The following is a 57,671-nucleotide window of genomic DNA, read 5'->3' as shown; positions in this document are numbered from 1 at the left end:
TCCATCAAGCGACGCATCGCTTGCTGGATGAAGACTTCCGTCCGTGTATCCACACTAGAGGTCGCTTCATCGAGAATCATGATCGGCGGATCGGCAAGAACGGCCCGCGCGATCGTTAACAACTGTTTCTGACCTTGCGAGATGTTCGAGGCTTCCTCGTTCAAGACGGTATCATACCCGTCCGGCAACGTTCGGATGAAGTGATCGGCGTGTGCTGTTTTGGCTGCCGCGATGATTTCCTCCTCGGTTGCTCCACTTTTACCGTAAGCAAGATTATCCCGGATCGTACCGTTGAAAAGCCACGTATCTTGTAAGACCATCCCGAACGTCGTCCGTAAGTCTTCGCGTGACATCTCGCGGGTATCGATACCGTCAATCCGGATCGTCCCCCCGTTCAACTCATAAAAGCGCATCAATAGATTAATCATCGTCGTCTTACCAGCACCCGTCGGACCAACGATCGCGACCGTTTGTCCCGGTGCGACATCAATGTTCATATCCTCGATCAAGAGGTCGGTTCCGTAACCAAAATCAACGTGTTCGAACGTGACCGTTCCTTCAGCCTGCGTGAGACGATGTGTCGTCACTTCCTTGATCTCTTCTTCCTCATCCAGTAATTCAAAGACACGTTCTGCTGCCGCAACCGTCGATTGAACGATGTTTGCGATGTTTGCCGTCTGTGTGATCGGTTGCGTGAACTGGCGTGTATAGGTGATGAACGCTTGGATATCCCCGATCGAGATCGCCCGTTGCGTAACGAGAATCCCACCGACGATACTGATCAAGACGTAACTGATATTCCCGATGAACATCATCATCGGCATGATGATTCCGGAGATGAACTGCGCTTTACGCCCTGCTTCGTATAACTCTTCGTTGACGGCATCGAACTGTTCAACCGCTTTACGTTCATGTCCGAACGCCTTAACGACCGAGTGTCCGGTATACATCTCTTCGACGTGTCCGTTCAATTGTCCAAGTGTCCGTTGTTGATCGGCAAAGTATTTTTGGGATCGTTTCAAAATCGGACGAATCGCAAAAATTGAAACAGGTAACGAAACGAGCGAAATCAATGTCAGAATCGGACTAATCGTCAACATCATGATCAGAATCCCGACGATTGTCACGATCGAGGTGATGAACGATGTCACACTTTGTTGCAACGTACTCCCAATCGTATCGATATCGTTCGTCACGCGGCTGAGCGTCTCCCCGTTCGGACGACCATCGTAGTACTTCAACGGCAGGCGTTCGAGTTTATGATTGACGTCCTCGCGTAAATCGTAGACCGTTTTTTGAGCGATACCCGACATCAAATACTGTTGCAAGTAATTAAATAAACTACTGATGATATATAGTCCAGCGAGCCAGAGCAGGATCTGTCCGATTTTCGTGAAATCAATCGCCGCTCCCGGCACACCTTGGAACTTCGCATATGCCCCTTCAAACAATTCCGTGATCGCTGTCCCCATGATTTTCGGACCGGCAATCATGAAGACCGTACTGAGGATGGCTGCAAGGAAAACACCAACGAGTGCCGTCCGACGCGGACGCAAATACCGAAGCAAACGACGGAACGTTGCTTTGAAATCCTTTGGTTTTTCTCCGAGCATCATCATGTTTCCGCCACCGGGACCACCATGCGGAGGACCGCCAGCTGGACGTTTCTTCTCACTCATGCGATTTCCTCCTCTGATAGTTGTGACTTCACGATTTCCTGATAGACGGCATTGTCAGCAAACAATTCATCATGTGTCCCGATTCCGGCGACTTTCCCTTCATCAAGGACGATGATTTGATCGGCATCAATGACGGTGCTTACACGCTGAGCAACGATCAAGACCGTTGCTTCGCGTGTTTCTTCTCGTAACGCTTTTCGAAGTGCGGCATCAGTCTTGAAGTCGAGCGCTGAAAAACTATCATCAAAGACATATAAATCGGGTCGACGAACAAGGGCCCGCGCAATCGACAACCGTTGTTTTTGTCCACCAGAGACGTTCGATCCACCTTGTTCGATCCGCGCGTCGTAACCGTCCGGCATCCGTTCAATGAAACCGGTCGCTTGTGCGATTTGTGCCGCATGTGCGACTTCTTCGTCTGTCGCATCCTCTTTCCCGAAGCGAATGTTTTCGGCGATCGTACCTGTGAACAGTAACGCCTTTTGGGGAACGAAGCCGATTTTCGACCGCAATTCCTCTTGGGGGACGTCCTGGCTCTCAACACCGTTAACCCGGATACTACCTTCCGTCACGTCATAAAAACGAGGAATCAAATTGACGAGCGTTGATTTACCGGAACCCGTTCCCCCGATCACAGCTGTTACTTCACCTGGTCGTGCCGCAAAGCTGATATCGGATAAGACGGGTGTTTCAGCTCCTGGGTAACGGAACGTGACACGATCAAAGACGAGCGTTCCTTTTTCACGATCGGCGGTTTGTGTGCCCTCATCAATCATCGTCGGAGTCATCTCGAGGACTTCATTGATCCGTTTCGCCGAGACGGCTGCCCGCGGAATCATGACGAACATGACCGACGCCATGACAAGAGCGAACATGATTTGCATGACGTACTGGATGAACGCCATCAAGTCCCCAATCTGCATACCCCCATTGTCGATCCGGATGCCCCCGAACCAAATGACACCGACGACGGTCAAGTTCATGACGAGCATCATGACCGGCATTAAGAACGCCATGATTTTATTGACCTTGATCGAGACTTCCGTCAAGTCCGCGTTCGCTTTCGTCAATCGTACTTGTTCATCACGTTCTCGGTTAAAAGCACGGATGACACGGATCCCGGTCAAGTTCTCTCGCAAAACGAGGTTCAGACGGTCGAGTCGCTTTTGAACTTTCCCAAACAACGGAACCCCTTTCCACAGAATCAACAGGATTGAAATCACAAGGACCGGCATCGCCGCGACAATGACGAGCGAGAGTTTGGCATCTTTTGAGACGGCCATGATCAATCCACCGATGAACATGATCGGTGCGCTGACGACCATCCGTAACATCATAATGACGACTTGTTGGACTTGTGTGATATCGTTCGTCGTCCGCGTAATCAATGACGCCGTTCCGACTTGGTCGAACTCTTGCAGGGAGAACCGTTCGACGTGGTTGAAGACTTGGCGACGGATATCCCGTCCGAGTCCCATCGATGCCTTCGATGAATAATAACTGGCAGCAACTGCAGCTAACGCCCCGATGCCGGTAATCCCGAGCATGACGGCACCAATCTTCCAAATGTAGGCGGTATCGCCGGTGACGACCCCTTTATCGATGATATCCGCCATCAGTGTCGGTAAATAAAGATCGGACATCGACTGCGCGAAAACCAAGATGAGCACAGCAACGACTGCCCATTTATAGACCGTCAACCGTTTGAGTAACTTAATCATCCGAACATCCTCCTTTCAGATCTGGACGTAAAATCTGACCGATTCCTTCAGCGATCACTGCGTGTGTTTCAAGCATTTGTTCGAATACGTCCGGGTCAATCGTCGCAAGCACTTGCTCCAGTTGACGTTGCATCCCTTTTTCTTGTTCCTTGATGTCAGTGACGAATTGTTGCCCTTGATCACTGAGCTTTAAGACGACTTCCCGTCGATTCTCCGGATTCGTCTCGCGAATGACCCAGCCCGATTGGACGAGCCCTTCAATCGACTGACTGAGCGTACTTTTCGGTAAATGCGTATGCGCAGCGAGCTCTTTTTGTGAGATCGGTCCACGCGGTGCAATCGTCATCAAGCTATGAAATTGCGGTAAACTGAGTCCGTTTTCCTGTGCCGTCTGGTGCGCTGCCCGAACGAGATGTCGTTGCACGTTCCAAAACGACTGCATCATCGCAGTCGAACGGGTCGTTTCCGTTTGATCCATCTTGTTTCGCCTCCTTGTTCCATTTCAAATCGTTCCAAAAGGAACAATTACTTATATGAATTAAATTACGCCGATTATTTTTGATTGTCAACGAAAAGGCAATGTGAAAAATCACATAGTTTTGCTATGCTCAAGGAAGACAAGGAGTGAGCATAGATGAGACATGAAATGGGCTTATTTGAAGAACCATTTCGTTCAATTGAACAAGGACGAAAGACCGTCGAGATTCGGCTAAATGATCCAAAACGACAACAGGTACAAGTCGGTGATCAGATTCGATTCACGCATACGAAAACGAACGAGACATTCCTTGTCCGTGTAACAAAACGACAAGTCTTTCCTGATTTCCGAACGCTTTATGAACAGACACCAAATGAAGCTATCGACTGTGTCGGTTGGTCGCTCGACGAACTCGTGACGTCAACCTATGCGATCTATTCACCGGAAGCCGAGCAACAGTACGGGGCACTGGCTCTGACGATCGCATTAGAACCATAAAAAAACGTCTTTTCTACAGTCAGCGTAGAAAAGACGTTTTTGAATTCATTCGGGTTCGACGTGTACATGGATATCATAGACACCGTATTCTTCCGTCAGTGTATCTTCAACACGTGTTGCAATATCGTGTGCTTGATGGATGTTCAAAGTTGAGTTGACGAGGATGACGACATCAACGACTTCATTGTTGCCGTAATTGCGTCCTTTGATGGACTTGATCCCTTTGACACCTTCGAGATCGAAGATGACATCTTCATACATCTTCAGCTTCTTCTCATCGAAGCCATCCGTCAGTTCGTGTGAGGCTTCCGTAAAAATGTCCCACGCTGTCTTACAAATCAAGAAGCCGACGATGATCGCGGTCACGACATCAAGCCACGGCATGCCGAACTGTGAACCGACGATCCCGATCGTCGTCCCAACACTGACCCACGCATCGGATAGATTATCTTTTGCCGCTGCCATGACGGCTTTACTTTCAATTTCTTCGGATAACTTCTTATTATAGCGGTAGACGAAGTACATCACGAGAGCTGAACCGATTCCGACGTATGCGGCGAGGATATCAGGTGATTCCTGTTTGCCTTCGAACAATGTCGAAATCGTATCGATCAAAACTTGAAGACCAACTGCCATCATGATGAAGGAAGCTACGAGTGAGGCAATCGTCTCACTTTTCCAGTGTCCGTATTTGTGATCGTCATCTGCCGGTCGTTGTGAAATCCGTAAACCGATCAAGACGGCGATCGACGCGATGATGTCGGTCGCATTGTTTAAACCGTCCGCCCGGAGTGCGGCAGAGTCTGCTGTATAACCAATGATTAATTTTAAAGATGATAACAAGATATAGGCCGCGATACTGATCATTGCACCGCGTTCGCCGCGTTTTAGATTATCGTATTTTTGTTGTTCCATTCTCGTCGCCCCCACTTTCTCTGCGATTAGCAAACCTCATCGTACCAGTCGGAAATCGAGTGGGTCTAGAGAAATCATTTTGTTTCGAACTAGGTAATTAACAAACACGCAATAATGTTTCCCTATACCAAACTGAATTTGATTTGGTCATGTGGCTCTTTTGAAGAAAATCGGCAGCATTATCTTAAAGAGCAACCAACTTTTTTGACTTGTCAGACTCTTTGACGAACATAATTCGTGCAAGTTCTGAAGGGAATCGGTAGACTAAAGGTACAACACCAAGAGGAGGAGTTCTCACAATGGCAGAATTCATTAAGAGTGAAGAAACATTCAAGGAATTGATTTCAAGTGATGCACCGGTCATCATCAAGTTCGAAGCAGACTGGTGCCCGGACTGCAAACGGATGGATTACTTCATGCCGGACGTCGAGTCACAATTCGACCACTTACCAATCCACACGATCGACAAGGATGAGTTCCCTGAAATCGCATCGAACCACGATGTCATGGGGATCCCAAGCTTGCTCGTCTTCAAAAACAATGAAAAATTGGCCCACTTACACAGTGCAAATGCCAAAACACCAGAAGAAGTTACAGCATTCTTAAAGCAAAACTTCAACTAAGCAAAAATAACCTGACGCCGCAGCGTCAGGTTATTTTTTTATGTATCGATCTAATTTAGGATACTACTTCAATCCGTCTCAGCTTTTCTTAAAAAAGATACGGGTGAACAGATTCGTAATCGTTCCAGCTATCGCTGCTTCGATTAGAGCGACGACTACAATCGCTAAAATATCCTGCATACCTAGCGTCCCTAAGAAATTAATAAGGTTCAAAATGAAAAATAAAATGAAGAAAATCAGATAATCTCGTTTTCGCATCGTAGTCCTCCTACTCAATACGTATTTGTCGTCTTTTGTCGCTACAACACTACCATACATCAGGATTTTCCAAGGATTACATAATTGAAAGGAACAACCAACATCTACAAAAAAGTAGTCTTTCTCTCACTCGAGAAAGACTACTTTTACTCATTTAACGTTCGCACGCGATCCCGTCTTTATCCCGGTCGCTCTTCGTGTTTAAGTTATACGTCGCAAGACTCACGTATGCTTTGTACTTTGTTGCTTTGTAGATCGGTTTTCCGTTCTTGTCATACCCGGTCCGATTCTTTAGACCCGCTTTTTTCGCGACGCCGCCTTTATACGTTTTCTGCATTTCCGTACAGTTCTTAAAGGCTTTTGCTTTCGTCGCCGCTTCACTAGCTGCCGGAACATGGATCAAGGCGAGACTGACGACACCCGCGAGTACAAGCCGACTCCATTTTTTCATAGGGATTCCTCCTTTTTTCAAAAAACAACGATTAGTCTTTTGATTATAAGAGGTCATTTTTAGAAATTGTTCCCTTTTTTCATTTTTACGTCAATGTTTTTTAAAATCTGACCATCAACGAATATAGGACGAACTAACGAGGTCATCTTTTAAAATCGATGTCGGAATCTTAAATTCGACGATGCCCATATATCCTGGAGCGATACTGTACTCATCAAACGACAGGACTAATTTGTGATCTGCCGTAATATAGAAGTTTTGCTTCGCGGAAATCTGTTTGAACTGTTCTTTCTCCGGTATATCCGGTGTTCCTTCGACGAAGTAGACCTTTCCTTCGTCTGCTTTCATTTGGCGACGCATTTCTTCTTTTAGGTAATCACTGATCGTCGTGATATATCCGTCATCTTTGAACAAGGACGGTAATGTCAGGACAAGCTGTTGCTTTTTATCAATCGTATCGTACTGGACGCTTTCCGCTGCACTTGCCCGTGTCTCAGTGACAGTTCGCCCGATCGACAACAAGTCGTCCGTATCTGTTTTGACGTCGTAGCGACTATCGACGGCAAATACCCCTTCCTGTCCGTGCGTCTCCTGTTTGAACTTTTCATATAACGCCTGACCTTCAGCGATATACTTTTCGTTTAGTTGTTGCTCGAGTGCCTTGTCCGGTAACGTCACTTGAGGGGCTTTAATATCAGCCGACTGCTGTGTCTTTGTCTCTTTCCAGTCGATCGTCACGATCTCAGTCAGTTGACCGAGGACCGGCACCTTCGCCATCGCGTCCGCGAACGTCGCATTACTATTTAATCCGCCGACGAATAACGTGATGGCGGCGGCTGTGATCAACACGGATCGTTTTGTCCGTGATGGACGCATCCGGTGCTCGACTTGAGCAATCATCGCATCGAGTTCTTCTGGAACCGGTGGTTGTTGGTACGTCTGTTTCAGATCATCAAGTTTGTTCGACATCTAACTCATCTCCATTCAATTTCATTTTCAGTAAGGTCAATCCTTTATACAGCCGGGACTTGGTCGTACTTAAATTCAGCTCTAAAATCGTCGCGACGTCTTTTAAGATCAAGTCCTCGAAATAGTGTAAGATGACGACTTCCCGGTACATGACCGGTAGCTCCTCGAGCGCCTGTCGTAAATCGGAATCCGGATATGTATCTTCTTTCGTCGCGACGAGTTCGATCAGTCGATCCGTGTCGTAACTGATACTATGCTGACGCTTACGGATCGCATCAATCGCCGTTCGTGTCAAAATCTGATAGAACCAGGCTTTCATCCGGTCCTCATCCTCGAGTCGCTCAAGCGACTGTAACGCTTTTTGGATGCTGTCCTGAATGACATCGAGACTATCCTGTTCATTTTTCATATAACTGTAGGCTAACCAGTAGAGATTCGGTTTGTATTGCTTTAAAAAACGGACGAATGCTTTTTCCCGTTTTCTCATTTGGCGAGAGGTCATAGGCCGCGGCTCCTTTTTTCGATATCGTTCTGTGTATACATCATTAAGACGGGCGAGTCGAGAAAAAAGTTGACGACACAACAAAAAAAGGTGACGCAAGGTCACCTTTTCATGGAGCAGACTTGATTAAGATAAGGATAATCACTAGAAATGGCACGATGAACAACAATGGGACGACAACGATTGTGACACACCCCATATCGATTTTCCGTTGTTTTCGGCGTTCACGTTTCCCCGTCCGTTCTTCGCGCTCATTCACGGGACTCAACATACCATTCACCTTTTCTACTTAATAATGCAAATGCCGCGATGTATCATTCCAGACCTTTACGTAGAGCGTAATCAAGGCGATACCATACAGGACACTCATGTATAACGAAAACTCACCAAATAAGACATCCGTCCAAGCATTTAATCCAAACAATGGAACGATGAAGACGAAATAGAATATAAACTGAACACTCGCCAGTCCATCAAACCAAAACGTCTCAGAAAATGCGCCTTCGAGTAACGAAACACCGTAAATGAATAACGCCGCAGCGAGACCAATCCGGATATACCAGATCACGAGTCGAAGCGCCTTGTCTTCCTTCATATAGAATAGCGACCCGACTAGACTAACGAGCCAAACGACGGAAGCAATGCTTTGCCATCCGTTAATCGTGCCGTCCGGATGGAGCATAGCGGACCATCCGTTGATACCAATCATACCAAGTAAACCTACGATGAAGATGAGCCGATACGGTATGTACCTTTGACGCATGACGTTTCCTCCTCTGAAAACGAATAGATGTCAATTCTACTTTCTATATTCCATATGATGGGTTTTATTCCTTTTCCATCAAAAAAATAGTTCGACTTTTTTGTTCAAGTTGATGACACTACAACAAAGGGCTAAATCATCAGTCAGTCTATACAAAAAATAAGGGTGGCAGAACGAGTATCTGCCACCCTTATCTCAGTCATTCCTTCACTTTGAGATTCACATCATCAATCGTCACATCATGGGCGGCGAACGGCGACCCTTCCGCGCGTCCCATCAAGAACTTCAACGCACCCGTATCCGCTTGTCCCATCGTAAAGGTATAACTGTACGTCTTCGGTGTTGTCGTGATCGGTTCGACTTGGCTGAAGTAACGCGTATACGACGCATTTTCGATCGTCACTTCGATCGGACGCGGTACAGTCGACGATGCCTTGAAGCTCAACTCATATGTTTTGCCTTTCGCGAGCGACAAGTTTCCTTGCTCGAGCAAGACACTCCATGGTTCTTGTCCTTCCGCTCCGATCTGGATACGTGCTGCTTCATTGACTGCTTCGATAGCGGCTTGTGCATCATAGTGGACGTACGACGACCACGACGTCAATCCGTTTGTGAACGAACCGTTCTTCAGTGGTGACAGGTCGACCGGAACCGGTGTGACATCAATCAATTCCACATTATCAAGCGAGATTTTCCCGGCTTGTCCACTGAAGTCAAACACAAGTTGATTGTCGTCTGCCGTTTGTGTAGCCGTAAATGGAATGTCGACAGTCGTTGCTTGTTTCGTCAGCGGGACAGTCGTCTGTTTCAATTGCTCTTGTGCCCCAGTGATTTTCACCTGAAGTGACTTGGCTTTTTTCGCACCTGCCGTGAACCGAAGTTGATAGGCATGCCCGGCTTCTAATTGAAGTCCCTTTTGTGTTAAGCGCGCTGTTGTTTTTTGACCATGCCCTTCATAACGGAAATCACGTGACTCGGGATCAACAGACCCTGTCGTCCGCTTGCTACCGTCGAAATGCCAGTACGTCAAACGATCCATCGCCCCTTGATCGAATGTCCCGTTATAGACGAGGTTCCCGTCCGCGAGGGCCGGTTTCGTTGCATCTTCATCGATGACGCCGCGTGGAATCTGCTCGACACGGACGTTCCCGATCTGAACGTTGGCTTTCTCAAGTCCGAGGTTGAACTCAAGACGTGCCGCGAGATCCGTCTCTGCTGCCATATCGAACGTGAACGTATGCCGTTTGACGCTCGGTGTCAGTGCAATCGACTGTTCATTCGAATATTTCGTGTACCCACGCTCTGCTCCACCGCCAACTTTGACCATCATCTTCCGGTCTGCTGAGCTGCTCGCGTCAAAACTGACTTGATAGCGCCCACCTTGCGCAAGGGATACGTTTTGGATCAGTTGATGAGAATACGTTTGTGAACCTGGCTGATCAATCGTGACGTCTGCCATCCGTTGCCCCTCTTTTTCGATGATCGCAAGACTTCCTTTTCCACCAAAGTCTGGGAGCGTGACGTAGTTCCAGTACAGCGGATCAAACGACTGATTCCCGGTGATCAGCGTGACCGGTTTTTCAAAGGCTGCATCATAGACGAGATTCCCCTCGATCGGTTGTTTGGCTCCATCTGGTAACGTCACGTTTTCGTAGGTCGGTTCGACCGGTTCACGGTACGCTCGATTTTTTAAGTCATAGACACGGACGTAATCGACTTCCATCTCAGCTGGGAACTTCGTCGTCGCATCCACTTCTCCGTCAAACCAACCGCCGACCGCGAGATTCATGACGAGATAGAAGTTTTGGTCGAACGGTGCCGGATAACTATAATTCGTTGCCGCGTTCAAGCCTTTGCTGTACCAATCGTTTTGTGTTTGATAGAGGTTGCCGTCGACATACCAGCGGAGTTCACCCGGCTCCCATTCGACTGCGTACGTATGCCATTGATCGATGCGTTGTCCGTCTGGGAAGTGATAATCTTTCCCCGTATATTTATTGTTTGGCCAGTTTTCCCCGTAGTGAATCGTTCCGGCGACCTTGTCTGGCTGACTGCCCCAAGCTTCCATCACATCAATCTCACCGGACGCTGCCCACGCCCCGTACTTATCTTGCTCCGGTAACATCCAGAACGCTGGCCAAAGCCCTTTTCCGGTCGGGAGCTTCGCTTTGATTTCATAACGACCGTACGTCTTACTGAACAAGCCTTTCGTCTTTAGCTTCGCTGACGTGTAATCGTATGTACCGAGATCATCCGTCGTCTTTTCCTGCTTTGCCTTGATGACGAGTTTCCCGTTGCGAATAAACGAGTTGTCCTGCTTCGTCGTATAGTATTGTTTTTCATTGTTGCCCCAACCCGGTGAGACGGGTTGTCCGTTCGCATCCTTAATCCAGTTCCCCGTATCATACGTCCATTTCGTCCGGTCGAGTTGTTTTGCCTGAAACTCATCCGACCAGACGAGCTTCCACTTCGTCTCTTTTTTGTCTGTCTTTGCGTCGACCGCTTGACCACTCAGCAATAAACCGGTCCCGACCGCTAGTGCTACCCATGTCTTCATGTCCGTTTCCTCCTCTTAGTCAAAAAGAGGCAAGGACGAATGCTCGACCTTGCCTCCTTTGTCACGCTTCTTGCGGAATCGTTGCCTTATGTTGCTCGATGACGCCCGCATACCAGTGGGCGCTGTCTTTCCAAATTCGTTCCTGTGTCTCGAAATCGACGTAGAGAATTCCGAAGCGCTTATCGTAGCCGAAGCTCCACTCGAAGTTATCGAGCAGTGACCAGAGATAATAACCTTGGATGTTCATCCCTTCTTCGTTTAAATCAGACACGGCTTGCAAGTGTTGTGCGACGTAATCAATCCGGTTCTGGTCAGCAACGCGACCATCGACCAATTCATCGTCGAAGGCAGCACCATTTTCCGTAATGTAGATCGGTAAATCCGTGTACTCGGCGCGCAAGCGACGAATCAAATCCTTGAATTCGCTCGGGGCGATATCCCAGCCCATGCCTGTCTTGTCGTAATCCGAGTACGCATCCTTCTGCAGGAAGTCGTTCGCGGCACTGAACTCGACGAGGTTACGGCTATAGAAGTTGATCCCGAAGAAATCACATGGGACGGAAATCGTCTCCATATCGCCTTCTTCGATGAACGCGTACGAATGGACGTATTTCGAGAACAAGTTCATCATGTCGACTGGATACTGACCTTTAAAGACTGGGTCAAGGAACCACCGATTCGCGTAGCCGTCCGCATTGTTCATCGCTAGCTGATCGTTGACGGAATCCGTCTTCGCATACTTCGGTGCCAAATTCAACGTGATACCGATCGGTGTGACCGATTTGAACTCACCCTTCAACAATTCGACTGCTTTTCCGTGCGATAACAACAAGTGGTGCACGGCACGAACGGCTTCGTTCATGTCCGTATGGCCTGGTGCATGTTGTCCGAGATGGTAGCTGAGGAACCCGGCACACCATGGTTCATTGTGTGTGATCCACGAGTCGACGATCCCGTCGAGCTCCGCAAAACAAGCACGGGCGAAGTCGAGGAACCAGTCGACCGATGACCGGTTGACCCAGCCGCCTTCTTCATGTGCCCAAAGTGGTAAGTCCCAGTGGTACAACGTCACGGCTGGCTTGATACCTTCAGCCCGCAGACGTGTTGCGAGTTTCTTGTAGAACGCCATGCCTTCCGGATTGTAAACCCCTTTTTGTGGGAAAATCCGTGGCCAGGCAATCGAGAAGCGGTACGTGTCGACGCCAAGACGTTTAATGTGCTGAATGTCTTCTTCATAACGGTGGTAATGGTCACAAGCGACATCCCCATTATGTTTTTCGAAGACTTTTCCGTCCTCATCACAGAAGGCATCCCAGATCGAAGGCGTACGTCCGCCTTCGTTGTGGGCGCCTTCGATCTGATACGACGACGTCGCCGTTCCGAATACGAAGTCTGGTGCAAATTTCATATGTGTAATCTCCTTTAAGCTACTTATTCTTTAACGGCACCTGCCGAGATACTGCTGACGATATATTTCGAGAGGAACAAGAAGGCGATCATGATCGGCACGACGGAAATCGCGATCCCGAGATAGAGCGAGCCTAGGTTCTCTGCGACTTGTGATCCTTTCAAGAAGCCCATCAAGACCGGTAACGTATACTTCTCTGGGGAGAAGAGTAAGACGAGCGGCATGATGTAGTTGTTCCATGAACCGATGAACGTAAAGATCGACATCGTCGCGATCGCCGGCATCATCATCGGCAAAGCGATCGTATGGAAGATCCGGAACTCACTCGCTCCGTCCATCCGTGCTGCCTCAATCAAACTCGGATGCAGGACGGTCTGGACATATTGTCGGACGAAGAAGACCGTGAACGGACTCGCGATTGCTGGAACAATCAACGGGATGTAGCTATCAAGTAAATTGAGGTTCTTACTTAGTTCGTAGAACCCGATCAATCCGAGTTGCCCCGGAACCATCATCATGACGAGCATGAAGACGAACATCGCGTTTTTCCCTTTGAACTGATAAAAAGCAAATCCGAACGCTGTCAATGCCGAGAAATAACCCGATAAAACAGTGACGAGGACAGCGATGATCAAACTGTTCTTGAAACCAGACCAGATGTTGACGTAAGCGCTGAGTGCGGCATAGTTCTCAACGAGCGAGTTCCCAGGAATCAACGAAAATCCAGACAAGACTTCTTCGTTCGAGCGCGTCGCGTTGATGATCATCATGAGAAACGGGATGATACAGGCGATCGTTAAGACGACAAGACCAATATAGATGACACTTTTGCCGAACCAGGCTTTCTTTTGTTTCGGTGGTGGCGTCAACTTGAGCGGGCGTTCAGAACGCTCCGGTTGTTCCTCCGTTTGTGGCACGATCCGACGTGCTTCTGCATTTCGTTCCATCGGTCAGGCTCCTTTCGGCGAACGTTCTTTTCGGAACATCCCTTTGAAGACGATGATTGAAAAGACGAGCGTGATGGCAAACAGTCCGTATGCGACAGCAGCGGCGTAGCCATAGTTGTTGTATTTGAAAGCTTGGTTATAGAGATAGAGCACCATCGTGTTCAAGGCACCGTCTGGCGCACCGACACCATCCGTGATCAACATCGGTAGGTCGAACAATTGCAGACCACCGATCAAGGACGTGATCATGATGTAGAGCAAAATCGGTTTTAAGAGTGGCAACGTGATGCGTGAGAAGATTTGCCAACGTGTCGCTCCGTCAATCAAGGCTGCTTCGAAGTAATCCTTCGAGATTCCAGATACCCCTGCCATGACGACGATGAACGAGTGACCGAGCCACATCCATGTCAGGATAAGCGAGACGGAAATTTGTGCCGTCACCGGTTGCGTTAACCAGTTGATTGGCTCCGAGATGATTCCGATTTTCATCAACATCATGTTCAGTGAACCATGTTGCCAGTCGAGCAAGATGCCGAACAATAAGGCGACCGAGCTGATCGTGATCAAGTTCGGTAAGTAGAACGTCGCCCGGAAGAAGGCAAGCCCTTTTAATTTCAACTGGAGATCCGAGAACAACAAGGCGAGCAGTAAAGCGCCGCCAATCTGAAGGATGAAGTTCAGACCCCAAATCTTCAGAGTGTTAAAGAACGCTTCGATGAAGTACGTATCCCCGAGTAAGCGCGTATAGTTCGCGAGTCCGACGAGTTGTTCGCCTTCAGCGCCCGTGTAGTTGGTGAAGCTGTAATAGAAAGTCAAGGCAACCGGATAGATGCTGAAGATCAAGAAGACAATCCAAAACGGTGCGATGAACAGATACCCATGGCGATCGAGTTTTTTCACAGGTCAAACCCCTTTCTTAAACAAGAAGAGGTGAGGCGAGGATCGCCCCACCTACTCTCCTTATTCCGGTACTTTTACGTCCGGATACGCGTTTTTGACTTTTTTGTAGAATTCAGCAAGTGCTTCGTCTTTTGATTTTTTACCTTGAACGTACTCCATGACCGATGCACCGTATAATGTATCGAGCTGTTGGTCATACTTCGTGACGATTCCTGGTGTGATCTTGTCTGCTTGATCAAGGAAGAACTCATAGTTGTTCTGTCCGCCAAGGAACTCATCTTTAAAGTCTGTCTTGATTTTTTCAGTAACTGGTTTGTACGCTAACACGTCACCTGTTTCTTTTGCCCAATCCGTTAAGAACGCTTCGTCTTGCGTCATCATCTTGACGAAATCATACGCAAGCTTTTGTTTCTTCGAATCTTTGTAGACACCTAACCACGTACCGCCCCAGAAGTATGGGCTCGGTCCGCTTGTGACAGCCCAGTCACCCGCTGATTTTTTCGCGTTTTCTTTGAGAACACTGTGAAGACCCCATGTCGGGAGGACGTAAGAGAAGACTTCTGTTTCAGTCTCTTTACCGTTTTCTTTGACTTTGACTGGTTTATCCATGCCTGCGAACCATGATGGTGACCATTCTGGTGCAAGTGCCGTGTATTGTTTCGTCCGAAGTTCTTTCGCGTAATCCATGTAATCCTTCTTGTCTTGTGTCAAGACGAGCTCTTGCTTATCGTTGACCCAAGGTTGTGGGTCGTTCCCTTGTGCGAACCAACGGATCGATCCTTCATCCGGGAACATCTTGTAGCCTTTGCTCTTCATTTTTTCAGCGACTTCGAAGACGCCGTCCATCGAATCCATCATGCCACCGATTTCTTTTGGATCATCTGTACCGAGGACTTTTTTCGCGATGCTACGTTTGTAGTAGACGCCACCTGGTGTCGTTTGCCATGAGAGTGCACGCACGTTGCCGTCCTTATCTTTCCCCATGTCATAGACGTACGGGATGTAGTCATCTTTGACTTCTCCTGCGTTGAATGGTTTTTCAGAGAGGTTCGCCCAATAGCCGGCATCAACCCACTGTTTGAGGAACGCAATCTCACCTGTGAAGATATCTGGTGCTCCGACGCCACTCTCAAGTGCTGGTTTCAACTTCGTCGGGTAGTCGGCGATCGGTACGATCGTCAATTCGACTTTGACTCCGTTTTTCTCTTCGAACTTTTTGATTGGCTCTTTTAACTCATCCGTGAACGACCAGATTTTTAGAACTTCTTTCCCGCCGCTCGTCTTTTCTTCGCTGCTTCCTGTACATCCAGCAAGGACACTTGCTGTTAACGCACCGACTGTTAACACGCTAACTAATTGCTTCTTCATCTCATCTCATCCTTTTGTTAAGTATTCCGCTCATAGGTAAGCGGTTTCAATTTGTTATTCAAAAATATCGAAAGCGCTTTCGAAAAGGCTTTAAAGAAAATTCCCGAAAGCCCTTTCGGAAAAAGTGATAAAAAATGATTTCGAAATCGCTCTCGCTTTTCCTCACTGACAACGAGCGAGAGCGATTCCGAAACAACCCTTGTGTTATTCAGGTACTGGACCTGTCGATTGACGAACCATCAAGTTAACCGGAATGACATCGCGTGTCGTGACCCGTTTTTTATTGACGATCTGTTCAATCAAGACTGATGCTGCATGCTGACCGATCGTTTCCGTATCTTGTCGGACCGTCGTCAACTTCGGTGTGATGTACTGCGCCATATAGATATCATCATACCCAACGACTGAGATGTCTTCCGGAATCCGTAAACCGGCTTCATGAATCGCCTCAATCGCACCGATCGCCATTTCATCCCCGGCAACGAAGACTGCTGTCGGTCGCTCAGGTAATGCTAGCAATTCGTTCATTGCCCGCTTTCCTTCTTCACCGGAAAAGAATCCACCGTTGACGAGATAACCGCCCGGAATCGGTAAGGCGAGTCGTTCCATCGCTTGCTGATAGCCTTCAATCCGCGCTCTTCCGGCATCTGTCGACGTATCCCCCGCAATGTGGGCAATCAACCGATGACCGAGTTCATGCAGATGATTGATGGCGAGTGTGCCACCGGTGATGTTATCCGAATAGACGACACTACAATCGGCACTGTCCATGTCGACGACGACGATTGGAATCGTACTTTGAATCAACTCCTGGACGTGCTGGTCCATCTGATCGGAACAGATGACGACGATGCCGTCGACTGCCCGGTGTCGGAAATGCTCGAGGTAACTCATATCGCGATTGCGTAAGTTCCGCGATGCGAAGATGAGGTCATACCCTTGTTGTTCTGTTGCTTTTCGGAAACTCTCAATGATCGCGTTGAAGAACGGATGCATCATTCCGACGCCATGTGCTTCCGAGAACATGACACCGATCGTCCACGAACGTTTCGTCGAGAGCGACTGGGCGTGCGCGTTCGGTAAGTATCCCATCTCGGCTGCTGCTTGGACGATTTTTGCTTTCGTCTTTTCGCTGACATCCGAATAATTATTTAAGGCTTTTGAGACCGTTGTAATCGAAAAACCAGTCATCTTCGCTAAATCATAAATTGTTCCCATGCTACTCACTCCATTTCACCGAAAGCGCTTTCGATAAATTTAGTATACGAACTCTCTCTGGAAGTTGCAACCTATTTTTTTATAAATATCAGAAAATATGAAAACGTTATCATTTATACTGGATTCAATCCGAAAAGAACTCGATTTATCTTTTAATACGAACAAATGTTTGGTATACTTAAAGAAACACTTTCGTCCTTTTAAGAAAGGAGCTTTCCCATGCCAATCAATCCGTATCTTGTCTTTAACGGCAACACGCGTGAGGTACTGACGTTCTATGCACAGGTCTTTGGCCAAGAACTACCGGATATCATGGAGTTCGGACCAGGACCCGGTCCTGACGGTCAGCCCTACCCAAAAGAGATGCAGTCACTTGTTCTACATGCTGAACTGATCGTTCATGGTACCCGCTTAATGTTCTCAGACGCAATGCCGCATGATCCGGTCACGATTGGTCAGAATGTTACCTTGGCACTCCACTTATCTGACGTGGATCTGTTACAGAAGACATTTGATCAACTCGCAAAAGACGGCACCGTCATCATGCCGATCCAAAAGACATTCTGGAGTGAAGCCTACGGAATCGTCGAAGATACGTTTGGTGTCCAGTGGCAAGTCAATCATGTAGTGAGTGAAGTGTCGGTGTAACCTTTAAAACTCCTCGAGAACTCGAGGAGTTTATTTTATGATATACGTTTAACGGAAGAGGCAAAATATTTATTGATGACGTCGAATAAAATCTAAGGAGGTGTTTTTCAGAATGAATAGTGTAGTGTTACATAAAATCAAGACAGTCGAAAACGCTTTGAAACGAATACAGGACGTTTATGCAGATGAACCTAACCTTTTAAAGGATTACACTAAGCTAGATAGTATCATCATGAATATTCAACGCGCATGTGAAGCAAGTATCGATTTATCTATGCATTTAGTCAGAATACATAAGCTAGGATTACCAAAATCGAAATGTGATGGTTTTCAGTTACTTGAAGAAGCACAACTCATGGACGTGTCTCTTATTGCTAGTCTAATCAACATAATTGAGTTCTGTCGTATTGCTATTCATGATGATCAAGCGATCGATTTAAACATTCATCGAAAGATAATCAATCATCAACTTAACGATTTTTTGACGTTCACTCAAATTGTTGTTCAACTAGATATTTAGTTCCATATAAATACTTTTTAGATATTTAAATTGATATTTTTTTGTTTTTACATACTTTCATTAAATAAATACCCAAAAATATTGTAATAAATTGACAAATTATATTTGGATAATTAGTGTGTACTTTAGAATATGTATTATGAATTTGGAGGTTTTTAGAATGGAAATGAATTTAGTGAGAACGAACGGAAGTGACGCTATTACGGAGGGGCTACAACGTTATCAACCAGTTGTGCGTTTTAAACTTGCCGAGGTCATGCAAGAACGTCAATTAACACAAAGTGATTTACACAAACTCACAGGCATTCGCTTGGCAACAATCAGTGAAATGGCTAACGCCAAAAAGCTATCAATTAATGTGGCTCACTTAGTCGCTCTTATGAGTGCTTTACGTATACAAGATGTTCGCGAACTAGTAGACATCCAATTCAATGAAGAAGCTATTTCAAATTGGGATCAAGAGCGCAAAGAGTATCCAACAGGGCTTTCTCCTAAACAAAAAGAAGAAATGCTTGAGGCATTTACAAACGCCAATCAACGTTGATTACTTACTGATGTAAGCAGAGAAATTAGTAATATTAAAAAAGGCAATTCCAAACATTGGAATTGCCTCTTCACTTCAAATACATCAGACTTTTTTACTTTTTAAATTTATTGAACACACCTGCCACACGGCTTGTTTTTTCGATTTTCACAGGCACCTCTTTTGTAGTTTCTTCATTAGACAAATTAACTAATCCTGAAACTGATCCAATCAACCCTTTCATTTTATTTGTTGCTTCGTTTTTAGACTCTTCATAAGTTAACAACTCAATTTCAATCTGCTTATTCAGTTCAGTCATTTCAATCATGTATTTACAGCTTTCAGATTGCGCTTTAGAATATCGAGCGACTAATGCATTGTATTCAGGTAGTTTTCGCTTTTTTTCTTCTAAAGTCGCATTTCCAAAGAAAAAGTCTAATCCAGCATAAACAATCGAATCATTTAACTTACGATTATATGTATCCTCTTCTAACAGAATTCCTGATATTTCTGTCGTGAGATTAGAAATATCGTTTGTAAATAATCTTTGTCCCTCTTGTAATGAAACAATCGACTTCTCAATCCAATTTTTCGCATCTTTTGGAGAGTCTAACATGAGCCAAGTAATACTAATATAAGATTGAATGAATCCAGTAAAATGAATATCGAAAGCTGTTTTCCTAAATTTTGCACGCTGTACACCATAGGCTTTAATAAATTCTTGGAGAGCATGCTTCAACATTTTCTTAGAATCCTTTGGACTTCTGTGATCATCGACTGATTGTTCTAAATAAGTTAACCCTACATAAAACGGTCCTTCTTGAATTGCTTTGATTTCGTTCTCAAACATATCAAACAAGCGCGCTTGTTCTGTCTCTAAATCGATTAACTTATTTACGATTTCTTTCTTTTGCTTCACTCCTTGATAAACTGAGAAAGCTTTCATCGTTCCTGAAATTAGAACTTCTATCATTCTTCATTCTCCTCATGACGTTTTATAGTCTAACCGTTACCTTCACTGAAATTGTACATGATCATTTCTCGTAAGGATTTCTTTTAAGTAAGCACATCTTACTTTTTCTGAAAAATCTTCATTTCTGAATACCTCTACTCTAAATGGAAGCATTTCTAACAACTGACGCTCCAGTGCTTGCCGTGCCTGTAGAATCGCAATCGTCCCTTCCACTCCTGATAACGAGCGATTCACACCATATGCTTGCTCTGTGTAGTAGGATACGAATCCGTCCGCCCATTCTGTCGGACGCTCGTTTAATGCTTTACGGAAGCTTTTTTCTACATTCGGTTGATCAACATAAACGAGAACTGGTTGTAGCGGCGTAATGATCGTCGCTATGCGTTCAATATACGCTCGCAACGTCGCTTCCGGTAAATCGTATTTGATGAGCCCCATCGTCAATGGATTTTGCAAGAAGCAGCATTCAAAAACATACGTTATATCCGTCGTTAATGCTTGAGCGACGAACGCTTCCCATTTTTTAAAGATCAATGACTGATATAACTCGAACGGCAATTCATAGATATCACGTTCTTGGAGAAATGTAAGTGCTGCTTCAGGAACATCCTGTTTTGACTGCCACTGACGATACGATATTAGCACGTAGTCATTGAACACCTCAGCAAATCGTAAGACATCGAGTGAAGCATACTTGCTTTGAAAATCCGTCCATTCATCCATCGTTAAGTAAGCGACACTCTCATAATCCGCAGGATGGTTGAGATCACCTTCGATATGAAGGCGTGTATTGATTTGTTCCTTTTGCAATAGACAAGTTAATGCTTCAGCTGTTGTTGTTTTGCCTGAGCCCGGGAGCCCTTCCATTAGATAAAGTTTAGCTTTCATACTGTACACTCCTCAAATCATTTTCGCTTCACTTTTTGATACTTCATCTTTATAGTACATAAAATAATAAAAAAGAGGTATATATGTAAAAAATAGGTATAATTAAAAGAAAAAAATAAAGGAGACTCTTAATGGCCTTACTAACAAACGAGCTAGAAATACTTCCATTACGTGATTTGTTCAACATTCCTCTCCGTATTCCTTCATATCAACGACCTTATAAATGGAGTGCACGCTCAACGAATCTTTTGTTCATCGATACTTATGAAGCATTTCAGAATGATTTAGATGAATATCGTCTGGGGTCTGTCATTCTTCAAAAAGATCAAAGCAATACATACAATATCGTTGACGGTCAACAACGACTCACTACCCTTTCGATATTACTTTATTGTCTAGGTGATACAGATCAATCATTATTGCAAGAAGAGTATTCTGAGCTATCTACAAATGCAATACTGACGAATCACAGCATTCTCTCTAGAAAAACGAATGAGTTGAACCCTGATGAACAAACTCGCTTTAAAAATTATCTTTTAGAAAAATGCACAACCGTTCAAATCGTCACAGATAAGGAACAAGAAGCTTTTCAATTTTTTGATTCTCAAAATTCACAAGGAAAATCATTAGCCCCTCATGATCTCCTCAAATCTTATCATCTCCGTGAAATGACAGCCGAAGATGAGTCACAAAAGGTGAATGTCATTAGTCGTTGGGAAGCTTTCAATCAAGAGGATTTAAGTAACCTATTTAAAAACTACTTATATCCGTTAACTCAATGGTATAAAAGAAAACATGGTCTTGGTTATTCCACGAGTAAAATTGATGCTTTCAAGGGAATCGACGCCACGCACGTCTACAATTATGCGTTATACCATAAAGCTAGTAATTTATTCATAGAACAATTTAATAAAAATGGTCATCATGAATTGCTCGCTTCGAATTCTTTGAATCAGTTCCAACTGACACAACCTTTAGTTGCCGGAAAGCGTTTTTTTGACTACATCCTTCATTATGGGCAGCTACTAGAACAAATCCAGAAGCTCATTAAACAGTCCTATGCAGAAGACGAAAATCAAATACCACGTAAAGGAACTGGCGATACTTACATCATGCAATTGTTTGAATGCTCCTTGCTATTTTTTGCTGATCGTTTTGGGATTGAAAGCTTGAATAAATCGGTACTCGATTACTTTTATACTTGGAGTTACTCTCTCCGATTAGTCATGAATGCTGTCTACCAGGAAACGACTAACAAGTACGCAATAGGTAAGCATGAACGTCTCAACGAGGGACTCGATATTTTCACGATCATCAGTGAAATGAATACACCGACAGAATTAGATTTATATGTACTAGAGCAACCAGCCGTTGATTTAAACAACAAAAAGAAATACCAAGCAGTGTATAACAAACTTTCTTCTTTGAATGGATGGTGCTAATATGAGCGATAATCTGAAAGTCATACCAGTAGCAAATGTATTCAAAAACACTAATTATTCAGTTCCGATTTATCAGCGGAATTATGCTTGGAACGAACTTCAAATCCTCCAGTTGATTGAGGATATTGATAGTGCCATTCTTGATAATGATGACCAGACATATTTCCTCGGAAACCTAATCGTCAATCAGACCGACAACAACGTCTATGAAGTCATTGACGGTCAACAACGCTTAACGACGTTGTATTTACTTAAACGCTATCTGAAGTTCTCTTTTTCAAAAGAGGCCCTCCGCTTCGAAGCGCGTGACACATCAAATCGTACACTTGCTTATCTTAGTGATGATAAAGCTTACACATTACCAGAAGAACTAGCTTCCGCTAAAATTTTAAATGGTTATCATATCATTCAAAATTACTTCGAAACGAATCCGATCAATAAAGAAAAATTTGCTAAAAAACTAGAATCCGTCTTTTTGATTCGAGTCCAAGTCCCAAAAAATATTGATTTAAATCATTATTTCGAGATTATGAATACGCGTGGTGAGCAATTAGAACTTCACGAAATCGCAAAAGCAAAATTACTCGAAGTGCTTAAAACCGATCAAGATAAACACGTTGGTGCAATGATTTGGGACACTTGTTCAAATATGAATTCTTACGTACAAATGAATTTTGATCCAAATCACAGAAAGCTTCTCTTCACCCATAATTGGAGTAGTCTTCAATCTAAAATTGAGAGCTTTGATACGATCGTTGATCAAATCGATAACAAAAAGAGCACTTCACAATCTAAAAAACCGTTACTTGCTATTCTCGATAGCAGCAAAACACCGGACACGAAGAGCAAAGAACTTGAAGATGAAAATGAGCGGTTTGAATCAACCATCTCTTTCCCTAATTTCTTACTACAGGTGAATGCTGTCTTAAAGGATCTTAACTCAAACCCTAGTCTGGACGACAAACACTTTCTCCAAACTTTAGAATGGTCTTGGACAAGTCCTGACAACGCCAAGTACTTTTTGTTCACTTTGTTGAAATGTCGTGTCTTGTATGACAAGTACATTGTAAAACGTGAATTTGCCAAAGATTATAAAGAAACAGGTAAGTGGTCTTTGCAACGGTTAGAAAAGTACCGGGATACAAAAAGAAAAAGTGATAAACCAGCGTATGTCGGAACACTGAAACGTGAAAAGCAGAATCAAAAATTAAGAACGCTTCAATCGTGTTTGCGTATCACCTACACTTCTCCAAAAACCATGCACTGGATATCACTAGTCCTTTCTGAGTTACTAGATGATGAATCAACAAATCTCATTAAATTACTCGAGCAGTACTGCTGTGAGAAAGTTAGCGAATCTAATTATGAAACGAAATCAGGGTTCGAAATAGAACGAATCGTTTTTTCTTATCTAGATTATTTAATCTTCCGTGATGGCTACTCATATAAGAACAAACAACTCGTATCTCCATTAAATGATGACTGGCAGTTCCAGTTCAGAAATTCTATCGAGCACTTCTACCCACAACATCCAATTGACGGAATGAAATGGGATAACCGTGATTTGCATAACTTAGGTAACCTAGCTTTAATAACGATTTCCGGAAACTCGAAATTCTCGAATTTATCTCCGCTCAGTAAAATCGACTCTTATCCAAATCTAATTAAACAGAGTCTAAAATTAGCGATTATGCAGACCATAACGATATCTAGTGAAGAGAAGTGGACGACAGAAAAAGCAAATGAGCATCAAATAGAGATGACGACTATTTTGAATAAAGATTTAGCGAAATATGCTAGTGTATCATCTTCAATATTGCAGACAACACCCTAAACGTATAGTTAGAAGACTCTGGAAGCATGTTTGACATCGCTTCCAGAGTCTTCTTTTTTATTCACAAACTATATTTTAGTTACTAATCTTTTGATTTCATAATCTAACTAAATTCTATTCATTTTATATATTCACTCAAATAATTCGATTTTCATGTAGATAAATTGATTGTTTTTAATGTAATAAGGGAATTTTATCAATACTACCTTGGTCTTGTTTCTGAAGAAGGAGGTCTATCTAATATGCAATCTATATTCACAATCTTACATTACTGTTCATTAGTGATTCTAATCGCAACAATCGCTTATCGCTATCAAATTGTAAAAGAGAATCAGTCTTCCGAAAAAGTAAAGAACATCACCCTTCTACTTTGGTTAAGTAGTCTCCTGTTAATATTATCTCTACTCAATGTATATGCGTTGTATCAGCAAGATGGTCAGTATGAAATCATAATGCTACCGATTTTATATGTCATCATATTTAGTTCACTTTGTTGGATGCTTTATTACAGCTACAAAAATCCAAAAAGTCGACCCTCTCCGCAAATTTTCATTCCAACTATTTTGCTATTCACATTATTTATACTCACTGTATTTGCCACTACACTTCATTTTGAAAATATTTTTTACATCATACTTTGCATTGGTATAGTAGGTATTTTTATGAGTGTGCTTTTTTTGTTAAAGCATCAGTCTTTTAAAGAGCTTCCTCGAATATGGAAGTTTGTCTTACCTTTTGGCATCCTGTTCTTAGTAACCTCGTATGAAGTGATTACTTCAGCCCCCACTGAGATTAATTCAGAATCTACTGCTAGTTCTTCTGACAATACTGATAACACGAATACAAATGATCTTGTTGATGAAGAGACAACTGCTGAAGAACCAATAACTAGCGACTCTGAGACAGAACAAGATACTTCTGTCGATACAGCAGATGCACCTGATAAAAAAATTTATGATCAAACAGAAAAGTACTATGGGTCATACAGTTCTTTGAAACTACAAAAGGTTAATAAAAAAATTGAACTAGCCCCTAATTTCTTTTACGAAATCAATCAAATCGAAGTTGGAGAAGTCACCGACTATGAGCCATTCGTCAAAAAATTTATGTTTGATGTAGAGCCTACTTCCGTATTAAAAGTAGCTGCAACTGTTCAAAATAATACATCAATAGACTATTACTACTCGTTTGCTGGCACCTTTATCAATAACGGTATAAATGAGTATAGTCCTGTAGGAAAGTTCACACTTAACAAAAGCTATGATCCAGACGCAGATTTGCCACTTCTAAAAGCCGGTATGACTGATAAGGGTAGCTTTTATGTTTTTATGGAAGAATCAGCTAATACGCTAACTTCTCTTGATTTCTTGATTGGATTACCAACAGATCCTGCTACAGGAGATCCGATTGATTCTTCTTCTGACAACAGCATAACGATCGACCTTCCATAATTATAAAAGACCTTCCGATAAACACTTCGGAAAGTCTTTTTTGCTTTGCACTATTCTCTCTATCCCCTTTCCTTGTATACTAATACTGTCCTAAAAAATAGGAATTAATCGATTTATTTTTCAATAAACAGTCTCTAATTTCCTAACTTTTAAATTTACATACAAGGAGCAATCTAGTAATGAGCACTACTCGAACAAAAGCAATCAATCTGTTTCAATTCATGGCTTCCGTCAAAAAACTAGGATTAAAAACGCAACGCGATACGAGGACCTATACCGCGATTTTAGACGAGACGACACTTGCTTTCCCGAACGTCAACTCGACGTCTGATGAAAGCCAACAAACCGTAGTAGAAGTAAAGTTCCAGCCCGCTTTCACGACGGATCGTCCCGCACTTCCCAATAAACTTACTGAATGGACTGTCATTAATGGAGAAGATGTCACACCAAAGGCTTCTCTCCCTACTGAATTGACTTCCGTTTGGACGACTTATGAATTAGCCGTTCGAGACTGGAAAGAGAAAAAAAGACAACATGAAAAAGCTCAAGCCCTCTATGATTTGATGTACCGCATGTATCAATTCCAAACGACAGATAATGACACACACGAAATCGTCTGGTCGTTTGGTCACCTTCATTGGCCAACTCAATCCATCAAACGTCCTTTGTTCGTTCGACCGGCTGTCATTGATTTTGATACGGAAAAGAGCATCTTCCGCATCGAAACGACACCGACCTTGCCAAAGCTCGAGTTGGACATGTTGAACTGGGATAGTGTTTGGATGAAAGCCGAGCTTTCTGAGTATGAGCTTGCCTTTAAAGAAGATCATGCTTTTGACTTTAATCCATGGGACAATGAACAACTCCAAGAGCGGAGTGAACAAGTCTTACGTTTATTGCATGCGGATCACGCCTATGGTGAGGAAGCAGATGTCTACGTCTTGCCAAACATCTGTCTCTATCGTCGTCCTAAGTCCAACCATAGCTGGGTCGAAGAACATGAACATCTTGCAGAAGCCATTGAACAAGACTTACCGCTCTCACCAGCACTCGAGCAATTCTTTACTTCTGACGATGCCGCTATCGCCGCACTCGATCAACAAGATCGAACAGAGTGGCAAGCAGTCGGAGAAGAGATTCTATTTCCCCTTCCGTATAACGAAGAACAAAAACGGATCCTCCAACAACTCAGTAACAATGCCGGTGTCGTCGTTCAAGGTCCTCCCGGTACCGGAAAAAGCCATACGATTTCGAATTTGATTTCGCATCTGTTGGCACACGGTAAACGGGTCCTTGTCACAAGTGAAAAAGAGCACGCACTGACTGTTCTTCGTGATAAGTTACCCGCTGAAATTCGTGAACTTGCCGTTTCCGTTCTTGGGGCAGATTCAAAGACGATCAAACAGACCGAAACATCCTTACATGGGATCTCTAGTTATTTGAACAAGACGTCTGCTGAAGAACTAGAAGCCAGTGCTACGACGATTCGCCAGCGGTTAGAGTCGATTCGTCAAGAGATTGCATCGACTCGTCGGACGATGCTCGATCAAGCCATCGTCGAACATGATGGTCTAACGATTGGACAAGAAACAAAAACACCACTCGAATGGGCCAAGTGGATCAGTCAATCAACACTTTCAACACACATCCCAACGCCACTCTTAACAGAAGAGGCACCGATGAGTGCGATCGATATTCAAGAATTATATGAATTGATGCAAGACCAAGAGGCATTGGCTGAACTTAAAATCTTAGGGCGTCGTCCTACACGAACGTCTTTTGCCGAACCATTACTTTTTAAAGAGATCGTCAATGAAGTACAAACACTACGCGAACTTGAACCAATCGCTTCATCAGTAGCCTGGATGAAATCTGCCTCTGATGATACGAAATATCAACTCTTAGACTGGTTGCGTCAGTCGTCTCGAAAATATCCACTTCTTGAGCAATGGACAGTGAATCTGTATCGTCATTGGTTGGAACACCCATCTGATTTCGATGAACTCGAACAAGACCGCTTATCGTTCGAGCAGGCGTTGCATGAGATCGAGCAACTTGAACGAATCGTCTCTCTTCACGACTTCGCGATTCCAACAACCGATCAAGATGTATCTGCACTCGCAGCAGAACTCTTACCGCTATTTGAAGGTAATAAGGTCGATGGTGTGTTCTTCAAGTGGACAAAACGAAAAAAATACGCATTCCTACTAGATGAAGTGATGATTGATCAGAAACGATTAACGAGTGCTGCTGACGTCACTCTACTTTTACAGCACCTGACGTACAGCGACTCACTCCGGAAATTGGAACGTACCTTTAAACATCGATTCGAGCATCACTCGATTAAGGTGACGATGCCTGAAATCACAACGTACCGAAAAGCACTCAATGTCTTCCGCTCTCTAGACGACATCATGCAGCATTTCACACAAGTCGTTCGTCCATTGCAGGCAAGCTATGAACACCATGATTTCATGTATGAAGCGGACTGGCTGACAACGCAAACACATGCACTCGAAACGTTATTCGAGCTGGATCGTTTAGATGAATTAACAACCCAGCAGCAGAACTGGTTATCACTACTTGACGTGGCAGAATTGACGCATCCCATCACCCTACCTTTACAACAGGCAATTCGTGACTGGGATACGGATCAGTATGCAGCTATTTATGAAGAACTAAGAGTTCTAGAAACAAACGAACATCGAGCGAGCCGTTTACAAACCCTTAGTGACACACTCGAGCAAGCAGCACCAAATTGGATCACGGCGTTACGGACGAATAGTGCACCGACGTTCCACGCGCTCGAACTTCGAGATGCCTGGCACCTTGCCTATGTTAAAACTCGACTGGAAGCATTAAGTGATGCAGACGAGCGTGAACACTTGCACCGCCTCGAGCAGGAAGAAGGTCAAACCGTCGCACGTCTATGTGCCACACTGGCATGGAAAGAACAACTCAAGCGGATGACGCCTTCGAAACAAGAGCAACTGAACAGCTGGGCGACGTTGATTCGTAAAGTCGGCAAAGGGACTGGGAAACATGCCCCACGTTACCGAAAAGAAGCAGCTAAACAAATGATGCAGGCGCAAGACGCGATTCCGGTCTGGATCATGCCTGTCAACCGTGTGCTCGAATCCTTCAAGGCAGCAAGTGATCTCTTTGACGTCATCATCTTTGATGAGAGCTCTCAAAGCACGATGGACGCGATTTCTCTCTTATCACGGGCACGTAAAGCCATCATCGTCGGAGATGATCGCCAAATTAGTCCGACGAGCTTTGATAATCGGGATAACGTCGAAGAAAAGCGAAAGACCTATTTTGGGGATGATTCCACGATGGCGTTGTTCGATGGAACGAGTAGCCTCTATTCACTCGCTTCCGTTAAGTTCAGTACAAAAGTTGGATTACGGGAACACTTCCGCTGCGTCCCGGAAATCATCGGCTTCAGTAACGCTCATGTCTATGAAGGTACGATTGTTCCACTCCGCTTACCACAGCGAGCTGAACGACTGAATCCTGCGGTAAAAAATCATTTCGTCAGTGATGGATATGTCGACGAGACGACGACAGATAAGGTCAACATTCCGGAAGCTCGTGCCATTGTTGCTGAATTAAAACGAATGATTCAAGATCCGCTCTATCACAATCGGACGTTTGGTGTCGTCTCTTTACTTGGAAATGCGCAAGCGACGCAAATCGAGCGGATTGCAACATCGGAAATCGGAATTGATGTCTTGATGCAGCATCAAGTACGCTTCGGAGATGCGTATACGTTCCAAGGAGACGAACGAGATGTCATGCTTCTCTCAATGGTCGTCGCACCGAATAAACGCTTCATGTCGATGACAAAAGAAACGGATAGCCAACGCTTCAACGTCGCGGCTAGTCGAGCCCGCGATCAAATGATTTTGTTCCATTCCGTGACGTTGAACGATATCGGAAACAACAACTGTATGCGCTATAAATTACTTGGGTATTGTCAAAATCCCCTTGGTGACCAAGCATCATTCGATAGTGTGAAACATCGTTTTGATTCTCCATTCGAAGAAGCTGTCTATCGTCGCCTCGTTGCACGTGGTTACCTCGTCACACCACAAGTACAAGTCAATGGCTACCGGATTGATCTCGTCGTTGAAGGTGAACACAATCGCCTTGCTGTCGAATGTGATGGAGAACGTTGGCACGGTCCAGACGCTTATGAAGCAGATATGTTCCGACAAAAAGTATTGGAGCGCGCAGGCTGGCAATTCTGGCGTGTCCGTGGACGTCACTTTTATCAAGATGCCGATCGAGCAATGGAATCGTTATGGACGACACTTGAAGAGATGGAGATAAAACCAGCTTTAATAGAGTACGTATAAGAGCTTACTTGATACATGATGTATAAACATATTATTGTATTTAATTAGAAATGAACCTTATACTTATAATTAGAAAATAAATGGATATTTTGTTTTCGAGAGAGGTGGTTTTGAGATGGATATGAATAAAGTAAAGACCCAAAAAACCTCTGATCGATCAGCACTAGGTGTATTAAAAGCAGGTACTACTCCTTCATTATCTGGTAGAAAGCCAGTGCATGTAGCAATGTTTAGTGGCGGTGCATCTTCCGCTTATGTTGCTTATCATATCGTTCAGAAATACGGCAAAGAAAACTGCGTTCTTTTTTTCACTGATACACTTTGGGAAGATATAGACAACTACCGATTCATGGATGAAGTAGCAGAGTATATCGGTATGGAGATTACTACTCGAATAGATGGGAGAACGCCTGATGAAGTTTTCCACGATGTTAAATTCTTGGGTAATTCACGTATGGCTAAATGCTCTGAGGAATTAAAGGTTCGTCAAACAATGATTTATCTCGAAGAGCTTCGAGACGAGCATAATCTTGAACCAATCCTTTATTTCGGTATTGGACCTCATGAGCAGCATCGAGCCATCAATCTTCAAAATTTCTACGAACACAACCCAATCGAACCGATAGAAACGCGTTTTCCTATGATCGAAACTTTTAAAGGCGATCTCGATACGAAGGAAATCATTCGTGACGAGTGGAAAATTGCATTGCCGAGAATGTATGGTTTAGGTTTTTCTCACGCGAACTGCGCGGGTCGATGTGTCCGAGGAGGCTTAGGTCATTACGCTCTTTTATATAGTGTCTGGCCCGAGCAATATGCCGAGCAAGAAGCTATGGAAGAACGCTTCCGCAGTAAGTTTGAGAAAGATGTTTCTATTCTAAAGAGAAATGGTGGACCATTCACATTGCGTGAATATAGAGAATTGATGGATAGAGACGGAATTGAGAAATATTTAAGTGAAAAAGACGATACAATTCCTTGTGTATGCTCTTTCTCATAAACAAAATCTATATAAAAAGGTAGTGGAATCTTATCCACTACCTTTTTGTATAGATGGATGCGATAAACAATCGCTAAGCATTAAATAACTATAGTATCTATTAAGATTCTAATTCACTTAGAATCTTATACACAACAAAGCGGATTTCATCATCTGACATTGTTCTACTACCAGCATTTACTATTCTACTTACATTGTTGTAGATAGTCTTCCCTTTAACAGAAAGCTCAACTTCTTTAATTTCCATAATGGTTTGATTATCAGTCACTATTTTGATTAATCCATTTTGATTTTGGTTCGTCACCAATAACTGCTTGAAATTCATCCAAAACGAATCATATGTGACATCTGACCAGTCTTTTAGTGCCACTCCAACAATTTTTTCAATTAAATATGCTAACCAATCTTTATTCTGAGCGTACTCTGAAACGAATCCAGCTAATATTGGACTGCTTAACACAAGTTCTTTATTTCTATCAGCCCACTCATGAATATTTTTACTTGATTCAACTTCCATTTTAAGAAGAACTTCTTTTTTGATCTGTTCTGTCAAAAGACTCAAATGGTTTTCGAGTCCTGATTTTAATATCTTTAAATCAGAATCATTTTCAACAATTTTTGCGAGATTATTAATTGATGCAAGTGGGTCTGTTTCACTATGTCGAATAATCTCTTTGAATTGATTTTCATTAACAATCAGTTGGTCGGTTACTTGAGTATATCTTGGTAAGCTCCGTAACCATCGCGTTAGCTCTGTAAAAATTATGACAGGCTGTTCTGATAAAGTACCATTGAAAAACGTAGTATTTATATCTTTGAGTAAATTTAAATTTGCCGAAGATAATTCATATAGTTCGTATTCATAAAAATCTGCTCTTAATTCTAAAATGTCATATAGCATATCTGCATTTAATTCATGAATATAAAAGTCATTTGAGTAAAACGCCATTTGATGCCAAACGTCTTTTAATAGAGCTATTAATAATAGCGGTATTAGTGGTTCTCTAATACCATAAGGTTCGTGTCTTAATAAATCATATAAACCGACAATTTTTCCTCTTCTATTTTGTTTAAGATGTGAAAGCAGATCGTACCTTAATTTCAACAGATTATTATCAGCTATTTGACTTAAATTATTTGTATCGATTCCTGTATTTTTAAACATAGTTGCATAAATTAAATAATCCGGACCAAATCCTTGGATGTCAAAATCACCTGAAAATGTAGGAGAAAGTAGCTGAGACAAGATACTTTTAGCAGCTTTCTTTTGGATAGAAGTAACGTTTTTTTTGTTAAATCCTTCATTTCTAATTTCCGGTGTGGCAGGAAATCTGTCGAACATCCATTTCGAAAGTTTCTTTTCAAGTGAATTCTTTGAATCGATTTTAACGACGTCATTTTTGATATACCAAGTTAAATTATCTGTCTCAAAATGTCTAATTGGTCGTAAGAGCTTTTCAATTTCGAATCTTATATTTTCTAAATGAATTACAATTTCCGCTTCTAAATTCTCATCTTGTTGAAGTAGTTCTGACGTGTTGAGTAGAAGATCCAAAATCATAAATTCGTCTAATTTAATAATTAAATCTTTAGTATTTAACTTCGTAACGCAAACTATAATATCTTTTCTTTTAGAATTTATTACGAACTCCCGAATATTTTTTAACTCTTGATCATTTCTATAGATCATATACAGTAGCGCTCCATCACTAACCGCAAGATCTAAGTTCAAAATGTCTCCCCAGGTAAATTGAGATTCCACAAAGCGCGTCATGCTTTTAACACTATTATACTCATGAGGTAAAAAATATTTATTAGGTAAAAAATCATTTAAAAACTTAATTCTAGATTCATCATTAATAACTGTTTTAGAGCGATAATCTTCTACTAAGGATTCTAAAGAAAGTATAGATCCACTATATAATTCATATGATGAAGCTAATGGATTATATCTTATTATCTTTATTTTTTTTAGTTCTTCTATACTCTCTCGTATTTTTATCTCGTTGATACCTAGTGCAAAGGATAAAAAATCTATAGAAAGTTTAAAAGGTCTATTAGATATATTCAATAAAGTCATTAATTTTACGAGTCTTTTTGCTTCGTTCGATATTTGGTAACTCATTGATAGTCGATAATACTTTAAATCATCAATTAGATAAAATGAAGATTCATCTGGATAGAAATAATTAAACAATTGATCTGCATAATACCAATCAGTCTCTAAACTATTCTCATCAAATTGAGATAAAAACGTATATAACGTTCGATCATTTTGTCCTAACATATTTGAAAGAATAGGCAATAATCTAATTGTTAATGGGTGTATAGGTTGGCATTTTTCTAAAATGAAATTCTCAACTTCAGACAATTCCATATCTGGAAAAAGACTATACTTTTTTAAATCGTTTTTTATTTTTTCAATATCGTTTAACAAAAATAAGTTTGGAGCATTATCTTCTTTAACGATCTCAAGTATTTTAAATGCTGTTCTATAAAATAAAGAAGGATCACTATCTAAGCGATGCGATTCAAATCTTTTTTCAACTCTTTCTAATTCTTCTTTAGATAAATTATTACTCTCTGTTGAATACTGTCGAAGACCTGTATGAGTAATGAAGAGTAAACCTAAGTTAGAAGCTCTGTTTGCAAATTCAGCGATATCTTGTAAATCTTGCATAGTTTGAAAAATCAACGATTGGTTTACACCTTGAAGAAATCTTCCAAACTCATCATAAATAATAAAAAGTCCCATTTTTTTTATAGATAATTGATTCGTTAAGTGTTGAATTTTTTCAACAAATGATGCTTGTGATTCTGAAATATATGTAGCTCCAGAAGTCAAAGTTCCATACATTTTTTTAAATTCCACTATATATCTTTCATCATTTATAGTAATTCCTTCAATCAATTCTTCTATAGTACACCCAAAAGATGTACACAAATTTATCAATTTTAAATACGTATCTTTATAGTCGTTCTTCCACAATTCAATGGTTTGAAGAATTTGCTCACTATCTCCTTTAAGAGATAAAACAATTCCTTCTGATTTTAATTTTAACTGAATAGCTTCTAAAATAATTTCGTCAATACGTCCGTTTTTACCTGTGATAGTAATAGGAATCCACTTAATATTATTCTCATATAAATTGTCTTTAATTTTGTCTGATAAACTATTATTTAAACCACTCACGTTATATAAAAACGACTTTACATCTTTACTATTTTTTCTTGCTGTTATTAAAGAAGCCGTAATTGCCCCGACCATTGATTTTCCTGCTCCATATGGACCAATCATAAGATGAGAATTGACTAGACTTTTTTTAGATAGACTTGAAATTATATTTTCCATAATTTCCAACTGATCATTGTTAGGGACAAACATATCAAACAGTTCAGACTTTCCTGTGTCATAAACTACATTAATACTAGGTTGAAACTTTTTCATAACACTACCTCATTTTCAAAAAATCGTTCCATATAATCTAAATAATTAGTTGTATCAGTAATTCTAACTACATCGAGACGGTTCGTTCTAGTAAAGATTATTGGATATCTTTTTTGCATCTCTTCTAGACAGTTAACAATTTCAGATCTTGACAGGTTAAAAATTCTTCCCCATAGATTTTCACCATCGATTAATTCATCAAGACTCACTTCAGTGAGTTCATTTCTTTCTATATAAATCAAAAAAGTGATGAAAAGTACTTCAAACTTAAACACTGTATCTAGTGGTGTTTTTTTGTAAGTACCCTTAACTGTATTACTTACCAACCCTAATTCTTCAAACGGACTTTTAATAACATCTTCAGGAGTAGATGAAAGATTATTTGGACTATACATTTGAATGAGACAATCAATGTCTCTTTTTAGTGAATTGGAAGAGACTGATTTTTCTAATGTGTGACCGACCCAGGTTTCTAACGTTTCTATCAATATTGCTTTATCAAAAATTGATTCTTTGAATACATTAAAAAACCAATACCAACTTGTTGCAATTTTTGGATCAGAAGCTAGAGTATAATGTAAAATACTTTTCGTAACAGGATGTTGAATATATTTATCGTATTTATCAACTAATTCCCCTAAAGAAGTAAGGTGATGTTCTGTTTTTCCCGATTGGCGCTTCTCTTCCATGAGACCAGTTGAGAATAACCAATACTTCGCTGATTTCGCCATGTTTTTCCCTAAGCCTAGTTGTTCAAAATGAGTATCATTATAAAAAAAGCGAGCATCGCTTTTAATTTCAGTTAATCCTTTATATAACCATTGCGGACGTAAGTAAAAACTTTGATGTTGTCCAAAACCCATTTGTAACCCACCTTAATTTTAACAAAGCAAAGTAGCCAGATTACTCTTGGCTACTTTGTAAGTTTAGTTATTTTTAAAGAACCTCATCAATGCTCGTAAAGACTGTGGTTCTAAATAAGGACTCTTACCTCTAACTGGTTCTCTATCTTTCTTTAAGAGGTAGTCACCTTTACCTGCTAAATTTTCGGCACCGCTTGTATCTAATACAACGTTAGATGCAACAGCGTCTGTTACTTTTAATCCTAAACGTGCTAGCAAATTATTTTTAATAGTAGTATTAATAATCTCCGCTTTAGGTGATTGTGTACAAACTATCATATGAATCCCTGCTGCCCGTCCTTTTTGACCTATTCTCTTAATAGCAGTTTCGATACGTTGTGCAAATTCTTTATCCTGCATCATGAAATCAGCAAATTCATCAAAAACAATGACAATGCGTGGTAAAACTTCTGATGATTTATTTTCTTCAATTAGTGCTTCATTATATTCTTTTAAATTTTTTGCATAAGCATCTTTAAATTTACTATATCGATTTTCCATTTCCATAATCATAACATCTAAATAATCAGCAGAATCTATTAAATCTAATAATACTTTATCAGTATGCTGAACATCTTCAAACATAGAAAATTCAACCTGTTTTGGATCTATAAATACAAACTTCAATTCTTCCGGTGTGTATAGGCACATCATAGACATAACAATTGAATTCAAACTAACACTTTTTCCACTTCCAGTTGATCCAGCGACTAACATATGAGGTTCTGTTCCATTAAAATCAACTGACATCACTTCATTTAAAGGGTTAAGTCCAATAGGAACAAGAAAACCATTCTTTAAGTCTGTTTGTGTGATATCTCTTCGAACGTACTTCATAAACTGTGAAAAGAAAATTGTATCAGGATCATTACGATTAATGTCTATATTGATACCATTTCGATCACTAAAAATAGTTGGTGGCGAATCAATATGCAGCCATAAAGGCATATCTTTAGCTTTCTTTTCAACTGCTGTAATACTTTGATCCGATGGAATTCTACCAATAATTCGAATGACGCTAGCACCAACGATAGTTCGCTCCACCGTAAACTGAACATTATTTATTCGGAGTTTAGTTTGCAGTGTGTCCGCATAACTATCACCCAATTTTTTTAATACCTCATCAAATGACTCTGTTTGTGGAGCTTGAACGTTCTTCAGTGCATGCTCTTCTGGATATTTAAATTCCTCGATGTCTTCAACTACTTCAATATTTTGAGTTTCGTTTATTATGCTTAACTCACTTTTATCCTTTAAGTCTAAGTCGTTTTCCTTCGTAACATTATCTTTTTGTATTTCAGTTAAAATTAGATCTTTATTATCTGTTTGAGTATAACGATCAAAGTACTCGTTATCGTCAGTTACAGCAACCTGTTCTAATAATGATTTTTCTTCATCCTGTAATTCATTATTTACTTCATGATCAGGAACATTCATTTCAGATAAAATATACGATCTAGTAAAAGTGTTTACTACTATTTCATTTTCATCTTGCTTTTCATAATAATGTCCAGGTGAAAGTTCTGAACGACCTTCAAATTCAATATTTTTATTGTGAATATAAGCATAAATTGACTTTGTAAATTCAAAATTAATTTGAATATTTTCGTTATTTCTTAGTTCATGCAGTATCGCTAATTCAAATTCTTCATATGCACGCTTATCTTCTAAATGAAGTAAAAATGAGTTTAAATACAAGTTTCTTTCGAGTGTTGAATCAAATCTTCTAAAGAACTTTTTCAACGTTTTTTCCCCTGATAATAATTGAACTTTAGCATCAGCTACTTCACTAACATAGCTTTCTTCTTGTATAAGCTTTAACTCAATTAAATCAAATTTAACATGATACATTTCTGTTTCAGGAGAATATTTAATAGTTGTTTTTAATAAATCCGGGCGTTTTTGCCGAGTTCTAAACCACTCTAATTCATCACACATATCCCATAAAACTACAGTGTCATCAGATTTCTTATCTTGTAGCACAGTTAAATATACTGATAAAAACTCATTAACAAATTTTCCGGGTCCTAATGCTCTTAGTACTAAACCACCGGATAGTTCTTTTACAACTTTAAGAGCTTTATCAACCCGTTGTATGTCTATATTACTAACTTTTAACTGATCCTTTAATCTGCTGTAGAGGCGATCACGGTAATAATTGACTTCCAATTCTGCTTTTGAAGATCTTCTAATTGAGTCTGAAGAGGACACAAGAACTTTAATTTCTTCTTTTCCTAGTCGATTTACATGATAACGGATGATATTCGAACCTTCAGCTACTTGTTTCATTAATAAAGGATCCATAAATCTATCGTAAGTGACAACCCAATTAAACTTTTCGTGTGCAAGTTTATATAACGTATTTGTTTCAGTACGCGTTACAGATAGTCTACCTTTTAATAAACCAATCTTATTAGATTCAATGACTAATCCGTCTTTTAAAATCGCTTGCATATTATAAAATTGTTGCATCAATTTTGGCTGGTTATGTGAGACGTAGTTAATTAATCGAGTACCTTCTTTAACCGCTTTAAATTCACGATTCTCATAAAAGACCCAGTTTTTATCTGTTAACTCACATTCTTTGTAGCTTTCTGAATAAAATTGGTGTGGGATTTTTAAATTGTCACTTTGACCAAAATAATCAATAAACACGGCTAAATCAAAGTCTAGCATGGATGTATCTAGTTTTTCCTCAAGTGTTTTGGGATCGCTAAAAGGCAATACATTAATTTCTAATCTAGGAAATTCACCAAACGAATCTACAGCGTTAATATACTCTTCTTGAGATTGAATCCATTGATTAATCTCATCATAGAGCATTGCAGCTCTCGCAGGACTATGAATAGTTATATTCAGCTTCTTTAAACTATCATTTTTTAAGATTTGTTCTACACTCTTTTTTACAAACTCTAAGTTTGTAACATATAAGAATAAAACATCTAAACAATCTGCCGCATACGGATAAACTCGAAGATAATCGTTTGTCACTTTTTCAATTTCTTTCGCAAAAGAAGTTGCTTGGGAGGACACACTCTCAATTTCTCCACCTTCGATATATGTTCCCTGACCATATAGTTCATCTTGTGCAAATAGGTGATTCCCTTCCCTAGATACGTAATAAGATGGTGCCAAGTTAGTAAACGATCCTCTTAGGTACTCTTTGTACTGTTTTAAATCTTCTACATCTTGTATTTTATTGCGTTGTTCAGACGTATCAGAAATACTAGAAAGTAATTTTCCAAAATGAATGAGTTTAAAGCCGTAAGCAATAAATCTAATGGGATTAAATACAGATACTATTTTACGTTCAACTTCTGCTTGTTTAACGTTTTTAGTTTCGAAAATCTTTATCGTTCCAATTTCATTTAGGAGTGAGTATATTTTTCTAACACTATCTACATCATGATCCGAGCACTTTAAAAATGATTCACTAAGATCAGATACTTGATTTAAGTCTTCAATAGTTATTCCTCTATTTTCGTCGATAATAGATTTAAGAATATTAGTGTACTCAGAATTGTATTTTTTAAATTGCTCGATAGGTTCTAACAATCGTTTATCCGACATAAGGGTGTATTTTTGTTGTTCACTCAAATACTCATTAAGATCTTCTTCAACTGGCGTACCCTTTTTCGTAATAATAGAATGTAAAAAACCGTCTTGAATTTGGTTGATAAATTTGGAAAAACTTGTTTCAATTAATGTTCTACTAGCATCAATTTTGATAATGGATTTCGCTATAGAATTTTCATTTTTTAAAAGTCGTAATTTAACGGGGATTACTTCAATCTCTTTAGATGATTCGTTAGTGTTCATCAATTCTGAAAGAACAATTATGTTCGAAGACAACATGGATAAAGATTTCAGATGAAAATTAAAGAATCTAGCTTGTTCTTCAGAAACTTCTGTATTTTGATCTATTGAAATTTCAAAGGTAAGATTACCATTGAATTCTTCATGATCTATTTCCTCTAACATCACTAAACCCTCAGATAAAATCGCTTCAAAAATATCAATATATTCAGAGGGATTCTCAAGCTTATTTTCAATATTAATAATTTTTTTCAGTATATTTTCTTTTTCAAGTTCTTGTTCATATTCTTCTCGGAATTCTCGAATCGTCTCAATATCATTTTTAGCATTTACGGCTTCAACACCACGATCAAAACGGCTTTCAGCTTCCATTTTTTCTTGCTTTAATTGGCTCTCTTCTTCAATACTTTTTGCTTCTCTAATTTTTTCTGCAAAATTGTCTAGAATTATATCTCTTGCATTATTTAATTTATCCTTTAAAGAATTAGACACTTTAAATCCAAAAATTCGTTCTGCGTCATTGTATGAAACTAGATTTAAAAGGTCGTTGTTTCGTCTTTCAACAAACTCCATAGTTTTTTCTAAAAACAATACTTTATCGTTATTAAAGCTTTTCCAAACTTCACTTGAAAAATTATTTTTTTCTTCATTGACAATGAAATTATCTACATTTTTCATCATTTTCTCTGGGTCTAAATAATTTACTAAAGTTTTTCTTAAGTGACTTAATAAAAAGTTTTTTCTAAGCTGACTACGAAGACCCTCTAGCGACTCAAATTTTAAATGCTCATCTTTAAATAGCCGAAAATGAGGCAGAGATTTTCCTAAAATCACTTTAAATGTATCATTAGATAATTCTTTCTCTTGTAACACGCTTTCAATATAAGCAATAAGCATTGAAAGTTGTAAATCGAGTTCTCCTCTATGCTGATATGCTCCAATTAGTTTGAGTAGATCTTTTATCTGATGTGGTTCTAAATATCCTTTTTCTCGTAGAGATTGATCTAAACTGAAAAATCCATCCGATGATAATAATTGTGTTTCATCAATAGAAACAATATCTTTTAAGCTTTGAGCTTCTGGTGTTCGTTCATTCATTAATAAAATTAATGCTTCATTCGTTTTCACATTATTTCGTAACCACACTCCATTTTCGTTTTCATTTAAAACAAATGAATCATAACCGTCAATTTGTTTTATAGTCCGTATCAATGGTTCATAAAAACTTTTGAGTTGAGTTTGATTTTCTAATAATGCGTTTAAGATAGCTGGAAAGTATTCTTCGTTTATTCCTTCTATCTTTACTAGTACTTTTTCGGCATTTTTATTTTTATGATCTTTAAGATAATTAAGTAAGTGTTGTGCAATCCAACTACCTATTATCTTTTCTTTATGAGTAATTCTTGCAATCATTGCTTAATGCTCCTTCCTGGTATGTTGCATCAATTAGAATAAGGATTTGTCACTAATGCTGTTGCATCTGAATATTCTTGGAGTAGCCCATTTTGTTTTAATTTTTGTCTCATTTTTTTCTCATTGCTTCTAAAGTGACTTAGATTAATTCCCTCTTTTGAATACAATCCAGAATTTTTAGCAGCATCCTCACCAATAATAATCCGATATTTCAGGAATAATTCATTTAAGAAATCGTCATATGGTAAATTGTTCTGACCATCGAGAGTTGCATACACTAAAGCACTTAGAACATTATCATGTAGTACATATCGAGCTTTAGATCCCTTTCCTGAAACAATAAACTGACCATCACGAGCTAAAGTTTTCATAATAGGGACTTGTGTTTTAGACAAATCCTCCATATAAAGTTCTACAATACGTAATCTAAGTAACTTTTTAGCATTATTAATATCTTTGGTCTCCAATGCCTCTACAAGTTTTTTCTTTTTTGTTGCTTGAAGGCTGTTAAAATTTAATTCATTAAAAAATCCAGAATAGCCTTTTAATTTATCTTTTTCAGAGCTATCAAAATTATTTCTCCAAAAATAAATTTTTTCTTCTGCTTTAGCTTCAGAAAACACTTCTTCTACTCGATCTTCAACAAAGGTTTTATACGCTTCTCTTACTATAGTTTCGTGAATTCTATAAGAATCTTGAGCCAAAAATTTAATTGATTTATTTTGACCTTCTAAACAATCAATGAAATAATTGCTCGTTTCACCAATAATTTGTTCTGATTGAAAAATCATATAACGATGAAGTTGGAATGTTATGAGAGAAGTTAAAATATCAAACATTTCATAAATATCAATGTTTAACATAAGCAATGCGTTAAGTTCTTCTGCAAATTCTTTATACAATGCTAAATCTGTATTTGGTAAAGTTGGGTATTCACTACTTTCCCAATTAGTAATAACAGATGATAACTCTTCATCTTTGATTAGTGGTGCTGGCTGCTCTCCAGTACTATACTCACTAAATGCTTCATTAATTTGATTAATGACAGCAATTACCCCACTAGAGCTAGATAGTAGGGTTTTCATGTTTTTCTCAATATTAATTCTTAATTCAGGATTATTTAAGGTTCCGTAATGCAACATTAAAAAGTATAATTCTCCACCACGAGCAAAAAAATTACGTTCATAATTAATAGTTAAATTTTTCGAATTACCTTTATCTCTATTTACACGAACTTCAGAAAAAAGCAATGACTCATGGAGAGGATACATCATTTGAGCGTACCAAGAGCGATCAACTGGTTTTCCCATCGGTGTCATTAGAGGTATAGTTAGATTTTTAAAGAACACTTGTAAATCTTCTAATTGCTTTTCACTTACTCCGAGTTTCTTTCGAATCACATCTTTTTTCTTTTCTTCGAAAATTGCAGTATGACCTTTTGCGCCCTCTTTCTCTCCTTCATAGACAAACTGGCGAAATTCAATCATTTTTCTTCGGTCATAATACTTCTTTTCTAGACTAAAACCTGTTCCAGCAAATACATTTAAAAATTCTAAAGTATACTCTGGTCCACGCTGCCCATCTTTAAACCGATGTCCCCATATTTCAGCACCAATTTTACTAGAAAATTTTGAACTTTCTTCTTGCATATCTAACATCCTTTCAACTATTTTTACTTAGATTTAAAAATCATCATCTTCAAGTTCAATGTCTACACTAATAATTTCGCTTTCATTAATTTCAATTGTTTCTAACACAAATGATCCTTGAATACGATCGAACTTCAAAATTTGCAAAATACTTTCATCCTGTTTTTTTAACGAGATCAATCTATTTCGAAAACTATTAAGTAATATCTCTACATGCTCTCTCAAAACGTTTAACATGCCTCCATTACTCAAACGCATTAGATATTCAAAAGTCACTAAATTAATAGCTAGTTCTACGCCTTGTACACTCAAGGTTAATTTTGTACCTGTTTGGTCAATTGCTTCATTTTTACCTTGGATATGAAATTCCACTTGATCTAGACCAACAATCTGATGAACTAATAAACTATCTGAAGATACATACAGCTGATGAGAGGGAGAATACACCATTCTCTTTGCGAAGAACGTATTTAATCCATCCACAAGCTTAACCTTAATGTTATGTTCAATTCTTCCTCTATGAAGAATGCTTATAAAATCATACCGGTGTCGATAAGAGATTAATTTTTCTACTTTTTTATTATCTTGAGATTCAAAGTAATACTTTCTTCGCAATCTTGGAAACCATTTATTCATTAGTTCAACACCGTTCACATTATCACCATGTATATTTGAACGATACATTTTTACGTCTTCGTAATAAGCACCGTTTTCAACATCAATATCTTTACCAAACAATGTGTGATGTGTATCTTTGATTTGTTCGCTACTACTTAAGTCTCCATTAAGTAGAAAGTCATCAATTACAGAGTCTGAAATGTATCCAGGATCTAATGATTTAAATTCTTGAATGCCGCCAATTTCCTCAAAAACTTCTGGTCTAAGATTGTTACCAAAAAAGTTCTCATAATAAGACTTTTTCGCTAACGCTTGGATTGATTCACTATTAGAAGCCTCGTGTATATCTTTGCAAGCCATTCCGCCTGTTTGCGTATAGGCTAAGTGAATGAGTAACTCTCGCATTGTCATATGCTTACCGTTCATATCTAAAGATTTATACATACGCATCATTCGATTTTTTGTTGTTTTATCACTTAAAGCTAGATGATTGCTATTTATAATGCATATGTTTTTACTAGAACAATCATTACAAATATCCCAGTTTTGTTCTTCATTCCATCCTTCTACGATTTTTTCAGCATAAATCGACGATGATGCGTACAATAAGTTATATACTTTTATTTCATTCGTCATTTCTACTTCTTTATTGTTTGATATAAATTGAGGAATGACGACACTTTTTAATTTATTTAATTCAGGATATTTCACAAGGGTATGCGTTAATTTCCCCTCATTAGCTGCAATGAGAAAATATACCTTAGATTCATCGTTTTCTAGGGAATCTTGCAATTTTTTTAGTTCTTCAACGATAACTTCATTTTTTAATTCCGATAAATCTTTTATTATTCGAATTCTATAGTTTTTATATGAAATCTCTGCTATACCTGATTCCGGCCATCCTTTAAACTCTTCTTCGACTAATTGATCATACACATTTCTACAAATTCTAGTTTTTCCATCTCCAGCATTACCTGTTATGATGATAGAGCGAGGAGACGTTGAGAGCTCTTCGATAATTTTTTTGTTAATATTTGTATCAATACTGTACTCGATTTTCTTAGTATGTTCGTCAAAAATTTTCGAGTAATCTGCTGTAGTTAAATCATACTGATGCATAAATGAAACAAAAGGATTAACTTGATTTTGCATTATAAATTCTCCTTAGTTCTCATGTTTATTTGTCACAACTTCCCTAATAAATTATATCATTTATGGTTTTTTATTCATATTATATTGTTAATGATTATAATAAAAGTAATTTAAAGTTATATTGTTTTTTACCTAGTAAGTACTTATTAACAAAAGAATGGAGAGAAATAAGATATGTCATTTTTAAAAAAAATTGAAACGTCTAACGCCCCTGCTGCGATCGGTCCTTACTCGCAAGGCTTTATCGCAAACGGCACACTCTATGCTTCCGGTCAAATCCCGATTGATCCCGCAACGGGTGAACTCGTACCAGGCGGAATCACAGAGCAGACGGAACAAGTCATGCGCAACGTCGATGCCATCCTGAAAGAGGCCGGGCTGACACCCGATCGCGTCGTCAAGACGACATGCTACTTAACGAGCATGGAACACTTCGCTTCTTTTAATACGATTTACTCCGACTACTTCGCACCACACGATCACTTCCCAGCTCGGTCTTGTATCGCTGTGAAGGAACTACCAAAAAGTGCTTTGGTCGAAGTTGAGATTTTAGGACTCGTTTGATTTACTCGCTACGCACTTGTTGCGTAGCGTTTTTTTATCGTAATCCCCAGCGCCCTGTTCCTTTTCCCGTCTCGCTGTAAAAGAGGTCCTGCTCTCCCCGGTACAATTCACACTCACTCGCATGTAGGTAGATCAATTTCCGAACGCGTGCCTCAAGTCCTGCTTCTGATGTAAACCGTGATAGATCCAAATGTTCTGTTTGTCTGACGCGCTGGTAGATATCAATTAAGTCGAGTGGCGATTGCCGTTCTAGGATTCGTTGAATTACATCAAGTAACTGTTGGCTCTCATCCGTCATATCCTTCTAACTCCTTTTTCATCACTTTGTTTTGAATCGCATTCATCACCATTGGTATTTGCACGACCAAATTCAAGACACTCACTCCGAGAACCAGTTGACTGGCTGTCAATGGCTTGAAGTATCCTTCGCCGTATCCTTCACCTACACTGAGTGCGATCCCGTACGAAATCGCAAACGAAACCATGTTGCCGATGACGATGTATTTCGGTTTTCCACTCCGTGCAAGTGAATACGATAAAGCTCCAAGTCCAAACAAAAATAAGGCATACCCTAATATCGAACCCTCTTTCCAATCGAGGTAAGGTCCTAGCCACGCAAACGGAATCAGATACAATAGTGCTCGTTTCATTGTTCATCCTCCCTTTCTTCATCTTTTCGGTTACTCCCCGCATCGTAATAACCGTATAGGAGTTCCCGAATCATCTCCCACCCTGGTGGAAAAACGTTTGAGCGTGACACTTTTTCTGTGCCGTGTTCTGTAGTCACATGAATTTCCCAGGCTGTTCCGTCCATCATCGTAAGACTTTCAGGATCCGCGCACTCTCGCCATTTCTCGATATTGAATAAATCTGACCACATGTCGATTAGATAGATGTCCTCTTCCGTCAGGTTTATAAGCAATGGATCCATTTCGTCAAGGAATATTAATTCACGTGGAAACCGTGGAGATAATATTTCTTCCTCATCTTCCGCACGAACCGTTCGACTTGTACGATCCCACCAGAACGTCTGTCCTCTTCCCATACCGGACTCCCGAAAATAAATTCGCTCGACTGTTTGCATCGTGATCATCCTCTAAAATTGATATTTCCATTATAGCCCATTTGTCATTTTTAACCTGTTACATTTTTTACTATGGTTCTGCTGATTTCTGTTGCTGTGAAACATTTTTCTTCTTCTATCAGTAGATGTAGTGAAAGGAGATGTTTCACATGCATGTATCCATTCAACAAGCCGGTTATGACGTCGGTCAACCAGTCTTACAAGAGATCTCGTTTTCTTTACAGCCTGGATCCATCACCGGTTTGATCGGTACGAACGGTGCGGGAAAAAGTACGACGATTCAAGCGATGTTCGGTACGCTACCGTGGGTCGAAGGAGAGATCGATTTACCGATCTCACTCGCCTATATTCCGGAACAGCCGACCTATTACGAATATTTGACGCTCGCCGAGCACCTTGAGCTGGTCGCCTCGCTCCACGAGACGGATCATACCTATACAGAACGACTCTTAAAGACGTTTGAACTGCATGCCGTCACAGGTGACTATATCTCTTCTTTCTCTAAAGGAATGAAACAGAAGGTGATGCTCGTCTGTGCCTTGATGCAACGCGCGGACTGCCTGATCATCGATGAACCGTTCGTTGGTCTCGACGCGGTCGCAACGATTCGGTTGTTACATTTACTCGAAGCAGAACGAACGCGTGGCGTGGCGATTCTGCTCGTCACCCATGTCCTTGATTCCGCGGAACGTCTGTGCGACGACTTCGTCTGGATTGATCAGGGACGCATCAAACATCAAGGAACACTCGCTCAAATCGGTGAAGCCTCTGGTCAACCTGGTGCTCGCTTGTTCGACATCATGGAAGCGATGGTACTCGAGCATGATTGAAACCTTTTTGAAGCAACGGATCCGTCGGCGGCAGGCTGAACAACGTCGCTTCTTTCGAGAAATTTTTGACTGGACGATTTTGCTGTATCTCGTCGTTCCGGTCGGGCTGTTCATCATCTATGAAGCGATTCAAATCTTAAATGGTCAAGCGGACTGGGTTCAAACAGTTCCGGTCGCTTGGATTTTACTCGGATGGATTCTGTATGGATTCCTGCCCGCCTTTTACGCCTGGTTCGAACCGGCAGATCGCCTCTTCTTCAAACCGGTTCCTGGAGCGATCGTTCGAATGAAGTGGTATTCCGTTCGGTATCACTTCGTGAGGATTTTTCTAATGACTGCCGGATTACATCTACTCTGTTTTCCGTTACATCGCATCCGATTTGACGAATCTAGTATCACAGTACTGCTGATTAGTCTTGTGCTCTCTTTGCTCCAACCGTTCTTTAGCTTTTGGACATACCGGTTATCTGGACAACGGTTCTTGCGAAAATGGAGCGGTCATCTCGCCCTGGCAACCGGACGCATCACTCTGTTGCTCCTGCTGTGGCTTCAACCACACCCTGTCCTCTTCGTCTTTGCACTGTGTGTGTTGCTGTTCGGATCTCTTCATGTCCGGCACTGGTCACGGCGTGAGGACGGATTAACGGAGGATATCCTGTTGTCAACGAAACGACAGTCGAGTTTATCGGCGACCGTCCTTGAATTGAACGGTGCCTTACCGAAGCCGTCTCACCGAAAGCGTCCGTTCCTTCATCTGCGATTATTCAAGCAGACACACCAGCAACTCCCACTGATCACGTATCTACGGGATCCGAGTAAACGTCGTTTCTTACTCCAGCTGTTTGCTGCGATGAACTACGGTCTTCTCGTCTTACCATGGATCGGACGCGGTCTCGTTTTCGCCTTCGTCCTGTTCGTTCTTTATCAGGAAGTAAAACAACATACCCAGTGGTTCAGACAGCAACGTTTCTATCGGCTCATTGACTCGAATTCTAAAGCGTCTAAGGAAAATAAAGTCATTTAAAATATATGGGAATGTAGCACTCCTACTTCGTTTACTTTCGTACACTAAAAGAAATCCAATAGGAACGGAGTGTGTGTGGATGAAGTGGGGTCTGTATCCGAAAATGTTGCTTGCCTTTCTCGGACTTGCAATTGTACCGATCGTCTTGATTGGCTCATTCTTGTATGTCGAAACAAAAGGTGCGTTGACAGACGAGGCCTATTCAAAGCTTGAAGCAATTCGTGATGCTAAAAAAGCAACGGTCACGCAACACATCGACGAGAAATTCTTGAATCTCCAAGCGTTAGCTGAGAACGAACAAGTCCAGCAAGCATTCGCTCCTTTAACGAAACAGTTTGCGGACGGTGGACTGGCGAACGACGCCTACCAACAAGAAGCGAAGAAATTCGATACATATTTCAATCAGTACATCGAACAGTTCGGCTTCTATGATGTCTTCTTCATTGATCCAGACGGAAATGTTGTCTACACAGCATTCAAGGAACCGGATCTCGGACAGAATGTCGTGACCGGCGATCTCAAATCGTCCGGACTCGGCAAAGCCTATCAGAATGCCTTAACACAACAAAAAGGCGTCATCGCCGATTATGCGTATTACGAACCGTCAAAAGCTCCAGCTGCTTTCTTTGCGATCCCGTATGTCGACCCAAAGACGAAGCAACCGCGCGGAGTGCTTGCGCTTCAACTCGCTGGAGACCGAATCAATCAGATCATGAAAACAACGTCTGGTCTCGGCAAGACCGGCGAATCCTATCTCGTCGGTGCTGATCAACGTCTGCGGTCTGATTTCCGAGCGACAAAACAGACGGAAGTCGGTGAAAAACGCCTTCAGTCGACACCCGTCAAACAAGTCATTGCTGGTCAGACGAAAACGACAGAAACAACGGACACAGATGGTCATGACGTCGTGACGTCCTTCACACCCCTAAAAATCGCTGGTCTCAACTGGGGACTGATCACAGAAGTCCATACGGAAGAAGTCTTTGCCTCCTTATCTGATTTCGTTCAAAAGCTATTGATTGCATTAGTGGCGTTAATTGCTCTCGTTGCACTTGCTGCGATCCTCTTCACACACACGCTCGTCCGACCGATTCGGGCGTTACTGCACAGTGCGGGCGCGATTGCCGAACACGATTTATCACAACCCGTCGTTGCGACAACCCGGGATGAGATTGGACAGCTCTCCCGTTTATTCGAGACGATGCGCTTGTCTTTGATTAATCTCGTGAAACGAGTCGATACGATGTCACGGACGATTGATGATTCCCTCGCTGAACTCGTCGTTGAAGCGGAAGAGACAGGACATGGAACAAAAGAAATGGCACATGCGATGACCGGCATCGCTGCGACTGCCCAGCAACAATCTGGCGCGTTCGACGGGCATACGGCGTCCTTACAATCCTTGACGGCAACAATTGAACAGACCGCACAGACGTCAGCACTCGTCGTCGATAGCGCCAGCCGTTCGGAAAGTCTCGCGACGACCGGACGCTCCGATTTACATGCGGTCACGGAACAGATGCAATCGATTCAAAACGCGATTGACGAAGCAGCCGATAAATCACGCCGTGTTCAAACCGCTTCTCAAAATATTCTCGAGATCATCAGTATCATCGAATCGATCGCTAACGAAACGAACCTCCTTTCGTTGAATGCTTCGATTGAAGCGGCACGTGCCGGGGAGCAAGGAAAAGGATTCGTCGTCGTTGCACGCGAGATTCAGAACCTTGCCAATCAATCAAAACAATCGATGGGACGTGTCCAGGAGACGATCGATTCGATCCAACGCGAAACAAAACAACTCGAAGACGCGATGGCACGCGGAACCATCGCTGTTCAGGACGGTGTCGTTCGTGTCACGGAAGCGACGCAGTCGTTTGATTCAATCGTCACCCAGTCCAAAGGTGTCACCGTTGATATGGCCGCCCTTTCGGAAACGAACCGGGATGTCTTATCGACCGCTTCGCACCTCGTCGCGCAAGCTGAACAATTACGTGCCGGAATCATCGCCAGCGCGCAAGACAACCAACACGCATCCGATCAATCGCTTGCCTTCAGCGAACGAATGGATGTCGTGCATACGCTAACGGAAGAGATTTATACGCTCTCACGTGAATTGCACGAGACAATTAACCGCTATACACTGGATTAAACTTGAAAGGAGACATGCCTCATGCCGACTCACTTATTCCTCTTTGGAGGCGGTCCTCCTTTTACACCGCACTTACGAACACGATTTGCTACATTAACGAACGGTGGACCGGTCGCGATTCTATACGTTCCGCGGACCGGTAAGGACTGGACGCGTTACGCCTCAATCTATACGAAGCCGTTAGAGGAAGATGGCATTTCGTCTTTTGTCCATCTGCCACTATCTGACGCACCAACAGACGGACAACTCGCGCAACTGAAGCAGTGTCAAGGCATCATCATCTCCGTTGGCGAGACCGAATTGTATCAGCAATACTTGGTCGGTACACCGATCGGTGACATCATCCAGTCGCGTTTCGCAAATGGTGTGCCAGTCGCTGGCTTTTCGGCGGGTGCTCTCGTTTCGCCCGAACAGTGCGTGATTCCGGAGATCGACCAACGCGACAATCGACGTCTTCGCTTACCCGGTCTTGCCTTACTGAACGACGCGGTCGTCTGTGCCCATTACGAGACGTGGGGCGAAGCCGCCCATCTCGTGCAATCCTTTACGGAAGAAGGCACATCCCGTGCCTTCGGGCTGGCTGACGAGAGCGGGATCTATCTACGGGATCAGCACCTGATTGAAACAGAAGGAACCGATCCTGTCGTGTTATCACGGAGCCCCGTCAGATGACGGCGATCGTTCCTGCCGTCAAAGGCATCCTCATTCATGAACAACGTCTCTTGATCGTCCGCCGCGCTGTTGCTGACTTCGGTGGCGGGACGTGGGAATGTCCGGGTGGCAAAATCGACTTCGGTGAACTGCCAGTCGACAGTCTCGTTCGCGAGATAAAAGAAGAGACACAGTTGACGGTTTTTCCAGAGCGTCTACTCTACGCCTCGAGCTTCCTGACACATCCCGATCGACAAATCATTTTGTTGATGTACGTCTGCTCGACGAATCAAACGGACGTTCAATTATCGGCAGAACACGACGCTTATCTCTGGGCGGATGAAGAAACGATTCGTCAGTTGATTGCACCGAACATTTTGGCTGATTTTGAACGACATGATGTAATTTCGTTACTACATCGCTAAACACAGCTGCCCCGCCTGACCAATCGGTCGAGCGGGGCAGCTTTTTATTTACAGCAAAGGGTCTCGGTAACAGACGACGCGATTTCGACCGGTTTGTTTGGCTTCATACAATGCTAAGTCCGCTTTCTGGACGGTCTCAAATACGGTTGATGCTTGATCGGATGAAGCGGCACCCAGCGATAACGTGACGTGAAAGACGGGATGCTCCTTATAGACAAAGTGTTGATCAGCACAGGCAGATCGAATCCGCTCCCCCAGTCGTTCCGCTTGTCGGAGTGGTACGTCCGGCAATAGTAAGACAAACTCCTCACCACCGTACCGACCGACGACGCCCTGTTCTGGACAATAGGATTGCAAGAGATGACTGAGTTGTCGTAAGACGACGTCGCCCCCTTCGTGACCGTATGTATCGTTGATCGATTTAAAATGATCGAGATCGAGAATGAGGACAGAAAAAGCCGTTCCGTTCTGAGCGTACTCGGCTAACGTCTCATCGAGCTTCCGGCGGTTTCCGAGTTGCGTCAGCTCATCCGTTAAAGCCAGTTCTTGTTGCGTATGCACGAACAAAAAGTGCTTCCTTAGTTCCTGTAAGAAACGATAGGTGACGTAACCACCAATGATGATGACGATGATATAAACAAACGCAATCTCTAAAAATCGCTCGAATGTGTTCGTTAATAAATAAAGAGCCGGTAAGCTGTATGCGATACCTGTCCCAAGCAACACGAGATAGTCCTTCATCCGTTGAGCAGCAAATCGGCGATAAATCGTCGCCGTCACAAGTAATGCGACACAGATCAAGGTCGTCAGAATCAGTCCTTGGTATTCGCCAGCTGGTGTCACCGCAAATCGGGCACCGATGATGAACAACATCGTGATACTACCGCTAACTAATCCGCCATAAAAGTACGCTGTAACGAGTGCAACGAGACGCAAGTCAATCTTTGCAACGTCATAGGAGATACTGTTGAAAATCAACAGTGCACCAATCACACCGGCGATACAACCGATCGCCAGTCGGACTTGTAAGGAAGAGTTAGGCGAGATGCGCTCGATCCGTCGTAGCGGTAAAAACGCAAACAGCAACGTCGCAATCAACAGTGAGAAGTTCAACAACAATGAATTGAGCAACGTAAGCACGACGACATCCTCCTCATTCCATTTCAGATATTTACTCTATTCCCGTCAGATTACACATTCCCCTCTTTTTCCAAGGTTTTCAAACAAGAGGAGAGGGAATCAAACAAATATGTCTATCGTCTACATCATTAAGGGGGAATCTTTCATGGACCGTCAAGCCGAAAAACGAAAAAGTAAGATGCCGTTCTTCATCATTCTTGTCATCGCCATCTTCGTCATCGTTGCTGCTGCGTTGATCATTTACGTCACATCTGAACCAAAAGAAGAGACACAAGCACTTATGACCCATCTTGCGACTGTCCTTCCGATTTACGTGAATTAGATTCACAAGACCTTTACACAAGCCGTACAACACCTTCATACATGTTGTTTCATCTCTTTCCGATAGATACACGGGAGGAGATGTTTTATGCTTACGAAACAAAAGGAGCGCCTACCATCTCTGGTAAGCGCTCCTTTATTCTGGTCTCAGCCGATATAACGTGCTTCCTTTTTATCGATGATATTCCGAATTCGGTTCTCCGTCACCTGATACTGCTCTGCCAGTTGACGAATCGTCTTTCCTTTTCCATACTGCGCGCGAATCGTTCGAATCTGAAACGATGACAGCGTCACATGTTGACCTAACAAGAGATCAAACTCGCCCAGCAGTTCAGTATACTGCTGATCGATCGAAGGCAGGACGTCTAAGTTCGATAACTGATCGTCAGCCCGTTTGCCGTTGCGCCGGACGAGTCGCGCTTCCGTAACGTCAGCCGTCAGAAAAGCTTGTGCAACGAGTAAACCGACCTGCACTCGTTCTCCTCGACCACGTTGATAGAGCGTGACTTTCCGGTACCCTTCCCGATTGAGTCGCGGACGGAGCAAAACACCTTTTCGTCGTTGCTGGACACCGCGACATGTCACGATCGTCCGGTCGAGCGACCTTACGCGACCAAGCGATGAGACTTCATATATACCTACATAGCCGATGACGGCTTTCCATTGTTCTTGCATGATTGTCCTCCTTCAGACAAGGACACGACGGGACTTCATACCTGAATTATATCAAATTACGAACAAACGTTCTAGTGATGTCACTCGTCGGAATGTGCTATTCTTAGCAGAAAAAGGAAATGAGGTTCATCTATGAAATTTGTCTTGTTACTTGGTCCCCAAGCGGTCGGAAAGATGACGATCGGTCAGGAAATCGAACGATTGACGGAGATGAAAGTCTTCCATAACCATCAGACAATTGATCTGTTATTGCCCTATTTTGATTTCTCTGAACCTGCACACCATCGCCTAAAGGATACGATCCGGCGCGAGATGTTCAAGGAAATGGCGAACAGTTCGCTCGAAGGTGTCCTGTTTACATTCCTCTGTCTATTCGGTGTCGAAGGCGGTGGTCTCGAGTTCATCGAAGAGACAGTCGAATTATTCGAACAAGCGGGTGCTGACGTCTATATCGTTGAACTGGATGCGCCGGTCGCAACTCGTCTGCACCGGAACACAACCGAAAATCGATTGACGCACAAAGTAACGAAGCGTGACCTCGTCGCTTCTGAACAGGACTTACGTGAGACGGCGGACGGATACCGGACACGTTCGCTTCCAGGCGAACTGCCGGACGTCAACTACCTCTTCCTCGATACGGAACAGTTAAGCGCACGTGAAAGCGCTGAAGCGATTTGCGACCATTTCAACTGGTCCAAAACAACGGTCTAATCCCAAACAAGCCCCGTCCTGCTCAGCAGGCGGGGCTTTAGTGATGGAGTTCGCGTTCATATCGATTCACCTGCAACTGAAATCCGTTCCGACGCCAGACCGTTTCACTGCCTGTTTCGCCGTAGACCCGCGTCAGCAATAACGTCCGTGCGAGATACGACAAAATCGACGTCAACGCTTCTGTGATGTATCCGTTCTGATCACTCTCATCAGTCGTCGAATAACGTAAATTTCCGGTCGATGCATTCCATGTGAAGGTAATCGTGCCGACAATCGTTTTTTCACGTAACGCATGCAGCGTCCACTTGCAACCCGATTCCTCATCCGTTGCTTCAACAAACAGTCGTGACGTCGTAAAATCCGGATGTCGTCCCTGCATTCAGCTCTCCTCCTCGACCTCAAACGTTGCTGTCGCGTAAGCCTCTCCGTTAATCAAAATCGTCAAGGTGTGTGTCCCGGAATAATGAACACGCGTCGTCATGTTCCGAAACGATTGGCGTCGTTCCACTTGTAAGACATCTTTGACTTCTCGCTCCCGCAGTTGAAACACCTTCCGACTTGTCCCGCGTTGTTTGACGTAATCGATCGCGTACTCTAAGCGTAAACGTTGTGGAACGGAACTCGTCACGGTGAACGAGAAGTCGAGTTCTCCACCGATCGTCACTGGAGAAACGACTAAGTTCGTGACCATCACTTCACCTTGCGTGACATGTCCGAATAACTGTAAGACTTCTGGATTCCCACGCTTCAGTAACGTCCGGGAAGCGTGACGTAAAATCCAGTCCGTGTTCGGATCTGTTCCTAAGTGACGTTCGATCCGCTCGATCAGGTATTCCGGATGTGTCTTTGAAATATCATTCAAGTGATTGGCGACGCTCTTTCGAACATAGAGTGATGGATCCTGCAGTAACGCATCAAGAATCGGTAACGCCGGTCGCGGATCAGCAATCAAACGCGGAATTGCTTGTCCCCATGGTAGACGTGGTCGTGTCCCTTCAGACGCTAAGCGCCGAACATGTTCATCGTCTGATGTTGTCCATTTGAGTGCCTGCTTGAGATATCGTTCCTGATCAGCAAGTAAAAAGCGACGAACCGCGAACTCCGACGTCGAATGTGGCGTCAACTTGGCAAGGGTCGCTAGCGCAAGCGTCCAGTCAGTAAGGTCTGCCGTTCGTTCGACGTACTCTGGAAAAACAATTCCCGGTAGCCCGGTAAACTGCGGCGCGAGTCGCTCTAGCTCCCCCGCTGCATCCGGAAACGGTGGCAAGATCGTCTCCAGCGTCTCTGCCACACGGTGAACACGTTGTTTAAACGCAAGTTCTTCCCAGTCCTCCTGTTCGACTCGTCTTCGAAAATCTGGTACATCGACCGCCACGCCTAAGCGGTCGAGCCAACTCGGTGAAAACACATCTTTAATCAAACTCATCCTTCATCCAGTCCCCTCTGTGTGCGCTCCAGTTTGAGCAATGTTTCCTTGCGTGCGAGTCCACCTGCGTATCCACCTAAGTCTCCGTTCGTCCGAATGACCCGATGGCACGGAATAACGATTGCCAGTTGGTTCGCTCCATTCGCCCGTGCGACGGCACGAACGGCAGTCGGCTGACCAATCCGGATCGCCAGTTCTTGATAGGAGATCGTCTCCCCACTTGGAATTCGTTCGAGTTCTTCCCAGACGCGGCGTTGAAAGGTCGTCCCGTACCGCATCAAAGGTGTTTGAAACGATACTGGCTCTCCTTTAAAGTAGCGACGGAGCTCCGCTTCAATCTGTCCAAAGACCGGTGACTCCCCGGGCACGATGACAGCGCGTGCTTTCAGCCGCATCTGTTCGATTTCCCGCTCGAGTCCCCGTCGGTCGACGAACTCAAGCAGATGTAAAAGCTGATCGTCGGCAATCGCCAGCATCGAACCGAGTGGTGTATCGAGCCATTTCGCGCGTAAGACTTGCCCGTCAAAGCGTGACGGTGCTTGTCCGAGAATCCGTGCTGATGCCTCACGAAAACCACTGCTTGATTCATAACCTCCGGCTAACTGTCCTTCGATGACCGGCTTACCGGTCCGGATCTCTTTCATCGCTAAACCCATCCGCCGTGCCCGGGCATAGGCGACGAACGTCATCCCGAAGCGCTTCTTGAACTGACGGCGTGCCGTTGATTCGTCGAGACCAAGTGCTCGAAAATCCGCTTCCTTGAATCGTTTGTCCGGTTCTGCTTCGACCGCTTCGATCAGGCGCTGAACCGTACCATGATCCCCGGGATATGCGAGTGGATGACACCGACGGCACGGTCGATACGAGGCAAGCAATGCCTCTTGCGCCGTCTCGAAAAACTCACAGTTCTCTGCTTTCGGTTTTCGTGCCGGACACGTCGGACGGCAAAAGATGCCGGTCGTCTTGACGCCGACGAAAAACGTTCCTTCATATGTCGCGTCCCGGCGAACGAGCGCTTCATAATACGTGTGGTGTTCCATCGCCTTCCCCTCCTTTGTCTTTAGTATAACGGCTTGTCTGGTTACAATGTCGCCGAAAATCAGGCATCGATTTTTTAAGATTCACTTAAGAAACATCATCCTGTTTTCGAAAGGGACGACGTGCATACTACATGCTATACTCAACGGAAAGTAGGGTTCTCATGTTTGATTTCTTAAAAGAAGCACTTCATGCACCACTGCGCGTCGGAGCCGTCGCACCGAGTAGTCCACGCCTTGCCGAGATGATGGCGCGACGCGCCGTCGCCGATCGTCCGCGCCAGATTCTCGAAGTCGGAGCCGGTGACGGAGCAATCACCAAAGCTTTGCTAGCTGCTCGTTCACCGGAGACACATCTTTTGATTTGCGAACGGAGTGAAACGTTCCGTCCCGCACTCGAGCAGTTGCTAGCTGAGGAAACGAATGTCACTCTCTTCATTGGTGACGTTCAAGGATTATCCGGTTCGTGGAGCGGACAGATCGACGTCATCGTCAGTGGTCTCCCGTTTGCGTCGTTCCCAGCAACGTTACGGCATGACTTATTGGCACAGTTTCGAACGTTACTACGATCAGGCGGTCACTTCATCGCCTTTCAATACACTCGGTTCCAGTTCAAGATGTTCCGGGATTATTTTCAAGAACACAGTTATTCGCACACGCTCTACAATCTTCCCCCGGCTTATGTTTTCGAGGGGGTACAACAGGAGGAATCTACACATGCCTACGCTCTTGATCGTCGATGATGAGGCGGATATTCGTCAATTGCTTCGACTCTATTTAACCAATGAAGGGTACGAGATCATTGAAGCAGATAATGGCGAGGAGGCGTTAGCGATCCTTGCTTCGCGTCCGGTTGATGCGATGTTACTCGATGTGATGATGCCGGTTCGTGATGGCTTCTCGACCGTTCAGGCGGCGCGCGCTGCTGGTCACACGTTACCCGTCTTGATGCTGACGGCGAAACGCGAAGACATGGATAAGATTCAAGGCTTGACCTTCGGCGCGGACGATTACATCGGTAAACCGTTCAATCCACTCGAAGTCGTCGCCCGCGTCAAGGCGCTGTTACGCCGTATCAGCCAGTATCATGTCACAACTACAACTTCAGCAGTTCAGGTCGGTCCGTTCACACTTAAAGAAGACGAACGCGTCATCTTTAAATATGATGTGCCACTCGCCCTGACCCGCCGTGAATTTGATTGCCTGGCGCTCTTCTTGAGTCATCCCCGTCGTGTCTTCTCGGCTGACGATCTCTATGAACGGGTTTGGCAAGAAGAAGCACTCGGCTCCGCGTCGAACGCCGTCATGGTGTTGATCCATAAGCTCCGCGACAAAATCGAAGATGTCCCGAAAGAACCCCGTCACCTCCAGACCGTCTGGGGTGTCGGTTATAAGGTCGAACCATGAGACGGGTCAAACTGACGGTCTGGATGCTTGTTCTGCTATTACTTGCTGCCCTGTTAAGTACGGTCCTTGCTTGGTTGCTTGCTAGCCAGTTCCCGATTGGTACGAAGACCGTTCCTCGGTACTATTACACGACGGAGCAAGAAGTCGTCCAAGACGTAAAACGTGATATTGCCCGTTACGAGAGCGGACAATCGCCGAATGGTCCTTACGAGTGGGCCGTTTACAGTGCCGATAGTCGACGCATCGACGCGTCTGATGAGTATCCGCAAGACTTGACACCGAGCCGATTACTGGCTGCTCAAACACCGACCGAGCGAGAGCCGTCCGA

At 42.5% G+C, this 57,671-nt stretch carries 52 protein-coding genes (2 of these 52 running past the window's edge); 21 read left to right on the top strand and 31 right to left on the bottom strand.

Features of this window, described 5'->3' with window-relative positions; genetic code table 11:
* The 3 genes in view from ACZGCQ_RS12915 to ACZGCQ_RS12905 are tightly spaced (each overlapping or abutting the next) and all read right to left on the bottom strand, a layout consistent with a single transcriptional unit that may run on beyond the window.
* Nucleotides 1–1,679: the 5' portion of an ABC transporter ATP-binding protein gene (locus ACZGCQ_RS12915; protein WP_481266514.1), read on the bottom strand. It extends 178 nt beyond the left edge of the window; the window shows 1,679 of its 1,857 coding nt (coding positions 1–1,679); its start codon is at nucleotides 1,677–1,679; its stop codon lies beyond the left edge, outside the window.
* The gene (locus ACZGCQ_RS12910) at nucleotides 1,676–3,400 is read right to left on the bottom strand and encodes an ABC transporter ATP-binding protein (protein ID WP_481266513.1); all 1,725 of its coding nucleotides are present in this window, start codon (nucleotides 3,398–3,400) and stop codon (nucleotides 1,676–1,678) included. The genes ACZGCQ_RS12915 and ACZGCQ_RS12910 overlap by 4 nt, the downstream gene beginning before the upstream one ends.
* Nucleotides 3,393–3,878 carry a MarR family winged helix-turn-helix transcriptional regulator gene (locus ACZGCQ_RS12905; protein WP_481266512.1) on the bottom strand — a complete coding sequence of 162 codons (486 nt, stop codon included), beginning with the start codon at nucleotides 3,876–3,878 and terminating at the stop codon, nucleotides 3,393–3,395. Before ACZGCQ_RS12905 ends, ACZGCQ_RS12910 begins: the two co-directional genes overlap by 8 nt.
* Nucleotides 3,879–4,034: 156 nt before the next feature.
* On the opposite strand from ACZGCQ_RS12905, the gene ACZGCQ_RS12900 reads away from it, so the two are divergent.
* Nucleotides 4,035–4,376, top strand: coding sequence for an ASCH domain-containing protein (locus tag ACZGCQ_RS12900; protein ID WP_481266511.1), 342 nt, complete (start codon nucleotides 4,035–4,037; stop codon nucleotides 4,374–4,376).
* Nucleotides 4,377–4,421: 45 nt separating this feature from the next.
* Here ACZGCQ_RS12900 and ACZGCQ_RS12895 read toward each other — a convergent pair whose 3' ends face one another.
* Nucleotides 4,422–5,291, bottom strand: a complete 870-nt coding sequence (locus ACZGCQ_RS12895) for a cation diffusion facilitator family transporter (RefSeq protein WP_023466924.1) — start codon at nucleotides 5,289–5,291, stop codon at nucleotides 4,422–4,424.
* Between the two features lie 299 nt (nucleotides 5,292–5,590).
* Here ACZGCQ_RS12895 and ACZGCQ_RS12890 point away from each other — a divergent pair, with 299 nt between their 5' ends.
* Complete coding sequence (locus tag ACZGCQ_RS12890) at nucleotides 5,591–5,914, top strand: thioredoxin family protein (protein ID WP_023466923.1); 324 nt, start codon at nucleotides 5,591–5,593, stop codon at nucleotides 5,912–5,914.
* 78 nt (nucleotides 5,915–5,992) lie between these two features.
* Here ACZGCQ_RS12890 and ACZGCQ_RS12885 read toward each other — a convergent pair whose 3' ends face one another.
* The 12 genes from ACZGCQ_RS12885 to ACZGCQ_RS12830 form a co-directional block, all read right to left on the bottom strand.
* A complete protein-coding gene (locus ACZGCQ_RS12885; protein ID WP_133208308.1) occupies nucleotides 5,993–6,172 on the bottom strand; it encodes a hypothetical protein in 180 nt (59 codons plus the stop codon).
* A 154-nt stretch (nucleotides 6,173–6,326) separates the two neighbouring features.
* Nucleotides 6,327–6,623: an excalibur calcium-binding domain-containing protein gene (locus tag ACZGCQ_RS12880; RefSeq protein ID WP_029343294.1), complete on the bottom strand. Its 297-nt coding sequence runs from the start codon at nucleotides 6,621–6,623 to the stop codon at nucleotides 6,327–6,329.
* 114 nt (nucleotides 6,624–6,737) lie between these two features.
* Nucleotides 6,738–7,592, bottom strand: a complete 855-nt coding sequence (gene rsiV / locus ACZGCQ_RS12875; RefSeq protein ID WP_481266510.1) for an anti-sigma-V factor RsiV — start codon at nucleotides 7,590–7,592, stop codon at nucleotides 6,738–6,740.
* On the bottom strand, nucleotides 7,576–8,094 hold the full coding sequence (locus ACZGCQ_RS12870) for an RNA polymerase sigma factor (RefSeq protein WP_481266509.1): 519 nt from the start codon (nucleotides 8,092–8,094) through the stop codon (nucleotides 7,576–7,578). The genes rsiV and ACZGCQ_RS12870 overlap by 17 nt, the downstream gene beginning before the upstream one ends.
* Nucleotides 8,095–8,203: 109 nt before the next feature.
* Entirely contained in the window at nucleotides 8,204–8,353 is a 150-nt protein-coding gene (locus tag ACZGCQ_RS12865) for a hypothetical protein (RefSeq protein WP_481266508.1), read from the bottom strand.
* A 30-nt stretch (nucleotides 8,354–8,383) separates the two neighbouring features.
* On the bottom strand, nucleotides 8,384–8,857 hold the full coding sequence (locus ACZGCQ_RS12860) for a hypothetical protein (RefSeq protein WP_481266507.1): 474 nt from the start codon (nucleotides 8,855–8,857) through the stop codon (nucleotides 8,384–8,386).
* A 199-nt stretch (nucleotides 8,858–9,056) separates the two neighbouring features.
* The gene (locus ACZGCQ_RS12855) at nucleotides 9,057–11,414 is read right to left on the bottom strand and encodes a carbohydrate binding domain-containing protein (RefSeq protein WP_481266506.1); all 2,358 of its coding nucleotides are present in this window, start codon (nucleotides 11,412–11,414) and stop codon (nucleotides 9,057–9,059) included.
* A gap of 61 nt (nucleotides 11,415–11,475) precedes the next feature.
* The gene (locus ACZGCQ_RS12850; protein ID WP_481266505.1) at nucleotides 11,476–12,822 is read right to left on the bottom strand and encodes a GH1 family beta-glucosidase; all 1,347 of its coding nucleotides are present in this window, start codon (nucleotides 12,820–12,822) and stop codon (nucleotides 11,476–11,478) included.
* A gap of 23 nt (nucleotides 12,823–12,845) precedes the next feature.
* The gene (locus ACZGCQ_RS12845; protein ID WP_481266504.1) at nucleotides 12,846–13,769 is read right to left on the bottom strand and encodes a carbohydrate ABC transporter permease; all 924 of its coding nucleotides are present in this window, start codon (nucleotides 13,767–13,769) and stop codon (nucleotides 12,846–12,848) included.
* A gap of 3 nt (nucleotides 13,770–13,772) precedes the next feature.
* Nucleotides 13,773–14,669, bottom strand: a complete 897-nt coding sequence (locus tag ACZGCQ_RS12840; protein ID WP_023466912.1) for a carbohydrate ABC transporter permease — start codon at nucleotides 14,667–14,669, stop codon at nucleotides 13,773–13,775.
* A gap of 60 nt (nucleotides 14,670–14,729) precedes the next feature.
* Complete coding sequence (locus ACZGCQ_RS12835) at nucleotides 14,730–16,037, bottom strand: ABC transporter substrate-binding protein (protein ID WP_064300565.1); 1,308 nt, start codon at nucleotides 16,035–16,037, stop codon at nucleotides 14,730–14,732.
* Nucleotides 16,038–16,241: 204 nt separating this feature from the next.
* Complete coding sequence (locus ACZGCQ_RS12830; protein ID WP_481266503.1) at nucleotides 16,242–17,255, bottom strand: LacI family DNA-binding transcriptional regulator; 1,014 nt, start codon at nucleotides 17,253–17,255, stop codon at nucleotides 16,242–16,244.
* A gap of 219 nt (nucleotides 17,256–17,474) precedes the next feature.
* On the opposite strand from ACZGCQ_RS12830, the gene ACZGCQ_RS12825 reads away from it, so the two are divergent.
* From ACZGCQ_RS12825 to ACZGCQ_RS12815, 3 genes are all read left to right on the top strand, one after another.
* Nucleotides 17,475–17,903 carry a VOC family protein gene (locus tag ACZGCQ_RS12825; protein ID WP_481266502.1) on the top strand — a complete coding sequence of 143 codons (429 nt, stop codon included), beginning with the start codon at nucleotides 17,475–17,477 and terminating at the stop codon, nucleotides 17,901–17,903.
* Nucleotides 17,904–18,015: 112 nt separating this feature from the next.
* Nucleotides 18,016–18,423, top strand: a complete 408-nt coding sequence (gene hepT, locus ACZGCQ_RS12820) for a type VII toxin-antitoxin system HepT family RNase toxin (protein WP_481266501.1) — start codon at nucleotides 18,016–18,018, stop codon at nucleotides 18,421–18,423.
* A gap of 160 nt (nucleotides 18,424–18,583) precedes the next feature.
* On the top strand, nucleotides 18,584–18,967 hold the full coding sequence (locus ACZGCQ_RS12815) for a helix-turn-helix domain-containing protein (RefSeq protein ID WP_426272664.1): 384 nt from the start codon (nucleotides 18,584–18,586) through the stop codon (nucleotides 18,965–18,967).
* A 94-nt stretch (nucleotides 18,968–19,061) separates the two neighbouring features.
* Here ACZGCQ_RS12815 and ACZGCQ_RS12810 read toward each other — a convergent pair whose 3' ends face one another.
* On the bottom strand, nucleotides 19,062–19,919 hold the full coding sequence (locus tag ACZGCQ_RS12810; protein WP_481266500.1) for a hypothetical protein: 858 nt from the start codon (nucleotides 19,917–19,919) through the stop codon (nucleotides 19,062–19,064).
* 42 nt (nucleotides 19,920–19,961) lie between these two features.
* Nucleotides 19,962–20,807, bottom strand: a complete 846-nt coding sequence (locus ACZGCQ_RS12805; protein WP_481266499.1) for a P-loop NTPase family protein — start codon at nucleotides 20,805–20,807, stop codon at nucleotides 19,962–19,964.
* A 131-nt stretch (nucleotides 20,808–20,938) separates the two neighbouring features.
* On the opposite strand from ACZGCQ_RS12805, the gene ACZGCQ_RS12800 reads away from it, so the two are divergent.
* The 5 genes from ACZGCQ_RS12800 to ACZGCQ_RS12780 all read left to right on the top strand — a co-directional run bounded on the left by ACZGCQ_RS12800 (nucleotide 20,939) and on the right by ACZGCQ_RS12780 (nucleotide 30,898).
* A complete protein-coding gene (locus tag ACZGCQ_RS12800; protein WP_481266498.1) occupies nucleotides 20,939–22,249 on the top strand; it encodes a DUF262 domain-containing protein in 1,311 nt (436 codons plus the stop codon).
* Complete coding sequence (locus ACZGCQ_RS12795) at nucleotides 22,236–24,083, top strand: DUF262 domain-containing protein (protein WP_481266497.1); 1,848 nt, start codon at nucleotides 22,236–22,238, stop codon at nucleotides 24,081–24,083. The genes ACZGCQ_RS12800 and ACZGCQ_RS12795 overlap by 14 nt, the downstream gene beginning before the upstream one ends.
* Nucleotides 24,084–24,325: 242 nt before the next feature.
* A complete protein-coding gene (locus ACZGCQ_RS12790; protein WP_481266496.1) occupies nucleotides 24,326–25,534 on the top strand; it encodes a hypothetical protein in 1,209 nt (402 codons plus the stop codon).
* Nucleotides 25,535–25,713: 179 nt separating this feature from the next.
* Entirely contained in the window at nucleotides 25,714–29,898 is a 4,185-nt protein-coding gene (locus ACZGCQ_RS12785) for an AAA domain-containing protein (RefSeq protein ID WP_481266495.1), read from the top strand.
* Nucleotides 29,899–30,013: 115 nt separating this feature from the next.
* A complete protein-coding gene (locus tag ACZGCQ_RS12780; RefSeq protein WP_481266494.1) occupies nucleotides 30,014–30,898 on the top strand; it encodes a phosphoadenosine phosphosulfate reductase domain-containing protein in 885 nt (294 codons plus the stop codon).
* 100 nt (nucleotides 30,899–30,998) lie between these two features.
* Here the strand turns inward: ACZGCQ_RS12780 and ACZGCQ_RS12775 are convergent, their stop codons facing one another.
* From ACZGCQ_RS12775 to ACZGCQ_RS12755, 5 genes are all read right to left on the bottom strand, one after another.
* Nucleotides 30,999–34,346: a hypothetical protein gene (locus ACZGCQ_RS12775; protein WP_481266493.1), complete on the bottom strand. Its 3,348-nt coding sequence runs from the start codon at nucleotides 34,344–34,346 to the stop codon at nucleotides 30,999–31,001.
* Entirely contained in the window at nucleotides 34,343–35,209 is an 867-nt protein-coding gene (locus ACZGCQ_RS12770; RefSeq protein ID WP_481266492.1) for a DUF4007 family protein, read from the bottom strand. The genes ACZGCQ_RS12775 and ACZGCQ_RS12770 overlap by 4 nt, the downstream gene beginning before the upstream one ends.
* Before the next feature lie 63 nt (nucleotides 35,210–35,272).
* Nucleotides 35,273–40,477, bottom strand: coding sequence for an FtsK/SpoIIIE domain-containing protein (locus ACZGCQ_RS12765; RefSeq protein ID WP_481266491.1), 5,205 nt, complete (start codon nucleotides 40,475–40,477; stop codon nucleotides 35,273–35,275).
* 29 nt (nucleotides 40,478–40,506) lie between these two features.
* The gene (locus tag ACZGCQ_RS12760) at nucleotides 40,507–42,126 is read right to left on the bottom strand and encodes a hypothetical protein (protein WP_481266490.1); all 1,620 of its coding nucleotides are present in this window, start codon (nucleotides 42,124–42,126) and stop codon (nucleotides 40,507–40,509) included.
* A 33-nt stretch (nucleotides 42,127–42,159) separates the two neighbouring features.
* Entirely contained in the window at nucleotides 42,160–43,896 is a 1,737-nt protein-coding gene (locus tag ACZGCQ_RS12755; RefSeq protein ID WP_481266489.1) for a hypothetical protein, read from the bottom strand.
* A 174-nt stretch (nucleotides 43,897–44,070) separates the two neighbouring features.
* Here ACZGCQ_RS12755 and ACZGCQ_RS12750 point away from each other — a divergent pair, with 174 nt between their 5' ends.
* Nucleotides 44,071–44,460, top strand: coding sequence for a RidA family protein (locus ACZGCQ_RS12750; protein WP_481266488.1), 390 nt, complete (start codon nucleotides 44,071–44,073; stop codon nucleotides 44,458–44,460).
* Between the two features lie 34 nt (nucleotides 44,461–44,494).
* On the opposite strand, the gene ACZGCQ_RS12745 is transcribed toward ACZGCQ_RS12750, so the two are convergent.
* Genes ACZGCQ_RS12745 through ACZGCQ_RS12735 form a run of 3 tightly spaced genes read right to left on the bottom strand, consistent with a single transcriptional unit; the run spans nucleotide 44,495 to nucleotide 45,544 of the window.
* A complete protein-coding gene (locus tag ACZGCQ_RS12745; RefSeq protein ID WP_480003504.1) occupies nucleotides 44,495–44,758 on the bottom strand; it encodes a hypothetical protein in 264 nt (87 codons plus the stop codon).
* Nucleotides 44,748–45,110, bottom strand: a complete 363-nt coding sequence (locus ACZGCQ_RS12740; RefSeq protein ID WP_215148423.1) for a hypothetical protein — start codon at nucleotides 45,108–45,110, stop codon at nucleotides 44,748–44,750. The genes ACZGCQ_RS12745 and ACZGCQ_RS12740 overlap by 11 nt, the downstream gene beginning before the upstream one ends.
* Complete coding sequence (locus ACZGCQ_RS12735) at nucleotides 45,107–45,544, bottom strand: hypothetical protein (protein ID WP_481266487.1); 438 nt, start codon at nucleotides 45,542–45,544, stop codon at nucleotides 45,107–45,109. Before ACZGCQ_RS12735 ends, ACZGCQ_RS12740 begins: the two co-directional genes overlap by 4 nt.
* 149 nt (nucleotides 45,545–45,693) lie before the next feature.
* Between ACZGCQ_RS12735 and ACZGCQ_RS12730 the strand changes: the two genes are divergently transcribed.
* The 5 genes from ACZGCQ_RS12730 to ACZGCQ_RS12710 all read left to right on the top strand — a co-directional run bounded on the left by ACZGCQ_RS12730 (nucleotide 45,694) and on the right by ACZGCQ_RS12710 (nucleotide 50,626).
* Nucleotides 45,694–46,374: an ABC transporter ATP-binding protein gene (locus tag ACZGCQ_RS12730; RefSeq protein WP_481266486.1), complete on the top strand. Its 681-nt coding sequence runs from the start codon at nucleotides 45,694–45,696 to the stop codon at nucleotides 46,372–46,374.
* Complete coding sequence (locus tag ACZGCQ_RS12725) at nucleotides 46,367–47,398, top strand: ABC transporter permease (protein ID WP_481266485.1); 1,032 nt, start codon at nucleotides 46,367–46,369, stop codon at nucleotides 47,396–47,398. Before ACZGCQ_RS12730 ends, ACZGCQ_RS12725 begins: the two co-directional genes overlap by 8 nt.
* 79 nt (nucleotides 47,399–47,477) lie before the next feature.
* Nucleotides 47,478–49,550 carry a methyl-accepting chemotaxis protein gene (locus ACZGCQ_RS12720; protein ID WP_481266484.1) on the top strand — a complete coding sequence of 691 codons (2,073 nt, stop codon included), beginning with the start codon at nucleotides 47,478–47,480 and terminating at the stop codon, nucleotides 49,548–49,550.
* A gap of 21 nt (nucleotides 49,551–49,571) precedes the next feature.
* Nucleotides 49,572–50,222, top strand: a complete 651-nt coding sequence (locus ACZGCQ_RS12715) for a Type 1 glutamine amidotransferase-like domain-containing protein (RefSeq protein WP_481266483.1) — start codon at nucleotides 49,572–49,574, stop codon at nucleotides 50,220–50,222.
* Nucleotides 50,219–50,626, top strand: coding sequence for an NUDIX hydrolase (locus ACZGCQ_RS12710; protein WP_481266482.1), 408 nt, complete (start codon nucleotides 50,219–50,221; stop codon nucleotides 50,624–50,626). Before ACZGCQ_RS12715 ends, ACZGCQ_RS12710 begins: the two co-directional genes overlap by 4 nt.
* A 48-nt stretch (nucleotides 50,627–50,674) precedes the next feature.
* Here the strand turns inward: ACZGCQ_RS12710 and ACZGCQ_RS12705 are convergent, their stop codons facing one another.
* The gene (locus ACZGCQ_RS12705) at nucleotides 50,675–51,766 is read right to left on the bottom strand and encodes a GGDEF domain-containing protein (protein WP_481266481.1); all 1,092 of its coding nucleotides are present in this window, start codon (nucleotides 51,764–51,766) and stop codon (nucleotides 50,675–50,677) included.
* Nucleotides 51,767–51,911: 145 nt separating this feature from the next.
* On the opposite strand from ACZGCQ_RS12705, the gene ACZGCQ_RS12700 reads away from it, so the two are divergent.
* The gene (locus ACZGCQ_RS12700; protein WP_023466867.1) at nucleotides 51,912–52,088 is read left to right on the top strand and encodes a hypothetical protein; all 177 of its coding nucleotides are present in this window, start codon (nucleotides 51,912–51,914) and stop codon (nucleotides 52,086–52,088) included.
* A 146-nt stretch (nucleotides 52,089–52,234) separates the two neighbouring features.
* Here the strand turns inward: ACZGCQ_RS12700 and ACZGCQ_RS12695 are convergent, their stop codons facing one another.
* Nucleotides 52,235–52,762 carry an NUMOD4 domain-containing protein gene (locus tag ACZGCQ_RS12695; protein ID WP_481266480.1) on the bottom strand — a complete coding sequence of 176 codons (528 nt, stop codon included), beginning with the start codon at nucleotides 52,760–52,762 and terminating at the stop codon, nucleotides 52,235–52,237.
* 132 nt (nucleotides 52,763–52,894) lie between these two features.
* Here ACZGCQ_RS12695 and ACZGCQ_RS12690 point away from each other — a divergent pair, with 132 nt between their 5' ends.
* Nucleotides 52,895–53,473 carry a shikimate kinase gene (locus ACZGCQ_RS12690; RefSeq protein WP_481266479.1) on the top strand — a complete coding sequence of 193 codons (579 nt, stop codon included), beginning with the start codon at nucleotides 52,895–52,897 and terminating at the stop codon, nucleotides 53,471–53,473.
* Between the two features lie 37 nt (nucleotides 53,474–53,510).
* On the opposite strand, the gene ACZGCQ_RS12685 is transcribed toward ACZGCQ_RS12690, so the two are convergent.
* The 3 genes from ACZGCQ_RS12685 to ACZGCQ_RS12675 are packed head-to-tail and all read right to left on the bottom strand — an operon-like array spanning nucleotide 53,511 to nucleotide 55,939.
* Nucleotides 53,511–53,852, bottom strand: coding sequence for a GNAT family N-acetyltransferase (locus ACZGCQ_RS12685; RefSeq protein ID WP_481266478.1), 342 nt, complete (start codon nucleotides 53,850–53,852; stop codon nucleotides 53,511–53,513).
* Nucleotides 53,853–54,899, bottom strand: coding sequence for a DNA alkylation repair protein (locus ACZGCQ_RS12680; RefSeq protein ID WP_481266477.1), 1,047 nt, complete (start codon nucleotides 54,897–54,899; stop codon nucleotides 53,853–53,855).
* Nucleotides 54,896–55,939 (bottom strand): bifunctional transcriptional activator/DNA repair enzyme AdaA, encoded by a 1,044-nt coding sequence (locus ACZGCQ_RS12675; protein WP_481266476.1) that lies wholly within the window; start codon nucleotides 55,937–55,939, stop codon nucleotides 54,896–54,898. Before ACZGCQ_RS12675 ends, ACZGCQ_RS12680 begins: the two co-directional genes overlap by 4 nt.
* A 161-nt stretch (nucleotides 55,940–56,100) precedes the next feature.
* Between ACZGCQ_RS12675 and ACZGCQ_RS12670 the strand changes: the two genes are divergently transcribed.
* The 3 genes in view from ACZGCQ_RS12670 to ACZGCQ_RS12660 are tightly spaced (each overlapping or abutting the next) and all read left to right on the top strand, a layout consistent with a single transcriptional unit that may run on beyond the window.
* Complete coding sequence (locus ACZGCQ_RS12670) at nucleotides 56,101–56,679, top strand: class I SAM-dependent methyltransferase (protein WP_481266475.1); 579 nt, start codon at nucleotides 56,101–56,103, stop codon at nucleotides 56,677–56,679.
* Nucleotides 56,654–57,343 carry a response regulator transcription factor gene (locus ACZGCQ_RS12665; protein WP_481266474.1) on the top strand — a complete coding sequence of 230 codons (690 nt, stop codon included), beginning with the start codon at nucleotides 56,654–56,656 and terminating at the stop codon, nucleotides 57,341–57,343. Before ACZGCQ_RS12670 ends, ACZGCQ_RS12665 begins: the two co-directional genes overlap by 26 nt.
* Nucleotides 57,340–57,671: the start of a sensor histidine kinase gene (locus tag ACZGCQ_RS12660; protein WP_481266473.1), read on the top strand. 1,018 nt of this gene lie beyond the right edge of the window; the window shows 332 of its 1,350 coding nt (coding positions 1–332); the start codon lies at nucleotides 57,340–57,342; the stop codon falls past the right edge of the window. The genes ACZGCQ_RS12665 and ACZGCQ_RS12660 overlap by 4 nt, the downstream gene beginning before the upstream one ends.

The sequence above is a fragment of the Exiguobacterium sp. HSB13 genome, from assembly GCF_056764755.1.
The sequence above is the reverse complement of the archived record's forward strand: the minus strand, read 5'-3'. Positions and strand labels throughout refer to the sequence as shown.

Excerpts from the sequence above, each read along its gene's own strand:
- ACZGCQ_RS12790 (WP_481266496.1), top strand. The coding sequence starts at position 24,326 with ATGCAATCTATATTCACAATCTTACATTACTGTTCATTAGTGATTCTA.
- ACZGCQ_RS12870 (WP_481266509.1), bottom strand. The coding sequence starts at position 8,094 with ATGACCTCTCGCCAAATGAGAAAACGGGAAAAAGCATTCGTCCGTTTT.
- ACZGCQ_RS12825 (WP_481266502.1), top strand. The coding sequence starts at position 17,475 with ATGCCAATCAATCCGTATCTTGTCTTTAACGGCAACACGCGTGAGGTA.
- ACZGCQ_RS12905 (WP_481266512.1), bottom strand. The coding sequence starts at position 3,878 with ATGGATCAAACGGAAACGACCCGTTCGACTGCGATGATGCAGTCGTTT.
- ACZGCQ_RS12835 (WP_064300565.1), bottom strand. The coding sequence starts at position 16,037 with ATGAAGAAGCAATTAGTTAGCGTGTTAACAGTCGGTGCGTTAACAGCA.
- ACZGCQ_RS12720 (WP_481266484.1), top strand. The coding sequence starts at position 47,478 with ATGAAGTGGGGTCTGTATCCGAAAATGTTGCTTGCCTTTCTCGGACTT.
- ACZGCQ_RS12810 (WP_481266500.1), bottom strand. The coding sequence starts at position 19,919 with ATGATAGAAGTTCTAATTTCAGGAACGATGAAAGCTTTCTCAGTTTAT.
- ACZGCQ_RS12725 (WP_481266485.1), top strand. The coding sequence starts at position 46,367 with ATGATTGAAACCTTTTTGAAGCAACGGATCCGTCGGCGGCAGGCTGAA.
- ACZGCQ_RS12680 (WP_481266477.1), bottom strand. The coding sequence starts at position 54,899 with ATGAGTTTGATTAAAGATGTGTTTTCACCGAGTTGGCTCGACCGCTTA.
- ACZGCQ_RS12695 (WP_481266480.1), bottom strand. The coding sequence starts at position 52,762 with ATGCAAGAACAATGGAAAGCCGTCATCGGCTATGTAGGTATATATGAA.
- ACZGCQ_RS12815 (WP_426272664.1), top strand. The coding sequence starts at position 18,584 with ATGGAAATGAATTTAGTGAGAACGAACGGAAGTGACGCTATTACGGAG.
- ACZGCQ_RS12745 (WP_480003504.1), bottom strand. The coding sequence starts at position 44,758 with ATGACGGATGAGAGCCAACAGTTACTTGATGTAATTCAACGAATCCTA.
- ACZGCQ_RS12755 (WP_481266489.1), bottom strand. The coding sequence starts at position 43,896 with ATGCAAAATCAAGTTAATCCTTTTGTTTCATTTATGCATCAGTATGAT.
- ACZGCQ_RS12795 (WP_481266497.1), top strand. The coding sequence starts at position 22,236 with ATGGATGGTGCTAATATGAGCGATAATCTGAAAGTCATACCAGTAGCA.
- ACZGCQ_RS12670 (WP_481266475.1), top strand. The coding sequence starts at position 56,101 with ATGTTTGATTTCTTAAAAGAAGCACTTCATGCACCACTGCGCGTCGGA.
- ACZGCQ_RS12880 (WP_029343294.1), bottom strand. The coding sequence starts at position 6,623 with ATGAAAAAATGGAGTCGGCTTGTACTCGCGGGTGTCGTCAGTCTCGCC.
- ACZGCQ_RS12900 (WP_481266511.1), top strand. The coding sequence starts at position 4,035 with ATGAGACATGAAATGGGCTTATTTGAAGAACCATTTCGTTCAATTGAA.
- ACZGCQ_RS12700 (WP_023466867.1), top strand. The coding sequence starts at position 51,912 with ATGGACCGTCAAGCCGAAAAACGAAAAAGTAAGATGCCGTTCTTCATC.
- ACZGCQ_RS12750 (WP_481266488.1), top strand. The coding sequence starts at position 44,071 with ATGTCATTTTTAAAAAAAATTGAAACGTCTAACGCCCCTGCTGCGATC.
- ACZGCQ_RS12775 (WP_481266493.1), bottom strand. The coding sequence starts at position 34,346 with ATGAAAAAGTTTCAACCTAGTATTAATGTAGTTTATGACACAGGAAAG.
- ACZGCQ_RS12885 (WP_133208308.1), bottom strand. The coding sequence starts at position 6,172 with ATGCGAAAACGAGATTATCTGATTTTCTTCATTTTATTTTTCATTTTG.
- ACZGCQ_RS12665 (WP_481266474.1), top strand. The coding sequence starts at position 56,654 with ATGCCTACGCTCTTGATCGTCGATGATGAGGCGGATATTCGTCAATTG.
- ACZGCQ_RS12860 (WP_481266507.1), bottom strand. The coding sequence starts at position 8,857 with ATGCGTCAAAGGTACATACCGTATCGGCTCATCTTCATCGTAGGTTTA.
- ACZGCQ_RS12800 (WP_481266498.1), top strand. The coding sequence starts at position 20,939 with ATGGCCTTACTAACAAACGAGCTAGAAATACTTCCATTACGTGATTTG.
- ACZGCQ_RS12715 (WP_481266483.1), top strand. The coding sequence starts at position 49,572 with ATGCCGACTCACTTATTCCTCTTTGGAGGCGGTCCTCCTTTTACACCG.
- ACZGCQ_RS12690 (WP_481266479.1), top strand. The coding sequence starts at position 52,895 with ATGAAATTTGTCTTGTTACTTGGTCCCCAAGCGGTCGGAAAGATGACG.
- ACZGCQ_RS12785 (WP_481266495.1), top strand. The coding sequence starts at position 25,714 with ATGAGCACTACTCGAACAAAAGCAATCAATCTGTTTCAATTCATGGCT.
- ACZGCQ_RS12710 (WP_481266482.1), top strand. The coding sequence starts at position 50,219 with ATGACGGCGATCGTTCCTGCCGTCAAAGGCATCCTCATTCATGAACAA.
- ACZGCQ_RS12845 (WP_481266504.1), bottom strand. The coding sequence starts at position 13,769 with ATGGAACGAAATGCAGAAGCACGTCGGATCGTGCCACAAACGGAGGAA.
- ACZGCQ_RS12830 (WP_481266503.1), bottom strand. The coding sequence starts at position 17,255 with ATGGGAACAATTTATGATTTAGCGAAGATGACTGGTTTTTCGATTACA.
- ACZGCQ_RS12730 (WP_481266486.1), top strand. The coding sequence starts at position 45,694 with ATGCATGTATCCATTCAACAAGCCGGTTATGACGTCGGTCAACCAGTC.
- ACZGCQ_RS12805 (WP_481266499.1), bottom strand. The coding sequence starts at position 20,807 with ATGAAAGCTAAACTTTATCTAATGGAAGGGCTCCCGGGCTCAGGCAAA.
- ACZGCQ_RS12850 (WP_481266505.1), bottom strand. The coding sequence starts at position 12,822 with ATGAAATTTGCACCAGACTTCGTATTCGGAACGGCGACGTCGTCGTAT.
- ACZGCQ_RS12735 (WP_481266487.1), bottom strand. The coding sequence starts at position 45,544 with ATGCAAACAGTCGAGCGAATTTATTTTCGGGAGTCCGGTATGGGAAGA.
- ACZGCQ_RS12910 (WP_481266513.1), bottom strand. The coding sequence starts at position 3,400 with ATGATTAAGTTACTCAAACGGTTGACGGTCTATAAATGGGCAGTCGTT.
- ACZGCQ_RS12740 (WP_215148423.1), bottom strand. The coding sequence starts at position 45,110 with ATGAAACGAGCACTATTGTATCTGATTCCGTTTGCGTGGCTAGGACCT.
- ACZGCQ_RS12855 (WP_481266506.1), bottom strand. The coding sequence starts at position 11,414 with ATGAAGACATGGGTAGCACTAGCGGTCGGGACCGGTTTATTGCTGAGT.
- ACZGCQ_RS12760 (WP_481266490.1), bottom strand. The coding sequence starts at position 42,126 with ATGCAAGAAGAAAGTTCAAAATTTTCTAGTAAAATTGGTGCTGAAATA.
- rsiV (WP_481266510.1), bottom strand. The coding sequence starts at position 7,592 with ATGTCGAACAAACTTGATGATCTGAAACAGACGTACCAACAACCACCG.
- ACZGCQ_RS12895 (WP_023466924.1), bottom strand. The coding sequence starts at position 5,291 with ATGGAACAACAAAAATACGATAATCTAAAACGCGGCGAACGCGGTGCA.
- ACZGCQ_RS12780 (WP_481266494.1), top strand. The coding sequence starts at position 30,014 with ATGGATATGAATAAAGTAAAGACCCAAAAAACCTCTGATCGATCAGCA.
- ACZGCQ_RS12675 (WP_481266476.1), bottom strand. The coding sequence starts at position 55,939 with ATGGAACACCACACGTATTATGAAGCGCTCGTTCGCCGGGACGCGACA.
- ACZGCQ_RS12770 (WP_481266492.1), bottom strand. The coding sequence starts at position 35,209 with ATGGGTTTTGGACAACATCAAAGTTTTTACTTACGTCCGCAATGGTTA.
- ACZGCQ_RS12765 (WP_481266491.1), bottom strand. The coding sequence starts at position 40,477 with ATGATTGCAAGAATTACTCATAAAGAAAAGATAATAGGTAGTTGGATT.
- ACZGCQ_RS12685 (WP_481266478.1), bottom strand. The coding sequence starts at position 53,852 with ATGCAGGGACGACATCCGGATTTTACGACGTCACGACTGTTTGTTGAA.
- ACZGCQ_RS12890 (WP_023466923.1), top strand. The coding sequence starts at position 5,591 with ATGGCAGAATTCATTAAGAGTGAAGAAACATTCAAGGAATTGATTTCA.
- hepT (WP_481266501.1), top strand. The coding sequence starts at position 18,016 with ATGAATAGTGTAGTGTTACATAAAATCAAGACAGTCGAAAACGCTTTG.